53 protein-coding genes, 1 pseudogene and 2 riboswitches (2 of these 56 cut by a window edge) are annotated in these 54,850 nt (G+C 66.4%); of the genes and pseudogenes, 19 read left to right on the top strand and 35 right to left on the bottom strand.

Annotation, left to right across the window (positions count from 1 at the left end):
• Window positions 1-504, top strand: partial view of a phosphatidate cytidylyltransferase gene (locus QFZ42_RS00525; RefSeq protein WP_307699074.1) — the 3' portion only. 450 nt of this gene lie to the left of the window's left edge; 504 of the gene's 954 nt are visible here — the last part of the coding sequence; the start codon falls outside the window, past its left edge; its stop codon occupies window positions 502-504.
• A complete protein-coding gene (locus QFZ42_RS00520; protein ID WP_307699073.1) occupies window positions 492-1,121 on the top strand; it encodes a YdeI/OmpD-associated family protein in 630 nt (209 codons plus the stop codon). The genes QFZ42_RS00525 and QFZ42_RS00520 overlap by 13 nt, the downstream gene beginning before the upstream one ends.
• A gap of 14 nt (window positions 1,122-1,135) precedes the next feature.
• On the opposite strand, the gene QFZ42_RS00515 is transcribed toward QFZ42_RS00520, so the two are convergent.
• A complete protein-coding gene (locus tag QFZ42_RS00515) occupies window positions 1,136-1,747 on the bottom strand; it encodes a hypothetical protein (RefSeq protein ID WP_307699072.1) in 612 nt (203 codons plus the stop codon).
• Between the two features lie 9 nt (window positions 1,748-1,756).
• A complete protein-coding gene (ruvA, locus tag QFZ42_RS00510) occupies window positions 1,757-2,329 on the bottom strand; it encodes a Holliday junction branch migration protein RuvA (protein WP_206175708.1) in 573 nt (190 codons plus the stop codon).
• Between the two features lie 20 nt (window positions 2,330-2,349).
• Between ruvA and QFZ42_RS00505 the strand changes: the two genes are divergently transcribed.
• The 3 genes from QFZ42_RS00505 to QFZ42_RS00495 are packed head-to-tail and all read left to right on the top strand — an operon-like array spanning window position 2,350 to window position 4,383.
• Window positions 2,350-3,306, top strand: a complete 957-nt coding sequence (locus QFZ42_RS00505; RefSeq protein ID WP_307699071.1) for a PhoH family protein — start codon at window positions 2,350-2,352, stop codon at window positions 3,304-3,306.
• Between the two features lies 1 nt (window position 3,307).
• Window positions 3,308-3,772: an rRNA maturation RNase YbeY gene (ybeY, locus tag QFZ42_RS00500; RefSeq protein ID WP_307699070.1), complete on the top strand. Its 465-nt coding sequence runs from the start codon at window positions 3,308-3,310 to the stop codon at window positions 3,770-3,772.
• Entirely contained in the window at window positions 3,772-4,383 is a 612-nt protein-coding gene (locus tag QFZ42_RS00495; protein WP_307699069.1) for a class I SAM-dependent methyltransferase, read from the top strand. Before ybeY ends, QFZ42_RS00495 begins: the two co-directional genes overlap by 1 nt.
• A gap of 14 nt (window positions 4,384-4,397) precedes the next feature.
• Here the strand turns inward: QFZ42_RS00495 and dtd are convergent, their stop codons facing one another.
• Both dtd and QFZ42_RS00485 read right to left on the bottom strand, forming a co-directional pair.
• Window positions 4,398-4,841 carry a D-aminoacyl-tRNA deacylase gene (gene dtd / locus QFZ42_RS00490; RefSeq protein ID WP_307699068.1) on the bottom strand — a complete coding sequence of 148 codons (444 nt, stop codon included), beginning with the start codon at window positions 4,839-4,841 and terminating at the stop codon, window positions 4,398-4,400.
• Window positions 4,838-5,749: a cation diffusion facilitator family transporter gene (locus QFZ42_RS00485; RefSeq protein WP_307699067.1), complete on the bottom strand. Its 912-nt coding sequence runs from the start codon at window positions 5,747-5,749 to the stop codon at window positions 4,838-4,840. Before QFZ42_RS00485 ends, dtd begins: the two co-directional genes overlap by 4 nt.
• A 143-nt stretch (window positions 5,750-5,892) precedes the next feature.
• On the opposite strand from QFZ42_RS00485, the gene QFZ42_RS00480 reads away from it, so the two are divergent.
• Complete coding sequence (locus QFZ42_RS00480) at window positions 5,893-6,396, top strand: FecR family protein (RefSeq protein ID WP_307699066.1); 504 nt, start codon at window positions 5,893-5,895, stop codon at window positions 6,394-6,396.
• A gap of 2 nt (window positions 6,397-6,398) precedes the next feature.
• Window positions 6,399-7,010: an OmpA family protein gene (locus QFZ42_RS00475; RefSeq protein WP_307699065.1), complete on the top strand. Its 612-nt coding sequence runs from the start codon at window positions 6,399-6,401 to the stop codon at window positions 7,008-7,010.
• 36 nt (window positions 7,011-7,046) lie between these two features.
• Here QFZ42_RS00475 and tyrS read toward each other — a convergent pair whose 3' ends face one another.
• Complete coding sequence (gene tyrS, locus QFZ42_RS00470) at window positions 7,047-8,279, bottom strand: tyrosine--tRNA ligase (protein WP_307699064.1); 1,233 nt, start codon at window positions 8,277-8,279, stop codon at window positions 7,047-7,049.
• Between the two features lie 156 nt (window positions 8,280-8,435).
• On the opposite strand from tyrS, the gene QFZ42_RS00465 reads away from it, so the two are divergent.
• Together QFZ42_RS00465 and QFZ42_RS00460 are read left to right on the top strand one after the other, a co-directional pair.
• Window positions 8,436-9,776 (top strand): M23 family metallopeptidase, encoded by a 1,341-nt coding sequence (locus QFZ42_RS00465; RefSeq protein WP_307699063.1) that lies wholly within the window; start codon window positions 8,436-8,438, stop codon window positions 9,774-9,776.
• A 56-nt stretch (window positions 9,777-9,832) separates the two neighbouring features.
• Window positions 9,833-10,960 (top strand): anhydro-N-acetylmuramic acid kinase, encoded by a 1,128-nt coding sequence (locus tag QFZ42_RS00460; RefSeq protein ID WP_307699062.1) that lies wholly within the window; start codon window positions 9,833-9,835, stop codon window positions 10,958-10,960.
• Between the two features lie 98 nt (window positions 10,961-11,058).
• On the opposite strand, the gene erpA is transcribed toward QFZ42_RS00460, so the two are convergent.
• From erpA to rplM, 3 genes are all read right to left on the bottom strand, one after another.
• Window positions 11,059-11,424 carry an iron-sulfur cluster insertion protein ErpA gene (gene erpA / locus QFZ42_RS00455; RefSeq protein WP_307699061.1) on the bottom strand — a complete coding sequence of 122 codons (366 nt, stop codon included), beginning with the start codon at window positions 11,422-11,424 and terminating at the stop codon, window positions 11,059-11,061.
• Between the two features lie 177 nt (window positions 11,425-11,601).
• Window positions 11,602-11,994, bottom strand: coding sequence for a 30S ribosomal protein S9 (rpsI, locus tag QFZ42_RS00450; RefSeq protein ID WP_007827948.1), 393 nt, complete (start codon window positions 11,992-11,994; stop codon window positions 11,602-11,604).
• Window positions 11,995-12,006: 12 nt separating this feature from the next.
• On the bottom strand, window positions 12,007-12,438 hold the full coding sequence (gene rplM / locus QFZ42_RS00445; RefSeq protein ID WP_007827946.1) for a 50S ribosomal protein L13: 432 nt from the start codon (window positions 12,436-12,438) through the stop codon (window positions 12,007-12,009).
• Between the two features lie 232 nt (window positions 12,439-12,670).
• Here rplM and QFZ42_RS00440 point away from each other — a divergent pair, with 232 nt between their 5' ends.
• Complete coding sequence (locus QFZ42_RS00440; RefSeq protein WP_307699060.1) at window positions 12,671-13,621, top strand: 23S rRNA (adenine(2030)-N(6))-methyltransferase RlmJ; 951 nt, start codon at window positions 12,671-12,673, stop codon at window positions 13,619-13,621.
• 28 nt (window positions 13,622-13,649) lie between these two features.
• On the opposite strand, the gene QFZ42_RS00435 is transcribed toward QFZ42_RS00440, so the two are convergent.
• From QFZ42_RS00435 to ahcY, 4 genes are all read right to left on the bottom strand, one after another.
• Window positions 13,650-14,249 (bottom strand): septal ring lytic transglycosylase RlpA family protein, encoded by a 600-nt coding sequence (locus QFZ42_RS00435; RefSeq protein ID WP_307699059.1) that lies wholly within the window; start codon window positions 14,247-14,249, stop codon window positions 13,650-13,652.
• Between the two features lie 86 nt (window positions 14,250-14,335).
• Window positions 14,336-15,160: a methylenetetrahydrofolate reductase [NAD(P)H] gene (gene metF / locus QFZ42_RS00430; protein WP_307699058.1), complete on the bottom strand. Its 825-nt coding sequence runs from the start codon at window positions 15,158-15,160 to the stop codon at window positions 14,336-14,338.
• A 10-nt stretch (window positions 15,161-15,170) separates the two neighbouring features.
• Complete coding sequence (locus tag QFZ42_RS00425) at window positions 15,171-15,947, bottom strand: TlyA family RNA methyltransferase (RefSeq protein ID WP_307699057.1); 777 nt, start codon at window positions 15,945-15,947, stop codon at window positions 15,171-15,173.
• Window positions 15,947-17,386, bottom strand: coding sequence for an adenosylhomocysteinase (gene ahcY / locus QFZ42_RS00420; RefSeq protein ID WP_307699056.1), 1,440 nt, complete (start codon window positions 17,384-17,386; stop codon window positions 15,947-15,949). Before ahcY ends, QFZ42_RS00425 begins: the two co-directional genes overlap by 1 nt.
• 66 nt (window positions 17,387-17,452) lie before the next feature.
• Window positions 17,453-17,521, bottom strand: a riboswitch (S-adenosyl-L-homocysteine riboswitch).
• 117 nt (window positions 17,522-17,638) lie between these two features.
• Here ahcY and QFZ42_RS00415 point away from each other — a divergent pair.
• The 4 genes from QFZ42_RS00415 to QFZ42_RS00400 all read left to right on the top strand — a co-directional run bounded on the left by QFZ42_RS00415 (window position 17,639) and on the right by QFZ42_RS00400 (window position 21,482).
• Entirely contained in the window at window positions 17,639-18,271 is a 633-nt protein-coding gene (locus QFZ42_RS00415; RefSeq protein ID WP_307699055.1) for a hypothetical protein, read from the top strand.
• Window positions 18,272-18,409: 138 nt separating this feature from the next.
• Entirely contained in the window at window positions 18,410-18,919 is a 510-nt protein-coding gene (gene phaP, locus QFZ42_RS00410; RefSeq protein ID WP_307699054.1) for a TIGR01841 family phasin, read from the top strand.
• A gap of 90 nt (window positions 18,920-19,009) precedes the next feature.
• On the top strand, window positions 19,010-20,638 hold the full coding sequence (locus tag QFZ42_RS00405) for a peptide chain release factor 3 (RefSeq protein ID WP_307699053.1): 1,629 nt from the start codon (window positions 19,010-19,012) through the stop codon (window positions 20,636-20,638).
• Between the two features lie 7 nt (window positions 20,639-20,645).
• Window positions 20,646-21,482 (top strand): HAD-IIB family hydrolase, encoded by an 837-nt coding sequence (locus tag QFZ42_RS00400; protein WP_307699052.1) that lies wholly within the window; start codon window positions 20,646-20,648, stop codon window positions 21,480-21,482.
• On the opposite strand, the gene QFZ42_RS00395 is transcribed toward QFZ42_RS00400, so the two are convergent.
• Window positions 21,472-22,737: an MFS transporter gene (locus QFZ42_RS00395; protein WP_307699051.1), complete on the bottom strand. Its 1,266-nt coding sequence runs from the start codon at window positions 22,735-22,737 to the stop codon at window positions 21,472-21,474. The genes QFZ42_RS00400 and QFZ42_RS00395 overlap by 11 nt on opposite strands.
• A gap of 88 nt (window positions 22,738-22,825) precedes the next feature.
• On the opposite strand from QFZ42_RS00395, the gene QFZ42_RS00390 reads away from it, so the two are divergent.
• Window positions 22,826-23,428, top strand: coding sequence for a TetR/AcrR family transcriptional regulator (locus QFZ42_RS00390; RefSeq protein WP_307699050.1), 603 nt, complete (start codon window positions 22,826-22,828; stop codon window positions 23,426-23,428).
• On the opposite strand, the gene QFZ42_RS00385 is transcribed toward QFZ42_RS00390, so the two are convergent.
• From QFZ42_RS00385 to uvrA, 4 genes are all read right to left on the bottom strand, one after another.
• Entirely contained in the window at window positions 23,382-24,365 is a 984-nt protein-coding gene (locus QFZ42_RS00385; protein WP_307699049.1) for a Bug family tripartite tricarboxylate transporter substrate binding protein, read from the bottom strand. The genes QFZ42_RS00390 and QFZ42_RS00385 overlap by 47 nt on opposite strands.
• 113 nt (window positions 24,366-24,478) lie before the next feature.
• Entirely contained in the window at window positions 24,479-25,525 is a 1,047-nt protein-coding gene (locus QFZ42_RS00380; protein ID WP_307699048.1) for a histone deacetylase family protein, read from the bottom strand.
• 7 nt (window positions 25,526-25,532) lie between these two features.
• On the bottom strand, window positions 25,533-26,582 hold the full coding sequence (locus tag QFZ42_RS00375; protein ID WP_307699047.1) for an ornithine cyclodeaminase: 1,050 nt from the start codon (window positions 26,580-26,582) through the stop codon (window positions 25,533-25,535).
• Between the two features lie 117 nt (window positions 26,583-26,699).
• Window positions 26,700-32,543: an excinuclease ABC subunit UvrA gene (uvrA, locus tag QFZ42_RS00370; RefSeq protein ID WP_307699046.1), complete on the bottom strand. Its 5,844-nt coding sequence runs from the start codon at window positions 32,541-32,543 to the stop codon at window positions 26,700-26,702.
• Between the two features lie 174 nt (window positions 32,544-32,717).
• On the opposite strand from uvrA, the gene QFZ42_RS00365 reads away from it, so the two are divergent.
• Window positions 32,718-33,824, top strand: coding sequence for an ABC transporter substrate-binding protein (locus QFZ42_RS00365; protein ID WP_307699045.1), 1,107 nt, complete (start codon window positions 32,718-32,720; stop codon window positions 33,822-33,824).
• 158 nt (window positions 33,825-33,982) lie between these two features.
• The gene (locus tag QFZ42_RS00360; RefSeq protein WP_307699044.1) at window positions 33,983-35,107 is read left to right on the top strand and encodes an ABC transporter substrate-binding protein; all 1,125 of its coding nucleotides are present in this window, start codon (window positions 33,983-33,985) and stop codon (window positions 35,105-35,107) included.
• Between the two features lie 27 nt (window positions 35,108-35,134).
• On the opposite strand, the gene QFZ42_RS00355 is transcribed toward QFZ42_RS00360, so the two are convergent.
• From QFZ42_RS00355 to QFZ42_RS00320, 8 genes are all read right to left on the bottom strand, one after another.
• On the bottom strand, window positions 35,135-35,281 hold the full coding sequence (locus tag QFZ42_RS00355; RefSeq protein WP_307699043.1) for a hypothetical protein: 147 nt from the start codon (window positions 35,279-35,281) through the stop codon (window positions 35,135-35,137).
• Between the two features lie 119 nt (window positions 35,282-35,400).
• On the bottom strand, window positions 35,401-37,095 hold the full coding sequence (locus QFZ42_RS00350) for an MFS transporter (RefSeq protein WP_307699042.1): 1,695 nt from the start codon (window positions 37,093-37,095) through the stop codon (window positions 35,401-35,403).
• 166 nt (window positions 37,096-37,261) lie between these two features.
• On the bottom strand, window positions 37,262-37,906 hold the full coding sequence (locus QFZ42_RS00345) for a 2-hydroxychromene-2-carboxylate isomerase (RefSeq protein ID WP_307699041.1): 645 nt from the start codon (window positions 37,904-37,906) through the stop codon (window positions 37,262-37,264).
• A complete protein-coding gene (locus tag QFZ42_RS00340) occupies window positions 37,903-38,169 on the bottom strand; it encodes a DUF1289 domain-containing protein (protein ID WP_307699040.1) in 267 nt (88 codons plus the stop codon). The genes QFZ42_RS00345 and QFZ42_RS00340 overlap by 4 nt, the downstream gene beginning before the upstream one ends.
• Window positions 38,166-38,654: a YbaK/EbsC family protein gene (locus QFZ42_RS00335; protein ID WP_307699039.1), complete on the bottom strand. Its 489-nt coding sequence runs from the start codon at window positions 38,652-38,654 to the stop codon at window positions 38,166-38,168. The genes QFZ42_RS00340 and QFZ42_RS00335 overlap by 4 nt, the downstream gene beginning before the upstream one ends.
• Before the next feature lie 33 nt (window positions 38,655-38,687).
• Window positions 38,688-39,608 (bottom strand): hydroxymethylglutaryl-CoA lyase, encoded by a 921-nt coding sequence (locus QFZ42_RS00330; RefSeq protein ID WP_307699038.1) that lies wholly within the window; start codon window positions 39,606-39,608, stop codon window positions 38,688-38,690.
• Between the two features lie 142 nt (window positions 39,609-39,750).
• On the bottom strand, window positions 39,751-40,044 hold the full coding sequence (locus QFZ42_RS00325) for an acylphosphatase (RefSeq protein WP_307699037.1): 294 nt from the start codon (window positions 40,042-40,044) through the stop codon (window positions 39,751-39,753).
• Between the two features lie 24 nt (window positions 40,045-40,068).
• Window positions 40,069-40,989 (bottom strand): 2-hydroxyacid dehydrogenase, encoded by a 921-nt coding sequence (locus QFZ42_RS00320; RefSeq protein WP_307699036.1) that lies wholly within the window; start codon window positions 40,987-40,989, stop codon window positions 40,069-40,071.
• Between the two features lie 138 nt (window positions 40,990-41,127).
• On the opposite strand from QFZ42_RS00320, the gene QFZ42_RS00315 reads away from it, so the two are divergent.
• A complete protein-coding gene (locus tag QFZ42_RS00315; RefSeq protein ID WP_307699035.1) occupies window positions 41,128-41,442 on the top strand; it encodes an EthD family reductase in 315 nt (104 codons plus the stop codon).
• A gap of 13 nt (window positions 41,443-41,455) precedes the next feature.
• Here QFZ42_RS00315 and QFZ42_RS00310 read toward each other — a convergent pair.
• From QFZ42_RS00310 to QFZ42_RS00285, 6 genes and pseudogenes are all read right to left on the bottom strand, one after another.
• Window positions 41,456-43,544: pseudogene (locus tag QFZ42_RS00310) on the bottom strand (ATP-binding protein).
• A gap of 110 nt (window positions 43,545-43,654) precedes the next feature.
• Window positions 43,655-44,326 carry a DUF4126 domain-containing protein gene (locus QFZ42_RS00305; protein ID WP_307699034.1) on the bottom strand — a complete coding sequence of 224 codons (672 nt, stop codon included), beginning with the start codon at window positions 44,324-44,326 and terminating at the stop codon, window positions 43,655-43,657.
• Window positions 44,327-44,334: 8 nt separating this feature from the next.
• Window positions 44,335-45,123: an enoyl-CoA hydratase/isomerase family protein gene (locus QFZ42_RS00300; protein WP_307699033.1), complete on the bottom strand. Its 789-nt coding sequence runs from the start codon at window positions 45,121-45,123 to the stop codon at window positions 44,335-44,337.
• 346 nt (window positions 45,124-45,469) lie between these two features.
• Window positions 45,470-47,098: a carboxyl transferase domain-containing protein gene (locus tag QFZ42_RS00295; protein ID WP_307699032.1), complete on the bottom strand. Its 1,629-nt coding sequence runs from the start codon at window positions 47,096-47,098 to the stop codon at window positions 45,470-45,472.
• On the bottom strand, window positions 47,095-48,777 hold the full coding sequence (locus tag QFZ42_RS00290) for an AMP-binding protein (RefSeq protein WP_307699031.1): 1,683 nt from the start codon (window positions 48,775-48,777) through the stop codon (window positions 47,095-47,097). The genes QFZ42_RS00295 and QFZ42_RS00290 overlap by 4 nt, the downstream gene beginning before the upstream one ends.
• Window positions 48,778-48,922: 145 nt before the next feature.
• Window positions 48,923-50,095, bottom strand: coding sequence for an isovaleryl-CoA dehydrogenase (locus QFZ42_RS00285; protein WP_307699030.1), 1,173 nt, complete (start codon window positions 50,093-50,095; stop codon window positions 48,923-48,925).
• 140 nt (window positions 50,096-50,235) lie between these two features.
• On the opposite strand from QFZ42_RS00285, the gene QFZ42_RS00280 reads away from it, so the two are divergent.
• Window positions 50,236-51,264: an AraC family transcriptional regulator gene (locus QFZ42_RS00280; RefSeq protein WP_307699029.1), complete on the top strand. Its 1,029-nt coding sequence runs from the start codon at window positions 50,236-50,238 to the stop codon at window positions 51,262-51,264.
• 321 nt (window positions 51,265-51,585) lie between these two features.
• Here QFZ42_RS00280 and QFZ42_RS00275 read toward each other — a convergent pair whose 3' ends face one another.
• The 4 genes from QFZ42_RS00275 to QFZ42_RS00260 form a co-directional block, all read right to left on the bottom strand.
• Complete coding sequence (locus QFZ42_RS00275) at window positions 51,586-51,903, bottom strand: thioredoxin family protein (RefSeq protein WP_307699028.1); 318 nt, start codon at window positions 51,901-51,903, stop codon at window positions 51,586-51,588.
• Between the two features lie 84 nt (window positions 51,904-51,987).
• Window positions 51,988-52,680 (bottom strand): HAD family hydrolase, encoded by a 693-nt coding sequence (locus QFZ42_RS00270; RefSeq protein ID WP_307699027.1) that lies wholly within the window; start codon window positions 52,678-52,680, stop codon window positions 51,988-51,990.
• A 56-nt stretch (window positions 52,681-52,736) separates the two neighbouring features.
• Window positions 52,737-54,623 (bottom strand): phosphomethylpyrimidine synthase ThiC, encoded by a 1,887-nt coding sequence (thiC, locus tag QFZ42_RS00265; protein WP_307699026.1) that lies wholly within the window; start codon window positions 54,621-54,623, stop codon window positions 52,737-52,739.
• A 90-nt stretch (window positions 54,624-54,713) separates the two neighbouring features.
• A riboswitch (TPP riboswitch) is annotated at window positions 54,714-54,819 on the bottom strand.
• Between the two features lie 26 nt (window positions 54,820-54,845).
• Window positions 54,846-54,850, bottom strand: partial view of a YchJ family protein gene (locus tag QFZ42_RS00260; RefSeq protein ID WP_307699025.1) — the end only. It continues 424 nt past the right edge of the window; 5 of the gene's 429 nt are visible here — the last part of the coding sequence; the start codon falls outside the window, past its right edge; the stop codon is at window positions 54,846-54,848.

Here is a 54,850-nt window from a genome sequence, read left to right as displayed (position 1 = left end):
GAACGCACTTCGAAGATCCAGTGGGGCCTGATGATCTGCGTGTTCTGCATCAGCCACGTGCCCGCGCTGCTCACGCTGCAGATCCCCGGCTTCGAAGGCCGCAACCTGCTGCTGATCGCTTTTCTGGTGATCGTGGTGCAGGGCAGCGACGTGCTGCAGTACGTCTGGGGCAAGCTCTTCGGCAAGCGCAAGGTGGCGCCCGAACTCTCGCCCTCCAAGACCTGGGAAGGCCTGGTCGGCGGCGTGGCGAGCGCCACCGCACTGGGCGCGGCGCTCTACTGGGCAACACCGTTCAATCCCTGGCAGGCGGCGCTGATGGCGCTCACCATTTGCCTCATGGGCTTCTTCGGCGGACTCGTGATGTCGGCCATCAAGCGCGACCGCGGCGTGAAGGATTGGGGTTCGATGATCGAAGGCCACGGCGGCATGCTCGACCGGCTCGACTCGGTGATCTTCGCGGCGCCGATCTACTTTCACGCGCTGCGCTACTGGTGGGTGCCGTGAGCACGGCGCGCACAAGCGCAACAAAAGCGGCGGCGGCCGAGCGCGTGCCGCATGACACGCCCGTCGATTGCACCACCGCCGCCGCGTGGGAGCGTTGGCTGAAGCGCCATCACGCCGACGCGGCCGGCGTGTGGCTGCGAATGGCCAAGAAGAGCAGCGGCATTGCATCGGTCAACCACGCCGAGGCGCTCGAGGTTGCGCTGTGCTACGGCTGGATCGACGGGCAGCGCAAGGCGGAAGACGACAAGCACTTCCTGCAGCGCTTCACCCCTCGCACGCCGCGCAGCACCTGGTCGAAGATCAACCGCGACAAGACATTGAGGCTGATCGAAGAAGGCCACATGCAGCCAGCCGGCCTGGCCGAAGTCGAGCGTGCTCGCACCGACGGCCGCTGGGAGGCGGCCTACGATGCCCAAAGCATCGCCACCGTGCCGCCCGACCTGCAGGCCGCGCTCGACGCGAATTCCAAGGCCGCCGTCTTCTTCGCCAAGCTCGACTCGCGCAACCGCTACGCGGTGCTGTTCCGAACGCAGGGTGCGAAGAAGGCCGAGACCCGGGCGCGGCGTATTGCGCAGTTCGTGGAAATGCTGGCCAAGGGCGAGAAGATCCACCCCTGAGACGACTGCCACGCCTAAACCTTCTGCAACGCGTGGATGCCCGGCTTGAAGGGCCCCATCGCGACCCCAAGCTCCCACAGCGCGAGCGCCCCAGGATGCAGTACGTAGCCTCTCAGTTTGGCCACGCCGCGTTTGCGTATTTGGCGATTCAGCCGGGAGGAGAAGGATGTGATCCTCGCGAAATCCCATGCCTCGACAGGACCGTCCTCGGGGAACGTGGCGGACCAGGTCTGCGCTCGCAACAGGGTGTTGTGGTTCGTGTGTGAATTGTCCAGCCGCACCTTGTCGATGACCGGCGCATGCAGGTGCAACTGCACCATGCCCCACCCGCTGGCGCTGTACCTGAAGGCGGCGCCACCGCAGGCCTGCGGATTCAGCGCAATGTGGCGCGGCACGAAAGCCGGACCGGCCCCTCGCACGTAAAGGCTCAGAAGAACCGCTTGGCACGGCGGCTCACCAGGAGGCCGTTGGAACCGCGCCAGCACCTCGGCGGCGGAACGAAAGCGTTTCAGCGGTTGCTCGAAAGCCGAGTAATGCTCGTAGACGTCGCAGCTGTCTTCGGCGAACAGCCATGAGAGCACGTCTTCGTGATCTTCAGGTGTTGCGTAGAAATCGCAGTTCGGCATGGCTTGCCATCATTTCGCCAGCGCCTTCAGCGCCAGCTTGATCCCCTCGCTCACCGTCGCATCCTTCGGCAACGCCTTGAGCGCCAACGCGGCTTCCTTGTCGCTGTAGCCCAGTGCGACCAGCGCCTGCAGGATGTCGGCCTGCGCGTCCGAAGCTGCATGCGCGGGCAGGCCGATGTCGGCGCCCAGCTTGCCCTTAAGTTCCAGCAACAGCCGCTCGGCGGTCTTCTTGCCGATGCCGGGAATCTTCACGAGCCGGCCGAGCTCCTGCGTGGTGATGGCCTGCGACAGTTCGCCCACGCTCATGCCCGAAAGCAGGCCAAGCGCCGTGCGCGGCCCCACGCCGGTGATCTTGATGAGTTGCCGAAAAGCCGCACGCTCCTCGGCGGTGCCGAAACCGTAGAGAATCTGCGCGTCCTCGCGCACCACGAAGTGCGTGAGCAGCGAAACGCGCTCTCCGGTGCCGGGCAGGTTGTAGAACGTGCTCATCGGCACATCGACCTCGTAGCCGACGCCGTTGCAGTCCACCACCACTTGCGGTGGGTTGCGTTCGGCCAATACGCCGGTGAGTTTGCCTATCATGGGTGCCCTTTTTCCTTGAAATGTCCGGCGTGATTCTGCGACACACCTTTGCTCCCCCCAACAACTCGCGCCTCGGCCACCTGTGCGGACCGCTGGATGCGCACCTGCGCCGCATCGAAGAGGCCCTGGGCGTGAAGATCGCGCACCGCCACGAGCAATTCAAGGTCGATGGTCCCAAGGCCTCCGCGCAGCGGGCGATGGACGTGCTGCAGGCGCTGTACGAAATTGCCCAGCGGCCGATCGACCCAGCCGTGGTGCAGCTCACGCTCGCGGGCGACGGCTCCATGATCGACGGCGACGAGGATGCGGCCATGCTCGTCACCCGCCGCGCCGACCTGCGCGCGCGCACGCCCACGCAGGCGCTGTATCTGGACAACATCGCCAAGCACGACATCACCTTCGGCATCGGCCCGGCCGGCACCGGCAAGACGTACCTGGCGGTGGCTTGCGCGGTCGATGCGCTGGAGCGCGCGGCGGTGCAGCGCATCGTGCTCACGCGACCGGCAGTGGAAGCCGGCGAGCGGCTCGGCTTTCTGCCGGGCGACCTGACGCAGAAGGTCGACCCGTACCTGCGTCCGCTGTACGACGCGCTCTACGATCTCATGGGCTACGAGAAGGTGCAAAAGGCCTTCGAGCGCAACGCGCTCGAAATTGCACCGCTGGCCTTCATGCGCGGGCGCACGCTGAACAACGCCTTCGTGATCCTCGACGAGGCGCAGAACACCACGGTCGAGCAGATGAAGATGTTTCTTACGCGCATCGGCTTCGGCGCCAAGGCGGTGGTGACGGGCGACGTGAGCCAGATCGATTTGCCCAAGCAGCAGCTGAGCGGGCTGATCGACGCCGAGCGCGTGCTGAGGCGCGTGAGCGGCATCGCGATCACGCACTTCACCAGTGCCGACGTGGTGCGGCATCCGCTGGTCGCCAAGATCGTCGACGCCTACGACGGTCAGCGCAAGCGCGCGGGTTCGCACTGACATGGCACTGGCCCAGCTTTCGCTTTCGCTGCAGTTCGCGCCGCGCTTCAAGGGCATCGAGCGGCACCGCGCCGCGTTGCCGCGCCATAGCGTCGCGCGCTGGATCCGCCATGCGCTCGATGTGGACGGCGAGGTCACCGTGCGCATCGTCGACGCCGAGGAAGGGCAGCGCCTGAACCGCGAATTCCGCGGCAAGGACTATGCGACGAACGTGCTGACCTTCGACTATGCGCAAAGCCCGATGGTGATGGCCGACCTGGTGCTGTGCGCACCGGTGGTTGCCCGCGAGGCCAGGGAAGAACGCAAGACGCTGGCCGCGCACTACGCGCACCTGCTGGTTCACGGCACGCTGCACGCGCAAGGCTGGGACCACGAGACCAGCGAAGCCGATGCCGAAGCCATGGAAGCGCGCGAAATCGAAATCCTGGCGGGCTTGGGCATCCGCAACCCCTACGGCCGGTCGTGATGACGGCGGCGCCCGGGACGAACACCGATCCGTGGCTGGCGCGCTGGATTCCGTTGCTCGCGGAGCGCGCGGGAACCGGCCCGGTGCTCGAACTGGGCTGCGGAACCGGCCCCGACAGTGCGGTGCTCGCCGGCGCGGGCCTGCACGTGGTGGGCATCGAGTTGTCGAGCGAGTCGGTAGCCGCCGCGCGAGCGCGGGTGCCGCACGGCGCCGCGTTTCACTGCCGCGATTTTCGTGCGCCTTTTCCGCTGCCTGGCGGAGAAGAAGACGGCAGCGTGGGCGCAGTGGTCGCGAGCCTTTCGCTGCACTACTTCGCATGGGACGAAACGCTGGCGCTGGCACGGCGGATTCGCCGCGTGCTTCGACCGGACGGCGTGCTGCTGTGCCGGCTGAACTCGGTGAACGACTTCCACCACGGCGCCAGCGGTCCGCCGCCGGACGGCGAAGACTCCTTCTATCTGGTGGACGGTGTGCCCAAGCGCTTTTTCGACCGCGCGGCAGTGGAGCGGCTCTTTGCCGACGGCTGGCGCATGCTGCATCTCAATGAATTTACGGTGCACCGCTACGAGCAGCCGAAGGTGCTCTGGGAAGCCGTGCTCGAACACAACTGAACGCGAAGGCGGCGCTACGGCGCCATCTGCAGCGGAATGGTGACGGGCCCGTCGTTGACGAGGTGCACCTGCATGTCAGCGCCGAACTCGCCGGTTGCAACCACCGGATGCGCCGCGCGGGCCCGCGCCACGAAGTAGTCGTAGAGCCGCCGCCCTTCGTCCGGTGCTGCCGCCTGTGTGAAGCTGGGCCGGTTGCCACCGCTCACGTCGGCCGCGAGCGTGAATTGGCTCACCACGAGCAGGCCGCCGCCGATGTCTTGCAGGCTGCGGTTCATCTTGCCGGCCTCGTCGGAAAAGATGCGCAGCTTCAATATCTTTGCGAGCATGCGGTCGGCCAGCGCATCAGCATCGCCGCGCTCGGCGCAGAGCAAGACAAGCAGGCCGGCACCGATGGCGCCGACGGTCTGGCCGGCGATGTCCACACGCGCGCTGGCCACCCGCTGGACGACGGCCTTCATGCCTCTTCTCCGATCTGCGTGGCACGGGCCTCCATGCCGAGCGGCAGCAGCTGGATGGTCACGCGCAGGCCGGGCACGGCATCCATCAGCACTTGTTCCAGCTCATCGCGCAGGGCCGCCGCGTGCTGCAGCGTCCAGTCGCCGGGCACGTGCATGTGCAGGTCGGCAAAGCGGCGCTGGCCTGCACGCCGCGTGACCATGTCGTCGAAGCGCAGCCGTGGGCCTTCGGGCAGGCGCGCGGCAAACTGGTCCAGCGTGGCGCGCAGCGTGGCGATGGTTTCGGGTTCGAGGGCTTCGTCCATCAGCCCTTGCGACGAGCGCCACACGAGCTTCACGCCTTCACGCACGATGTTGAGCGCCACGCCGATGGCCAGCAGCGGGTCGAGCCAGAGCCATCCGCTGAAGTGCACGGCCACAATGCCGATCACCACCGCGGCCGAGGTCCAGACGTCGGTCACGAGGTGCCGCGCATCGGCTTCCAGCGCGATCGACCGGTGCGTGCGCGCCGCTCTAAACAGCGCGAAGGCCAGGGCCGCGTTGAAGCCCGAGCTGATCACCGACAGCCCGAGCCCCCAGCCCAGTTGATCGAGCGGCTGGGGAGAAAGCAGCCGCTGCACGGAAACCCAGAGAATGGCGGCGGCGGCGCCGACGATCAGAATGCCTTCGAAGCCCGATGAGAAGTACTCGGCCTTGTGGTGGCCGTACGGATGGTCTTCGTCGGCGGGCCGCGCCGCCACGGTCACCATCGCCAGGGCGAACATCGCGCTGGCAAGATTGACGAACGACTCCATGGCATCGGAAATCAGACCCATCGAGTTCGTGACGTAGCCTGCCAGCCCCTTGAGCAGGATCGTGATCAGGGCAACGGCCACGGAAACGCGAAGCAGCGTCTTGGGGGTCAAAGTCATGTGCGGCGAGAGACGTTGGGCAAGAAAAACGGCCGAAATGCGGCAAAAGGCCGCATCTTTGTAGCCAAGTTCTCAAATGCGGCCTCCGCTTGTAACAGGTCCGATTTAATATTTGTGTCACAGCGAGACATTCGCAGAGAGTGATGATGAAAAAATTCCTGATCGCCCTGGGAGGCTTCGCCTTTTGGGGCGCAGTGGCGCTGGCCCACGCACAAACACCTTCCGCCGCAACAGCCGCGCCAACAGCCGCGCCGGTTGCCGAGCTGCAGGCGGGCTTCGTGAAGTCGGTGCGCGGCAACGTGCAGCTGCTCAGCACGGCTGGCACGCCTCGCGCAGCCAGCGCGGGCGATGCGCTCACCGCCGTCGACCGCATCGTGACAGGTCCGGATTCTTCCGCTGCCGTGGTCCTGCGCGACGACACGACGCTCGTGGTCGGGCCTTCGTCGCGGCTGGACCTGAAGGAATTCCACTTCAACGCCACCACGCACGAAGGCGGCGTGCTCGTGTCGCTGTTGCGCGGCTCGATGCGCATGATCACCGGACTGATCGGCAAGACGAATCCCGACGCCATCCGCGTGGAGACGCAAACGGCCACCATCGGCATCCGAGGGACCGACTTCATCGTGCAGACCGACGGCCAGCCATGATGATGAAGTTGCGACCCCATGCCACTCTCTTCCTTGTCGCCCTGACTGCCGCGCTGCTCGCCGCATGCTCGACGCCGGGCACCCGCGTGGTGCTGCTGCCGCAGGCGGACGACAAGCCTTCGGCCGTGGTGGTGCGTGCGAAAGACGGCGAAGAAGTTCTTTCCAGGCCCTATCAGCGCGCCACCGCGGCTGTCGGCGCGTCCGGCGCGCCCGTGGTCGACCAGGCGGATCCCGCCAAGGTGCGGGCCGAGAACAAGGTGCTGTTCGACATGCGCCCGCCTCCTCCGCAGCGCTACACGGTGTTTTTCGACGCCGGCGGCACCACGCTCACGGCCGCGTCGCAGCAGGTCATGAACGAGGCGATGATTGCGGCGCAAACCCGCAGCGGCAGCGACATCGTGGTGACCGGGCACACCGACACCAAGGGCGCTCTCGAGCAGAACGACATGCTTTCGCAACGCCGGGCGCAGGAAGTCGCGCAGCTGTTCGTGGAACGGCAGTTCCCGGCCAAGCGCATCGAGGCCGTCGGCCGCGGCGAACGCGAACTCGCCGTGTCCACGGCCGACGAGGTGGACGAGCCGCGCAACCGGCGCGTCACCATCGAAGTCCGGTGAAGCGGTTGGCGGCGAGCGCCGCCGCCGGCCTTTCCGTCAGCTGACGGTGACGCGCGCAAACTTGCGCTTGCCGACCTGCACCACGTAGCTGCCCGCGGGCAGCTTCAGCGCCTTGTCGCTGATCACGACCGAATCGACGCGCACGCCGCCGCCGTCGATCAGCCGATTGCCCTCGGAGGTCGAGGGTGCAAGGCCGGCTTGCTTGAGCAGCTGCGCAATGCCAAGCGGCGCCCCTCCCAACGAAACCTCGGGAATCTCGTCCGGCACGCCGCCCTTGCTGCGGTTGATGAAGTCCTGTTCCGCCGCCTCTGCCGCCGCCGCGCTGTGGAAGCGCGCGGTGATTTCCTTGGCCAGCGCCACCTTCGCGTCCTTCGGATTGCGGCCCGCCGCAATTTCGGCCTTGAGCGCCTCGATTTGCTCGAGCGACTGGAAGCTCAGCAGCGTGTACCAGCGCCACATCAGTTCGTCGGAGATCGACAGCACCTTGGCGAACATGGTGTTGGCGTCTTCGCTGATGCCGATGTAGTTGTTCTTGCTCTTGGACATCTTCTCGATGCCGTCGAGCCCCTCCAACAAAGGCATAGTGAGTATGCACTGCGGCTCTTGGCCGTATTCCTGCTGGAGATGGCGGCCGACGAGCAGGTTGAACTTCTGGTCGGTCCCGCCCAGTTCGAGGTCGCTCTTGAGCGCCACCGAGTCATAGCCCTGCATCAGCGGGTAGAGAAACTCGTGCACCGAGATCGACTGGCCGGCCTTGAAGCGCTTGTTGAAGTCGTCGCGCTCCATCATGCGGGCGACGGTGTACTTGGCGGCGAGCTGGATCATGCCGCGCGCGCCCAACGGGTCGCTCCATTCGGAGTTGTAGCGAATCTCGGTCTTTTCAGGGTCCAGCACCAGGCTGGCCTGCCGGTAGTAGGTCTGGGCATTGGCCTCGATCTGCTCCCGCGTGAGCGGCGGCCGGGTGCTGTTACGGCCCGAGGGGTCCCCGATGGTGGTCGTGAAGTCGCCGATCAGGAAAATCACCCGATGCCCCAGGTCCTGGAGCTGACGCATCTTGTTGAGGACAACCGTATGGCCGATGTGGATATCGGGGGCGGTTGGATCGAGCCCCAATTTGATGCGCAGCGGCGTTCCGCTGGCCTCCGAACGCTGCAGCTTGCGCACCCACTCGTCCCGGGGGAGCAGTTCATCGGTCCCTCGGAGGGATATCTCAAGCGCTCGTCTTACACCATCGGACAGGCCATTGGATGTAACAGATTCGGCATTCATAGGCTTTTTGGCTGATTTTCAGGTTGCCGAAGCTATACTCAGCCCGACTTTTCAAGCGCCGGATTCTAAGCGGCGCTTTTTCCGCACCGCCCTGCCGCCCTCTCCGCTCTGGGCTTTGCAGCGCGGATTTGCAGAACCTGAGCTGGAATTCAAAGTTTGATCAACGGCATTCTCGCCGCCGAGGAGCTCCTGGCTTCTCGCGTGGCCTATACATTCCGGACCTATCCCAAGCAGATCACCGCGGCCATCGCGGCTGCCTTGCTGAGCGCCGGCACCCTGGCGGTGGCCTCCCTGGGCCCCGACGCGTCCGACCTTCCGGTCCAACAGGTCCTTGAAGCGACCGCGCCCCTGTCCTTTGCGGACCAGAGCGAATCGCTCGAGAACTTCAGCTTCACGCTGTTTCGCACCGACATCACGCGCTCCAGCGACACGGCCGAGGCCCTGCTGAAGCGCCTGGGCATTTCCGACCCCGCAGCCACCGCCTTCGTGCGCGGAAGCGGCGAAGCCCGCAATGCGCTGTTCGCGCGCGCGGGACGCACCATCACGGCCGAAGCCACGCAGGAAAACCAGCTCAAGAGGCTCAGCGCCCGCTGGATTCCCGACGGCGACGGCGGCTTCAAGCGCTTCGTGGTCGAACGCACGGCCGTCGGATTCGTCGCGCTCACCGAACGCGACACGCTGACGCCTGGCACGCGCCTGGCCAGCGGCACCATCCGCACCTCGCTGTTCGCAGCCACCGACGACTCCCGCGTTCCCGATTCAGTCGCGAGCCAGCTGGCCGACATCTTCGCGGGCGATGTCGACGTGCGCGCGCTGCGCAAGGGCGACCGCTTCGCCGTGGTGTACGAAACCTTCGAAGCCGACGGCCAGGCGCTGCGCAGCGGCCGCGTGCTCTCGGCCGAGTTCGAGAGCGGCGGCAAGGTGCACCAGGCCGTGTGGTTCCAGCCCGCGGGCCAGAAGGGCAGCTACTACCGCCCGAACGGGGACAGCCTGCGCAAGGCGTACCTGAGCTCGCCGGTCGAGTTTTCGCGCGTGTCGAGCGGCTTCGCGATGCGCATGCACCCGATTCTGAACAGCTGGCGCCAGCACAACGGCATCGACTTCGCGGCGCCGACGGGCACTGCGGTGCGCAGCGTCGGCGACGGCACGGTCGATTTCGCGGGCACGCAGAGCGGCTACGGCAACATCGTCATCGTCAAGCACCGCAACAACCAGCAGACGGCCTACGCGCACCTGAGCCGCGTCGACGTCAAGGCCGGCGAGAGCATCAGCCAGGGCCAGACCATCGGCGCCGTGGGCTCCACCGGCTGGGCGACCGGCCCTCACCTGCATTTCGAGTTCCGCGTGAACGGCGAATACCAGGACCCGACCTCGATCGCCCAGGAAGGCGGCGCCCCCATCACCGCAGCGATGCGCCCGGCGTTCGAACGCATCGCCGTCGGTGCGCGCACCGAACTGGCCGCGGCGTTCTCGGTCATCCAGGCCAGCGCGGACTGATCCCGCGCCGCGGCGGCACCACACGGCACGCAGCGGCCCGCTCGCCCCCTCCAAAGATGGCCGCTGAACTCTTCATCGGCCTGATGTCCGGCACGTCGCTCGACGGCGTCGACGGCGTCTTGGCCGACTTTTCCGAGGGCCGCATTGCCGTGCGGGCCTACGCCACAGCCCCCTTTCCCGCGGCACTGCGGGCGGAGCTGATGGCGCTCAACACGCCCGGCGACAACGAACTTCACCGCGCGGCACTGGCCGGCAATGGCCTGGCCCGGATCTACGCCAGCGTGGTGGGCCAACTCCTGGCGGACAGCGGCGCCTCGGCCAGCGAAGTGACAGCGCTTGGCGCCCATGGCCAGACCGTGCGCCACCGGCCCACGGAGTTCGATGGCGTCGGATACACCCTGCAGATCAACAACCCCTCGCTGGTGGCCGAGTTGACGCGCATCGACGTGGTCGCGGATTTCCGGAGCCGCGATCTAGCTGCAGGCGGCCAAGGTGCGCCGCTGGTGCCGGCATTCCACCGGGCAATGTTCGCGCGCGCGGCCGAACCTGTGGCGGTGCTGAACATCGGCGGCATTTCCAATCTGAGCCTGTTGCCGCCCCTCGATACGCCCGAAAACCCGGCGGTGCTGGGCTTCGATTGCGGGCCGGGCAATGCCCTGATGGACCACTGGTGCCAGCTTCATACCGGCGAACCCTTCGATCGCGGCGGGCAATGGGCCGCGAGTGGCCAGGTGCTGCCGGTATTGCTCGCACAACTGCAGGCCGAGCCTTACTTCGCCAAGGCGCCGCCCAAAAGCACAGGCCGCGACCTGTTCAATCCGGCATGGCTATCAGCCCGCGTCGGCACAGCCACGGCCTTTGCACCCGCCGACGTGCAGGCGACCCTGACCGAATTCACCGCCACCGTTTGCGCAGCAGATGTCTTGCGGTACGGAAACGATAGCAAACTGCTCATTGTTTGTGGTGGCGGCGCACTGAACGACCATTTGGTCGGGCGCTTGCGGGCGCTGCTTCCGGCCGTGGACGTGGCGGCTTCGACGGAACACGGCCTGCCGCCGCTGCAGGTCGAGGCGGCGGCATTTGCCTGGCTGGCGCGCAGCACGGTACGGCGCGAGGCGGGCAACCTTGCCAGCGTGACTGGCGCGTGCGGTGCGCGCGTGCTGGGCGCGGTCTACCCCGCCTGAGGGCGGCTCTTTGCCGGCCTGCATGGGCGGCAGGCAGCAAAAAGCCGCCCGAAGGCGGCTTTTACCGGACGATGCCGCCAGCGGGCGTCAAGGGCAGGTCAGGCCGTGAAGCTGGACCCGCAGCCGCAAGTGCTGGTGGCGTTCGGATTCTTGATCACGAACTGGGCGCCCTGCAGGTCTTCCTTGTAGTCGATCTCGGCGCCGACCAGGTACTGGTAGCTCATGGCGTCGATCAGCAGCGACACGCCGTTCTTGGTCATCGTCGTGTCGTCTTCGTTGGTGATTTCATCGAAAGTGAAACCGTACTGAAAGCCCGAGCACCCGCCACCCTGCACAAACACGCGCAGCTTGAGGTCGGGATTGCCTTCCTCGGCGATCAGGTCGGCCACCTTGGCGGCCGCACTGTCGGTGAAGACGATGGGTTCGGGCATCTGGGTCTGGATGTTTTCGGCAACAGCGCTCATGTGGGGTAACTCCTTGAGGGCCGAACATGCGGCCAATGAACCAATGCTACTGCAATGCGGCGTTCCTGGCAGGCCGGGGCAGCGAGCACCCAAAGCAAGTGGGGGCTAACGCCACATTCACCAGAGATCGCAATGAAAAAGCCGCCCGAAGGCGGCTTTCGTCCGTAGCGAACAGGATCAGCGCTTGCTGAACTGCTTGCGGCGGCGTGCGGAGTGCAGACCGACCTTCTTACGTTCGACTTCACGCGCATCGCGCGTCACGAAGCCAGCTTGGCTCAGCACGGGCTTGAGCGTTGCGTCGTAGTCGATCAGGGCACGGGTGATGCCGTGGCGCGTGGCGCCGGCTTGACCCGATTCGCCGCCACCGTTCACATTGACCATCACGTCGAAAGCTTCGAGGTTGTTGGTCAGCGCGAGGGGCTGCTTGGCAATCATGATCGAGGTTTCACGGCCGAAGAACTCTTGGATGTCCTTGCCGTTGACCGTGATCTTGCCGGTGCCTTTTTTCAGAAACACGCGGGCGACGCTCGATTTGCGACGGCCGGTGCCATTGTTCCATTCACCAATCATTCTCAAGGCTCCTTACAGTTCCAGCACTTTGGGCTGTTGGGCGGTATGCGGGTGCTCAGCGCCACCGTACACCTTGAGTTTCTTGATCATCGCGTAACCAAGCGGGCCCTTGGGCAGCATGCCCTTGACAGCCTTTTCCAGGGCGCGGCCCGGGTGCTTGTTCTGCATGTCGCGGAAGTTGGTCGCCGTGATACCGCCGGGATAGCCCGAGTGACGGTAGTACACCTTGTCGATCGACTTGGCGCCGGTGACGCGCAGTTGCGCGGCGTTGATGATGACGATGAAGTCACCGGTATCGACGTGAGGCGTATAAATGGCCTTGTGTTTGCCGCGCAAACGGAGAGCAACTTCGCTGGCTACTCGTCCGAGGACCTTGTCGGTCGCGTCAATCACAAACCACTCGTGCGTCACGTCAGCGGGCTTGGCGCTGAACGTTTTGGTCATGAGTTTTTCTCTTGAAAAGAGGGTTTGGCGAGCCCTTTTCCACGGTCGGCGTTCCTCTGGTGGGAATCTCTTAGGTGGGTTTTCACGCCTGCCCGCCCAGTGATGAGCAGGTGAACATGCCTTCGCCGCGGGGCTACAAAAACGCTGCGAAGCCCGCGATTATACGAAGAATCGGCCCATCGAAGCAAATTGAAGCCTCCCGGGAGGCCTGAGACGTTACCATCCTCACCCTATGTTCAGTTACCGCCACGCCTTCCATGCCGGCAACCACGCCGACGTGCTCAAGCACACGGTGCTGATTGCCACCCTCGACCATCTGCTTGAAAAAGAAGCGCCCCTCACGGTCGTCGACACCCACGCCGGCGCCGGCCTGTATCGGCTCGACGGCGACTACGCCGGCACCAGCGGCGAAGCCGCCGAGGGCATATTGCGTCTTCTTTCGGAAAAGAAGCCCCCTGCTTCGCCAGCACCTGCGGGCAAGTCAGCCGCAAAAAAGGGAGCGCCCGAAGCCGAGGCGCCCTTGGCCGACGCGATTGCGCGCTACCTGAGTGTGATCCACGACTTCAACCCCAAGGGCGGAGCGCGCATCTATCCCGGTTCGCCGTTCATCGTGCAGCACCTGCTGCGCGACCACGACAAGCTCAAGCTGTTCGAGCTGCACCCGACCGACGCGCGCACGCTGGACGCCAACATTGCGCAGCTCGAAGCCGGCCGCCAGATCGCCGTGCTGCACGAAGACGGCTTCGGCAGCGCCACCAAGTTCCTGCCGCCGCCTTCGCGCCGCGCATTGGTGCTGATGGACCCGAGCTACGAAATCAAGAGCGACTACGGCCGCGTGCTCGACTTCGCGGCCGAGGCGCTCAAGCGCTTTGCGACCGGCACCTATGCGGTCTGGTACCCGATCATTCCGCGCCCCGAGGCGCACGACCTGCCGCGGCGGCTCAAGACACTGGCGACCAAGGCCGGCAAGTCGTGGCTGCACGCCACGCTCACGGTCAAGTCGAGCAAGCTGATCACCACGACGACCGGCGAAACCCAGCGCCCCGGATTGCCGGCAAGCGGCATGTTCCTGATCAACCCGCCCTACACGCTGAAGCCGCTGCTGGCTGCCGCCCTGCCCCAACTGGTGGAGCGGCTGGCCCAGGACCGGAACGCCACCTTTTCGCTCGATACGGGCGGCTAGGCTCTTTCGTTCTTCTTTGTTGCGCCTTCTAGCGGCGGCGGCGCGGCGGCACGTAGACCTTGCGGCGCGCGGACACGGGCGCGGCGGGCGGTATCACGGCCCCGGCCCCTTCCACCTCCTCCCCACCGCAGCGCATGCCCTCGCGGTCGATGATCGTCAGCGCCACCTGCTTGATGCCGAGCCCGATCATGCCGATGCGATCGGCCGCGGCACGGCTCAGGTCGATGATGCGGCCCTGCGCGTAGGGGCCCCGATCGGTGATGCGCACCAGCACTTCGCTGCCATTGACAAGGCTGCGCACGCAGACGCGGGTGTTGAATGGCAAGGTCTTGTGGGCCGCCGTCATGGCCATCATGTCGAAGCGCTCGCCGCTCGCGGTCTTGCGCTGGTGAAACGGAATGCCGTACCAGGACGCTCCACCGCGTTCGTAGATCTCGCGAGGGCCACCGTCGCCCGGCACGCCGTCGTCGGGCCCCAGATCGCCGGGGCTTGGCGCCGCAAGGTCGTAGCGGACCGACGGCACGCTCGAACGGGCCGGTGCGCCTGCAGGCACGGCCAGCTGGCGCGGCAAGGGCGAAAGCTTTGCGTCTTTTGCATCTCCGCCCCCGCCTTCGGTGGCCGGGGGCATGGCACAACCGGCCAACGCACAGCTTGCTGCGACAAGCGCGACGCGAAATGCCCCGCGCAGCGAACTCACTGCGCCTGCGCGCCCCCTCAATCGAGGCGCTCCAGCACAGCCAGCGTGGCCGCCGACTGGTTCATCGTGTAGAAATGCAGCGCCGGTGCGCCGCCTTCACGCAGGCGCGCGCAAAGATCGGCCACCACGTCGAGGCCAAAGGCCTTGATCGACGCCGTGTCGTCGCCGAAGCCCTGCAGCCGCAGGCGGATCCAGCGCGGAATCTCGGCGCCGCAGGCATCCGAGAAACGCATCAGCTGCGTCGAACTGATGATCGGCATGACGCCCGGCACGATCGGCGTGTCGAGGCCGAGCTTGCGCGCGTCGTCGACGAAGCGGAAGTAGGCCTCGGGGCTGAAGAAATACTGCGTGATCGCAGAATCGGCCCCGGCCTTCACCTTGGCGGCAAAGGCCTGCATGTCGGCTTCGGGCGAACGGGCCTGCGGATGCACCTCGGGGTAGCAGGCCACCTCGATGTGAAAGTCGCGGCCGGTTTCTTCGCGGATGAAGGCGACGAGGTCGCTGGCATACAGAAATTCGCCGCCGATGCCGTAGCCGCTCGGCAGGTCGCCACGCAAAGCGACGAGGCGCTTCACGCCCATGGCCTTGAGCTCGGCCAGCTGCTCGCGCACCGTCGCGCGCGTGGCGCCGATGCACGAGAAGTGGCTCGCGGCGTCGACGCCTTCAGAAAGGATTTCCTGCACCGCGCCGAACGTGCCCTGGTGCGTGGAGCCGCCCGCGCCGTAAGTGACCGAGCAGAACTCGGGCTTGCGCGCATACAGCTGCTGGCGCACCGCGCGCAGCTTGACCGCGCCCTCGGGCGTCTTGGTCGGAAAGAATTCGAAGCTCAGCGGAAGGCGCACCTGCGTCTCCTTAAGAGCCGTTGGCGCCAGCAGCGCGCACGGCGTGAATGAAAAACTCGCGGTTGCCGTCGCCGCCGGCGATCGGGCTTTCGAACCACTGCAGCACGCGAAGCTCGAGCGCTTCGCAGGCATCGCGCAGGCGCTTTTCGACCACCGCATACATCGACTCGTCGCGCACGATGCCGCCCTTGCCGACCTGCCCGGGCTGCAGTTCGAACTGCGGCTTGACCAGCAACAGCAGGTGCCCGTCATCGGCGAGGAACGGCACCACGGCCGGCAGCACCAGCGTGAGCGAGATGAACGACAGGTCGCCAACGATGAGGTCGAACTGCGATTCGCCATCCTCGCCCAGATCGTCGGGCGACAGGGCACGCGCGTTGACGCCTTCGATGGCCTCGACGCGCTCGTCCTCGCGCAACTTCGCATGCAGCTGCCCATGGCCGACATCGACGCCGACCACCTTGGTCGCGCCGCGCTGCAGCAGGCAGTCGGTGAAGCCGCCGGTCGACTGGCCCACGTCGAGGCAAAGCTTGCCCGAAGGATCGACGCTGCTGACAGCCAGCGCGCCTTCAAGCTTGAGCCCGCCGCGCGAAACGTAGCGTGCCTCTGCCGCATCGTCGAGTTCGAGCTCGGCCGATTCGGGCACTTCGTCGCGGTTCTTCACGACTGCCCGCCATGCGTCGCTCGTGCCCGCATCGCGCCAGCGCATGCCGCCGGCAATGAGCCGCACGGCTTGCGACCGCGACGCGGCAAGGCCGCGTTCCACCAGCAACTGATCAGCGCGCATCAGTACCGGTACGTGTCCGCCTTGTACGGACCCGCCTTGTCGACGCCGATGTAGGCGGCTTGCTCGTCCGTCAGTTCGGTCAGCATGGCGCCAACCTTCTTCAGGTGCAGGCGCGCAACCTTCTCGTCGAGGTGCTTGGGCAGCACGTAGACCTTGCCGGCCTGGTAGGCATCGGGCTTGGTGAAAAGCTCGATCTGCGCGATGGTCTGGTTCGCGAACGACGACGACATCACGAAGCTCGGGTGGCCCGTGCCGCAGCCCAGGTTCACAAGGCGGCCCTTGGCCAGCAGGATGATCTTCTTGCCGTCGGGGAACTGGATGTGGTCGACCTGCGGCTTGATCTCTTCCCACTCGTACTTCTCGATCGACGCGACGTCGATCTCGTTGTCGAAGTGGCCGATGTTGCAGACGATGGCCTGGTCCTTCATCTTCACCATCGTGTCATGCGTGATGACGTCCTTGTTGCCGGTGGTGGTCACGAAGATGTCGGCCTTGTCGGCGGCGTATTCCATCGTGACGACCTTGTAGCCTTCCATCGCGGCCTGCAGGGCGTTGATCGGGTCGATCTCGGTCACCCACACCTGGGCGCTCAGTGCACGCAGCGCCTGGGCCGAGCCCTTGCCCACGTCGCCGTAGCCAGCCACGCAGGCCACCTTGCCGGCGATCATCACGTCGGTGGCGCGCTTGATGCCGTCCACCAGCGATTCGCGGCAGCCGTACAGGTTGTCGAACTTGCTCTTCGTGACAGAGTCGTTCACGTTGATGGCGCGGAACAGCAGCGTGCCCTTGGCGCTCATCTCGTTCAGGCGGTGCACACCGGTGGTCGTTTCCTCGGTCACGCCGATGATCTCGGCCGACTTGCGGGTGTACCAGGTCGAATCGACGGCCAGCTTGGCCTTGATGGCCGCGTAGAGGATGCGCTCTTCCTCGCTGGTCGGGTTGGCGAGCACGCCCAGGTCTTTTTCGGCGCGCTGGCCCAGGTGCATCAGCAACGTGGCGTCGCCGCCGTCGTCCAGGATCATGTTCGGGCCCTCGCCCTTCGTACCCTTGGGGCCGAAGTCGAAGATGGCATGGGTGTAGTCCCAGTAGTCCGTCAGCGACTCGCCCTTGATCGCGAACACCGGCGTGCCGGCGGCTGCAATGGCGGCGGCGGCGTGGTCCTGCGTCGAGAAGATGTTGCACGAAGCCCAGCGCACGGTGGCGCCGAGCGCTTGCAGCGTCTCGATCAGCACGGCGGTCTGGATCGTCATGTGCAGCGAGCCCGTGATGCGCGCGCCCTTGAGCGGCTGCGCCTTCGAGAACTCCTCGCGGATGGCCATCAAGCCGGGCATTTCGGTTTCCGCGATGCGGATTTCCTTGCGGCCCCAGGCGGCCAGCGACAAGTCGGCAATCGCCTGGTCGGCAGTGGAAACGGGGGTGGGCTTGAGAACAGCGCTCATGAGAACTCCAACAAAGCTAGTTTGAAAGGTGCCACTGCGTTCGGGGAAAAGACTCACCGCGAGAACAGCGGGTGAGCGTGGTTGCGATGTAGTCCGAGCCTCACGCCTGATGGCGCTGCAACGCTCCTCGGAACCGCGGATTGTAGACGGGGCGGCAGCACCGGCCAATCGCCGGGGCATCCCACATGCCGGAAAGCGTGTTTCCCGCCTGGAGCGTAAATTGAGCAGCTCTCAACCACGGAAGTTCCTCCCATGCTCGTCAGAATCTCCCCGGTCTTGCTGGCTTCGGTCCTCTTTCTTGCCGCCAGCGCACCGGTCCTCGCCTCCGCACAGGCCGCCTCCGAGCCCGTGCGCATCCGCGGCACCATCGTCCGCGTCGATGCCAAGACCCTCGTGGTGCAAGACCGCGGCGGCGAAGTCGTCAGCCTCTTTCGGCCGACCGACATGACGGTCTCGGAGGTCTATCCGATCAAGCTGTCCGACATCAGGCAGGGCAGCTTCATCGGCACCGCCGCCATGCCGCAGGCCGACGGCACGCAGAAGGCTCTCGAGGTGGTGGTGTTCCCCGAGGCCGCGCGCGGTACCGGCGAAGGCCACCGTCCGTGGGACCTGCTGCCGCAGAGCACCATGACCAATGCCACCGTGGCCGACCTGGCCGCGGCGCCCAAATCGGTGCGCGGCGGGCAACAGCTTCGATTGACCTACAAGGGCGGAGAGCAGACTGTCGTCGTACCGCCTGATGTGCCGGTCGTGACCTTCCGTCCCGGCACCGAATCCCTGCTGGTGCCCGGCGTCAAGGTGCTGGTCAATGCACAGGAAAAGAACGGCATACCCACGGCGCTGCGCGTCACCGCCGGGCGCAACGGCTTCGCGCCGCCGATGTAACCCAAGGGAAATCCCGCAGGCGAATTTGCCGCCTCGGGCATTGCGGCCGTGCCGGTGCGGCGTATCGTGTCGAGGGACTTTGCCGTCCGGCTGGTCCTCGTCGTTCCCCCGTCCAACCGACACAGGAGATACTGCACCATGGCCACTGCCAAGAAAGCCGCCGCGAAGAAGACCACTGCCAGCAGCAGCAACGAAAGCAGCAGCACCAGGGCGGAGGCCACCAGTGCCGCGGACATGCTCAATCCGATGAAGAATCTCAAGGCCATGACCGACCGTCTGCAGGAACTCAACCTGACTGGCGGCGCGAGCAAGCTGCTCGAGAGTGGCCAGAAGGACCTCCAGGCGCTGATGCAGGCCAATGAAAAGTCCTACCAGGGCCTGCAGACCGTGGTGCAGCGGCAGACCGAGATGATCAAGAGCGCGATCACCGAGTGGCAGACGGCGGCCAAGGAAATGCCGGGGAAGGACCCCAAGGCCAATCTCGCCAAGCTCGACGAACTCGGCCGCCAATCGTTCCAGCGCGCCATCGACGACATCAAAGAGCTGGCCAACCTCGCCGCCAAATCGCAGGCCGATGCATTCGAGCTGGTGCGCCAGCGCATCCAGTCCAATGTGGATGAAGTGACCAAGATGCTGAAGCGGAAGTAAGGCGCCCCGGGGAGGGGCGTTTCGGGCCTCGGCCGTCCGGCTCCCGCCCCGCCTTCTAAAATCGGGCAATCCCCCCGCAGATTGCCCATCTTGTCTTTTGTCTCAGAAACCCGCCGCCGCCGCACCTTCGCGATCATTTCCCACCCTGACGCCGGCAAGACCACGCTGACCGAGAAGCTGCTGCTTTTCTCGGGCGCGATCCAGATCGCTGGCTCCGTGAAGGCGCGCAAGGCCTCGCGCCACGCGACTTCCGACTGGATGGAAATCGAGAAGCAGCGCGGCATTTCCGTGGCCTCGTCGGTCATGCAGATGCTGTACCGCGACCACGTCATCAACCTGCTCGACACACCCGGCCACAAGGACTTCTCGGAAGACACCTACCGCGTGCTCACCGCGGTCGACTCTGCGCTGATGGTGATCGACGCGGCCAACGGCGTGGAAGCGCAGACGCGCCGGCTGATCGAGGTTTGCCGCCAGCGCGACACGCCCATCATCACCTTCGTCAACAAGATGGACCGCGAAGTGCGCGAGCCGCTCGACATCCTCGACGAAGTGGAGCGCGAGCTCGGCATGCCGTGCGTGCCGATGACCTGGCCCGTGGGCCAGGGCAAGAGCTTTCGCGGGATCATGAACCTGCGCACGCAGACGATGACGGTGTTCGAATCGGGCAGCGAGCGGCTGCCGCAGGACTTCGAAACGATTGCGCTGACCGAGCGCGACACGCTGACGAAACGCTTCGGCGCCGACTTCGAATCCGCAATGGACAGCATGGAGCTGGCCACCGGCGCCTCCCCCACCTGGGACCGCGAGGCCTTCCTGGACGGCAAGCAAACGCCCGTGTTCTTCGGCTCCGGCGTGAACAACTTCGGCGTGATGGAAGTGCTCGACGCGCTGGTCGACCTGGCGCCCTCGCCGCAGTCGCGCATCAGCACCACCATGGTCAACCGCCAGCCCGTGGTGAAGGAGATTCAGCCGGAGGACAAGGACTTCGCGGGCGTGGTCTTCAAGGTGCAGGCCAACATGGACGCCAACCACCGCGACCGCATCGCCTTCGTGCGCATGGCCTCGGGCAAGTACACGCCGGGCATGAAGCTCAAGGTGCAGCGCACGGCGAAGGAACTACGGCCGACCAGCGTCGTCACGTTCATGAGCCAGCGCCGCGAGGCGGTCGAAGAGGCCTACGCAGGCGACATCGTGGGCTTCACCACGCACGGCGGCGTGCAGCTGGGCGACACCATCACCGATGGTGCGAGCCTGCAGTTCACCGGTCTGCCCTTCTTTGCGCCCGAGTTGTTCATGACCGTGATCCTGAAGAACCCGCTGCGCACCAAGCAGTTGCAGCAGGGTCTCGCCCAGCTCGGCGAAGAAGGTGCCATCCAGGTGTTCCGCCCCGAGGTCGGCGGACCGATGCTGCTGGGCGCCGTGGGCCAACTGCAGTTCGAAGTGGTGCAGCACCGCCTGAAGGCCGAGTACGACGCCGACGTGCGGCTCGAGGGCTGCCAGTACACCGGCGCGCGCTGGATCACGGCCGACACGCCGGCCGAGCTGCGCGAATTCGTCAACGCCTACCCGGTGCGCATGGCCAAGGACGCGGCCGACACGCTGGCCTTCTTGTGCACCTCGCCCTACGACGTGCGGCTGGCGCAGGAGCGGTTTCCCAAGATTCATTTCCATCCGCTGCGGGAGCACGCGGGGCTGGCGCTGCAGAGCGCGGGCTGAACCAGGCATGCGCCAGTCGACCGTCCTGCCCCCCTCGCCCCATCATCTGCTGCCGCTCGCGCAATGGCCGGCGGCTGCGCGCACCGATCTGATCGGCGTGTTCACCGACATCGACGACACGCTCACCAACGAAGGCGCCATCACACCCGAGGCGCTGAAGGCGCTGGGCGACCTCAAGGCTGCCGGCCTTCACGTCGTGGCGATCACCGGCCGGCCGGTGGGTTGGAGCGTGCCTTTCGTTTCAGCATGGCCGGTGGATTCGATCGTGGCGGAAAACGGGGCAGTCGCCTTGCTGCCCCTTCCGGGTGGCAAGCTGCAGAAGCGCTACCAGCAGGACGCAGAAACTCGCGCCGCCAATTTCGACCGCATGCAGGCCGTGCTGGCACGCATCGAGCGCGAGATTCCGGGCGCGCGGCGCGCCACCGATTCAGCCGGACGCGAGACCGACATTGCCATCGACCACAGCGAGTTCGTGCAGCTGAGTGAGGAGACCATCGCTCAAGTCGTCGCGCTGATGCGCAGCGAAGGCATGCACGCCACGGTGAGCAGCATCCACATCAACGGCTGGTACGGCGACAACGACAAGCTCGAGGGCGCACGCTGGATCGTGCGCGAGCTGTGGGGCCGCACGCTCGACGACGAAATCGACCGCTGGGCCTACGTGGGCGACTCCACCAACGATCAGCTGATGTTCCGCACCTTCGCCCACAGCATCGGTGTGGCAAACGTAGCGCGCTTCGTGCCTCAGTTGGAGCACCTGCCGCGCTACGTGACCGAGGGCGAGCGCGGCGTGGGCTTCGCCGAGGCGGTGCGGGCGATGCTTTTGGCGCGCGCTACCGGCTGACCGGAAGGCCGCGCGCGTTACTGCGCAGCGCCGCCCATTGCCGCCAGATGCCGAAGGCAGCGATCAGCAACAGCACGGCCGCATAGCCCTCCACCGTGCTGAGCAAGCCGAGCGGCTTCACCAGGAAGCCCGCGAGCATCGCAGGCAAGCTGAAAGCGAGGTAGCAGACCACGAAGATGGCGGCGAAGAGTTCGCCGCGCTGGTGCGAATCGGCAAGCGGCGCCAGCCTCTGCACCAGCGCCGAAAACGCACCGCCGAAGCCCAGGCCCGCGATCGCGGTGCCCACGAAGAACACGGCCAGCGATTTCGTTGCCAGCGAGGCCAGGAGCAACACCAGCCCGATAGCGATGCTGGCCGTGCCAAAGACGACAGTCCGCGGCGCGGGGAATCGGCCGAGCAACGTGGGTGCGAGCGCACCGAAACCTGAAAGCACCGCCACCGTGAGACCGTTGACCACGCCGTTGTCGATGTGGAACACATGCAGCATCAGCGACGGCGCGAGCGAAAGGTACAAGCCGCCGAGCGCCCACACCGCGATGAACACCGGCAGGCCGCGCACGAAGTCGGCCCGCGCCCGCGCGGGGATCGACACGCGCGGCACCAGCGATGCCAGCGCACCGGCGCGTGGCGTGACGGTCTCGGGCATCCACAGCACCACCGCCGCGCCCACCGCGAACACCACGGCCAGCACGCCGAACACCAGCATCACCGGCTGGGCTGTGAACTTCACTGCCATGCCGGTCAGCAGTGCGCCCACCGCAAGCCCCGCGAGCGGTGACACGCTGGTGATCATCGCACCCAGGCGCTTGCGCGAAGCCGGCGCCGCCTCGACCACCGCGGCGCTCAGCGCGCCGCTGGCAATGCCCGTGGCTACGCCCTGCACGATGCGCGCGACGATCAGCCCGGCGATGTCCTGCGCCAGCACGAAGAGCCCCATCGCCACCGCCTGCAGCACCAGCGCCGCCAGCACCACCGGACGGCGGCCGATGTGGTCCGACAGTGAGCCGGCCACCAGCAACGAGATCAGCAGCGCGATCGCATAGATCGCGAACGCCACCGTGAGCATCGACGCCGAGAAGCCCCAGGCGTGCTGGAACACGACGAACAACGGCGTTGGCGCGGCGGCCGCGAAGAAAAAGGCGAAGAGCACCGAGGCCAGCAGCGGGAAACCGACCGCCGCGGGCATTCGCCAGGGCTTGGAACGGGCAGCGACGTCAGCGGTGGCAACGGCGAGTTCAGGGCAGGAGGAAGGCATATCAGATCCTTAACGCAACTTTTTTAGCTTTTGCGATTCTAGACCTGAAGATTCACTAAAGCAAATAGCTTTGCGTTAAAGTCCGTACATGACCGATGTCGTCCTTCCCAACAAGCGCCCCGGCGGCCGCAGCGCCCAGGTGCAGGCCTTGGTGCGCACCGCCCTCGAACAATTGGTGGCCGAAGAGGGGCGCGAACGCGTCACAGTGCCCGCCGTGGCCGAACGAGCCGGCGTCAGCGCCTCCAGCATCTACCGGCGCTGGGGTGACCTGTCGGGGCTGCTGGCGGAGACGGCCACGCACCGGCTGGACCCGAATCGGCCGCTCCCCGATACGGGCTCGTTGCGCCAGGACCTGACCTCATGGGCGAAGGAACTCATCACTCACCTTGCGCAGCCGTGCAGCAAGTCTTTGTTGAAAGCCGCGGCCGCGTTGGCCAACGACGGTGCGGACACCGATTGCCTGCGCAACCGACGCAAGGAAGCTCTGGCGCTGGTCGAGCAGGCGCACGCCCGCGGCGAGCAGGCGCCGGAAGCGCAGCAGGTCATCGATCACCTGATTGCGCCGATCATCTTTCGTCTGGTGTTCGGAGCCGAACCGGTCCAGCCGGAGCTGGCGGAGCGGCTGGTGGACGAACTGTTCGCGATCAGTTCGTCTTCGGTTGTTCCTTCGCCAATCCCAGCTTCTCGATAACCACCTTCTCCTTCACCACCGTGTCCTGCGCGAACTTGGTGTAGGTCGCCGAGCTCATGTAGTTCGGCAGCATGTCGTAGCGGCCCAGCGACGCCACGTAGCTTGGCTCTTCCATGGCCTGCTTGAACGCGTCGTGCAGCTTCTTCACCACTTCGGGCGACGTGCCCTTGGGCGCGCCGATGCCGAAGGGTGAGTTCTGCACCACGTCGTAGCCCAGTTCCTTCAGCGTCGGCGCATCGGGGAACTTGGCCAGGCGCTTCTCGCCCCAGGTGTTGAGCACGCGCAGCTTGCCGGCCTCGACCTGCGGCGCGAATCCGGTGCTGTCGGCGGCGGCCATCAGTTGGCCGCTGACCACGGCAAGCATCAGGTCGGCGCTGCCCTTGTAGGGCACGTGCTGCAACTGGATGCCCGCCTTTTGCGCCACGATCTCGGTCGTGAGGTGCGGGCTCGTCAGGTTGCCCGTGGAGCCGTAGGTGAGCCGGCCGGGGTTGGCCTTGGCGTAGGCCACGAAGTCGGCCCAGGTCTTGAACGGGCTGTCGGCCGGCACCACGATGCCGAAGGCGTAGCCCGTGACGTTGATGACGTAGCTGATGTCCTTGAGCGGGTCCCAGTTGATCTTGGTGGTGTAGCCGAGGCGGAACACGCCGAGCGGAATCTGCGCGACGGTGTAGCCGTCGGGCTGCGAGGTCTGCAGCGCCTGGGCCGGCAAGGTGCCGCCGGCGCCCGGCTTGTTGTCGATGATCACGGGCTGGCCGAGGATCTTGCTCGCGTTGTCGGCCAGCTGGCGCATCGTGATGTCGGTTGGCCCGCCGGCGGGGAATGCGACGATCAGCTTGATGGGCTTGGCGGGAAAGGCCTGAGCGAGCGCGGCCAGGGGAGAAAGGAGCCCGCAAGCAGCGGCAAACGTGGCGGCACGGAGAAGGGATCGGCGGGACATGACAGATTCCTGAAACGGAGGCAAAGGGCGCATTGGGCCCTGCCCTTTCCCCCTCGGCAATCGGTGCTCACCCGACTGTGTCGCCTATGCGGCTCGGTGCGGCTGCGTGCAACTCAGCGCGCAGCCTGCTCGAAACCTTCGAGCACGTTCACCGTGTTGATGCCCACTTCCGCGACCGCGTAGCCGCCTTCGAACACGAACACTGTGGGCAACCCCGAGCGCGCAAGGTCTTCTCCCATGCGCAGGTAATCCTCGCTTTTCAGCCTGAAGCCGGAGATCGGATCACCCTCGAAGGTGTCGACGCCGAGCGAGACCACGAGGGCGCCCGCCTTCACCTTCGCTATGCCCTCGAGCGCGGATTTCAGCGCGGCGCGCCAAGCGGCAAAGCCCGTGCCGCGCGCGAGCGGCAGGTTGTGGTTGAAGCCCTCGCCTTGGCCGGCACCGCGCTCGTCGGCATGGCCGAGGTAGTACGGGTAGTCGGTGAACGGATCGCCATGCAGGCTTACAAAGTGAACATCGCTGCGTTCGTAGAAGATGGCCTGCGTGCCGTTGCCGTGGTGGTAGTCCACATCGAGCACGGCCACGCGCTCGACGCCCCCATCGCGCAGCGCCTGTGCGGCCACGGCCGCGTTGTTGACGAAGCAGTAGCCGCCGAAGAAATCCGCACCCGCATGGTGGCCGGGCGGCCGCGTGAGCGCAAAGGCGGCGCGCCGGCCGCCGATGACGCGCTGCGCCGCAGTCCACGCGCAGGCCGCGCCATGCCGCGCGGCGGCCCAGCTGCCGGCCGTGAGCGGCGTGCCCGCGTCGAACGAGAACAGGCCCAAGCGGGCCGGAAAACTCTGGGGCAGCACATCGGTGCGCATGCCGCGCGTGGGCCAGTACGAAGGCAAGGCATCGCGCGACACATTGCCCGGATCGAGCGCCACCCATTCGTCCCAGGCATGCGCGATGAAATCCAGGTAGCGCGGCACATGCACCTTGGCCAGCAGCACCTCGTCGAAGGCATCGGGCATCTGCAGCGCGCCCAGGCCGCGGCGCTCCAGTTCGTGCCTCACATGGTCGACGCGCGCGGGCACCTCGAAGCACGGCACCAGATCGCCGCGGAACATCTCGACTTTGCCCTGGTGGAGTGCGTGCTGGTCGTTGTAGATGGTGAGCATGCTTCCATCATGCCGCACGCCGCAGCACCGCACGGCGCCGGCCGGAGGCGGTCAGCCCGAACAGATCCTTCGGGTCGTCGAGTTCGGGCACCAGTGCAATCTGCTGGCCCACGCCGCGCTCGATGGCCAGCTGGTGGATGTAGCGCAGCGCGGTGTAGTCCTCGAGCGCGAAGCCGACCGAATCGAACACCGTGACCTGGTCGGCGCTTTCGCGGCCCGGCACGTCGCCGACAAGCACCTTCCACAGTTCGTGCACCGGAAAGTCGGCCGGCAACTGCTGGATCTCGCCTTCGACGCGGGTCTGCGGCTCGTATTCGACGAACACGCGCGCCAGGCGCAGCACGTCGGGGTGCAGCTCGGTCTTGCCGGGCGAATCGCCGCCCACGGCGTTGATGTGCATGCCGGGCTCGATCATGTCGGGCGTGAGAACGGTGGCCCGCCCCTGAAACGCGGTGACGGTGGTGACGATGTCCGCGCCGCGCACCGCATCCGCCACCGAACGCGCACGCACGACGTCGAGCGGCGTGCAGGCGGACAAGTGACGCACCAGCTTGTCGGTCGCCTGCGGATCGGTATCGAAGACGCGCACCTCTTCGATACCCAGCAACGCATGAAAGGCCAGCGCCTGGAACTCGCTTTGCGAGCCGTTGCCGATCAGCGCCAGGCTGCGCGAGCCGGGCCGTGCCAAGGCCTGTGCCGCCATGGCCGAGGTAGCGGCGGTACGCAGCGCGGTGGTGAGCGTGAGCTCGGAGAGCAGCACCGGATACCCGGTGTCGACCTCGGCCAGCACGCCGAAGGCCATGACCGTGGGCAGCCCGACTTGGGTGTTGTGCGGATGGCCGTTGACGTATTTGAAGGCATAGGCGCCATCGTCGGCCACCGGCATCAGTTCGATCACGCCCAGGTGCGAATGGCTGGCCACGCGCGCTTTCTTGTCGAACTCGCGCCAGCGCAGGAAATCGTCGCGCAGCGCGTCGGCCAGCGCCTTGAGAAATTGCGGAACGCCGGTTTCGTCCACCAGGCGAACCAGGCTGTGAACATCGATGAAGCGGGTCATGACATGGCTCCTTGCGTAGCCCGGCACGGCGCTTCATCCCCTCACATGTTTACTCCACCATGGCTGATTCAGGATGCGCCTGCGCCAAGGGTTCAAGCCATTCTGCGCCTGCCTGCATCACCGCGCCAGTACCGGTGCCAAAGCGACGCCGGTGTGGGTCGCCAAACGCACCACCTCTTCCGGCGGCGCCGCAGCGACGATGCGCCCGCCGGCGTTGCCGCCTTCCGGCCCCAGGTCGATGATCCAGTCGGCCTCGGCGATCAGGTCGAGGTCGTGCTCGATCACCACCACGCTGTGGCCGCCGTTCACCAGCCGGTGCAGCACGTGGATCAGCTTCTCGACGTCGGCCATGTGCAGGCCCACGGTCGGTTCGTCGAGCACGTAGAGCGTGTGCGGCGCCTTCTGGCCGCGGCGCGTGATGTCGTCGCGCACCTTGCTGAGTTCGGTCACCAGCTTGATGCGCTGCGCCTCGCCGCCGGAGAGGGTAGGCGACGGCTGGCCCAGCGTGAGGTAGCCCAGCCCCACGTCCTTCAGCAGCTGCAGCGGATGGCTGATGTTGGGCATGGCCGAGAAGAACTCGACCGCCTCGTCCACCTCCATCTGCAGCACCTCGCCGATGCTCTTGCCGCGCCAGCTCACGGCCAGCGTCTCGGGGTTGAAGCGCGCGCCGTGGCACACCTCGCAGGGCACCTTCACATCGGGCAGGAAACTCATCTCGATGGTGCGCACGCCGGCACCGTCGCAGCCGGGGCAGCGGCCTTCGCCGGTGTTGAAGCTGAAGCGCGCCGGGCCGTAGCCGCGCGCCTTGGCTTCGAGCGTGTCGGCAAACAGCTTGCGGATGGTGTCCCAGAAGCCGATGTAGGTGGCCGGGCAGCTGCGCGGCGTCTTGCCGATGGGGGTCTGGTCGACCTCCAGCACGCGGTCGATGGTCTCGTAGCCCTCGACGCGATCGCAGCCCGACCACGCCGGGCGCTTGCCCACGGCATCGGCGTCGCGGCCGGCCTTGGTCATGCGCTGGATCACGACCGCCTGCACACTGGCCAGCAGCACGTCGCGCGCGAGCGTGGACTTGCCCGAGCCACTCACACCGGTGACCACCACCAGGCGGTGCAGCGGCAGCGTGGCGGTCACGTCCTGCAAGTTGTGCAGATCGGCGCCGTGCACCGTGAGCCAGTTGCCGCTGTCTTCCGCCTTCGGGTCGGGCGAAGGAATCAGCCGCCGTGCCTGCAGCGGATGCTTGATGGCATCGCGCAGGTAGCGGCCGGTCTGCGATTCGCCCGCGGCCTCGATGTCGGCCACCGAGCCTTCGGCCACCAGGCGCCCGCCCCGCTTGCCCGCGCTGGGACCGATGTCGATGATGTGGTCGGCGCGGCGGATGGTGTCTTCGTCGTGCTCCACCACCACCAGCGTGTTGCCCTTGTCGCCGAGCTTGTGCAGCGCGTCGAGCAGGATCTGGTTGTCGCGTGCGTGCAGGCCGATGGTCGGCTCGTCGAGCACGTAGCACACGCCCTGCAGGTTGCTGCCTAGCTGCGCCGCGAGCCGGATGCGCTGGGCTTCGCCGCCGCTCAAGGTCGGGGCGCCGCGGTCGAGCGTGAGGTAGCCCAGGCCCACCTCTTCGAGGAATTCGAGCCGGCTCTTGATCTCGGGCACCAGGTCGCGCGCGATCTCGGCTTCGCGGCCCATCAGCACCAGGCCTTCGAACCACTGCCGTACTTCGGTCACGCTCATGCGCGCGAGTTCGGTAATGCCGATGCCGCCCATGCCGTCGGCGAGCGATACGCCGAAGCTCACCGCGCGCGCCGTGGCATTGAGACGCGTGCCTTCGCAGGTCGGGCAGGCGGTGTCGGCCAGGTCTTCGACCTCGGGCTCGGCGAAGGTCTGTTCGCGGCCCTTGTTGTCGTCGTCGCGAATCGAATCGTCGAAGACCTTGCGCTGGTCCTTGCTGAGCTTCACGCCGGTGCCCACGCAGTCGGGGCACCAGCCGTGCTTGCTGTTGTAGCTGAACAGGCGCGGGTCGAGCTCGGCATAGCTGGTGCTGCAGACCGGGCAGGCGCGCAGCGTGGAGAACACGTTCACGCGGCCGATGCCGTGGGCCGACACGCCGGCCATCATCGCGGCCTTGAGGCCGTCGAGTTGGCTCAGCACATGCACCACGCCCTTACCGTGCTCGAGCGCCTTCGTCAGCGCCTCGCGCAGCTCGGTTTCATTCGAAGGCAGCACGTCGAGGCTCGCGACCGGCAACTCGATGCTGTGTTCCTTGAAGCGGTCGATGCGCGGGAAGCCGGTGGTCGGCAGGAACTCGCCGTCGACACGCAGGTGCGTGAAACCGCGCGGCCGCGCCCAGTCGGCCAACTCGGTGTACACGCCCTTGCGGTTGCTCACCAGCGGGGCGAGCAGGCCGATGTGTTGCCCCTTGAAGTTGCGCATCAGCTGCGCCGCGATGCTGTCGGGTGTCTGCGGCTGCACGGCCGCGCCGTCGTGGGTGCAATGCTGGATGCCGAGCTTCACGTACAAGAGGCGCAGAAAGTGCCACACCTCCGTGGTGGTGCCCACCGTGCTCTTGCGGCCGCCGCGCGACAGGCGCTGCTCGATGGCCACGGTCGGCGGAATGCCGTACACCGCATCCACCTCGGGCCGGCCCGCGGGCTGCACGATGCTGCGCGCATAGGCGTTGAGCGATTCGAGGTACCGCCGCTGCCCTTCGTTGAACAGGATGTCGAAGGCCAGCGTCGACTTGCCCGAACCGCTGACGCCCGTCACCACGCTGAACTTGCCACGCGGAATGTTCACGCTGAGGTTCTTCAGGTTGTGCTCGCGCGCATTGACGATCTCGATGGCGTTGCTGCCGGGCGCCGTCTTCGCGTTCGCGATATAGCGTCGCGCCGCCCGTTCGGCCACCTTGTAGGCCCCGGGACCGATGGCCAGCTCGTAGTCGGCCAGTGCCGCGCCGGTGAGCGAGGCGCGGTTCTCGCGCAGCTGCTCGGGCGTGCCCTCGGCGACCACCATGCCGCCGCCCTCGCCGCCTTCGGGGCCGAGGTCGATGAGCCAGTCGCTGGCGCGGATCACGTCCAGGTTGTGCTCGATGACGATCAGCGAATGCCCGGCGTCGAGCAGCTTGCGCAGCGCGCGCATCAGGCGCGCGATGTCGTCGAAGTGCAGGCCGGTGGTGGGCTCGTCGAACAGGAACAGCGTGCCTTTGCGCGCCACCGATTGCTTGCTGGCGGTGGCACTCTTGGCCGCTTCGGCGAGGAAGCCCGCGAGCTTGAGGCGCTGGGCCTCGCCGCCCGAAAGCGTGGGCACCGGCTGGCCGAGCTTGACGTAGTCGAGCCCCACGTCGGAAATCGGCTGCAGCACGCGCAGCACGTCGCGGTCGGCCTCGAACACCGCGGCCGCTTCGGCCACGGTGAGGTCGAGCACGTCGGCCACGTTGTAGTTCTTCCCTTTGCGCTCGACCTTCACCTCGAGGATTTCAGGGCGGTAGCGCTTGCCGTCGCAGTCTGGGCAACGCAGGTACACGTCCGACAGGAACTGCATCTCGACGTGCTCGAAGCCCGACCCGCCGCAGGTCGGGCAGCGCCCGTCGCCCGAGTTGAAGCTGAACTTGCTCGCGGTATAGCCGCGCTGGCGCGAAAGCGCCGCGGTGGCGAAGATCTCGCGAATCGCGTCCCACGCACCCACGTAGCTCGCGGGGTTGGAGCGCGCAGTCTTGCCGATCGGCGACTGGTCGACGAAGACCACGTCGCCCAAATGATCGGCGCCGAGCAGGCGGTCGTGCGCGCCCGGCGTTTCGGTCGCCTTGCCGAAGTGGCGCATGAGCGCGGGCGCCAGCACGTCCTGGATCAGCGTCGATTTGCCCGAACCGCTGACGCCGGTGACGCACACCAGCCGTGCGAGCGGAAACTCGACCGTCACGTTCTGCAGGTTGTGCTCGCGCGCGCCTTCGAGGATGAGCCGGTGCGTGTTCTCGCTCACGAGCCGCTTGAAGCCCATGCCGATCTTCTTGCGTCCGCCCAGGTATTGGCCGGTGAGCGTGTCGGCATCGCGCAGCTGGTCGGTGCTGCCGTCGAACACGATCTGGCCGCCGCGGATGCCGGGGCCCGGGCCCATGTCGATCACGCGGTCGGCCGCGAGCATCACGGCCGGGTCGTGCTCGACCACCACCAGCGTGTTGCCCGCGTCGCGCAGACGCAGCATGGCTTCGGTGATGCGGTTCATGTCGCGCGGATGCAGGCCGATGCTGGGCTCGTCGAGCACGAACAGCGTGTTGACCAGCGAGGTGCCCAGCGCCGTCGTGAGGTTGATGCGCTGCACTTCGCCGCCCGAGAGCGTGCGGCTCTGGCGATCGAGCGTGAGATAGCCGATGCCCACGTCGTGCAGATAGCGCAGGCGCGTGGTGATTTCCTCGAAGAGGAGTTTGAGGGCCTGCGCCTCCCCTTGCCTTGCTCCTTCCCCTTCCGGGGGAAGGTTGGGATGGGGGCCCGCGGCTCCCACCACGGCAGCAGGTCTTGCGGAGGTCGCGTGCCCCCACCCCTGCCCTCCCCCAGAGGGGGAGGGAGCCATTCCGTCGAAAAACCGCCGCAACCGCTCGATCGGCAGCAGCATCAAGTCATGCAGACACAGCCCCGGCAGGGCCTCGAGCTGCGCGCGTGTCCACTTGGTGCCGGTCGGCATGAAGCGCTTTTCGGGCGGCAGCACCGCGTCCGCGTCTTCCTTGCTCCCGATGCGCCACAGCAGGCTGTCGAGCTTCAGGCGCGCGCCGCTGCAGACAGGGCACGGCGTGTAGCTGCGGTACTTGGACAAGAGCACGCGGATGTGCATCTTGTAGGCCTTGCTCTCCAGGTAGCCGAAGAAGCGGCGCACGCCGTACCACTGCTTGTTCCAGTTGCCTTCCTTGTAGTTGGGCGTGCCCTCGATCACCCAATGCTTCTGCTCGTCGGTGAGCTTGTTCCAGGGCGTGTCGCGCGGAATGCCGGCGGCTTCGGCGTGGCGCATGAGGTCGTCCTGCGCTTCCTTCCAGGCGGGGGTCTGGATCGTCTTGATCGCGCCGGCGCGCAGCGTGAGCTTGTCGTTCGGAATCACCAGGCCCAGGTCGACGCCGATCACGCGTCCGAAGCCGCGGCAGGTGTCGCAGGCGCCGACGGCCGAATTGAACGAGAACATCGACGGGATCGGGTCGGTGTAGCGGATGTCGCTCTCGGGGCAGTGCAGGCCCGTCGAGAACTTCCACACATCGGTGGACGCGTTTTCCTCCGCGCCCGTGGCATGCACGGTGACGCGGCCACTGCCCCGCTTCAGGGCGACCTCGATGGCTTCCACCACGCGCGAACGCTCGGCGCTCGAGATGCGGAAACGGTCGGCCACCACATCGAGCACCTTGCGCGGCCCGGTGGGCGTGGCCACCTCGCGCTCCGACTGCACGCGCGTGAAGCCGCTGGCCGACAGCCATTGCGTCACTTCTTCCGCCGAGGTGCCCGCCGGCAGTTCGACCGGAAAGGTGACGACCAGGCGCGGATCTCCGGCGGCAGCCGCCCGTTCGGCAATCTCCGCATAGATGCTGTCGGGCGAGTCGTGGCGCACCGGCAACGCGGTTTCGCGGTCGAACAGCTGGGCCGCGCGGGCGTAGAGCAGCTTCAGGTGGTCGTTCAGCTCGGTCATCGTGCCGACCGTGGAGCGCGAGGAGCGCACCGGGTTGGTCTGGTCGATGGCAATGGCGGGCGGCACGCCCTCCACCTTGTCGACGGCCGGCTTGTCCATGCGGTCCAGGAACTGGCGCGCGTAGGCGGAGAAGGTCTCCACATAGCGCCGCTGGCCTTCGGCATAGAGGGTGTCGAACACGAGGCTCGACTTGCCCGAGCCGCTGGGCCCGGTCACCACGGTCATCTCGCCGGTTCGGATGTCGAGGTCGAGGTTCTGGAGGTTGTGCTGGCGCGCGCCGCGAATCCGGATGGAGCCCTGTGTCATGAGTGCCTTGGGGGGTGGGGCAAACATTCTAGGGAGTGGCCGGTGACATATTCGTGCACTCCGTCACATGGTCTGTGGCCGCGCAGGGGTTTGTACGGATTCAGTGCCGGACACTTTGAGTAACAAATGGCATCTTTTGTTTACGTTTCCTCGACTGCACTCTGAAAGTTACGCATGAAGAAGCTGCACACGTTTTGCGCCGCCCTGCTGACCATGGCCGCGACGGCCGCTTCGGCCCAGATCCTGATCGGCCAGACCACCGGCATCACCGGATCCGTGGCCGCCGGCGTGAACGAAACCACGAGCGGGGCCCAACTGGTGATCGACGCCGCCAACGCACAGGGCGGCATCCATGGCGAGAAGATCGAGCTGCTGCGCATGGACGATGGCTTCGATGTGAAGCGCGCCAGCGAGAACGCCCGCGTGCTGATCGAAGACAAGAAGGTGGTGGCGCTGTTCCTGAGCCGCGGCACCCCGCATTCGCAGGCCATCGTGCCGTGGCTCGACAAGCACGGCGTGGCGCTGATCGCACCTTCCACCGGCGCGATGGCGCTGCACAAGCCGGTTCTGAAACACGTCTTCAACGTGCGCGCAACCTACCAGCGCGAAGCCGAGAAGGCGGTTCAGCACCTTCTCACCACCGGCATTGCGCGCATCGCGGTGGTCCACGTGACCGACTCCTTCGGGCAGGACGCGCTCGAAGGCGCGATGACAGGCTTTGCCAAGGCCCAGTCCAAGCCCACCGTCACCGTGCCGGCCGACCGCGAAAAGCCCGACTACAAGACCATCGTGCCGGCCATCAAGGACGCCAATGCCCAGGCGGTGCTGTGGATCGGCTCGGGCACCGCGGTGGTCGAGGGCATCAAGGCGCTGCGCGCGTCCGGATCGGCCGCGCAGGTGGTCACCTTGTCGAACAACGCCTCGTCGGGGTTCATCAAGCAGTTGGGCGACGCGAGCAAAGGGGTCATCGTGACGCAGGTGTTCCCGAGCGAACGCTCCATCAGCTACCCGATGGTCAAGGAAGCCATGGCGCTTGCGCAGGCCAAGGGGCAAGCCGAACTGTCGCCGGCGGCACTCGAGGGCTTTGCGTCGGCGAAGGTGCTGGTCGAGGCGCTGCGCCGCGCCGGACCGAAGCCCACGCGCGCCAAGGTGCTGGCCGCGCTCGAAAGCCTGCGCGCCTACGACCTCGGCGGCCTGGAGGTGAACTATTCGCCGCAAGACCACTCGGGCATCGACTTCGCCGACCTGGCCATCATCAGCGACGGCCGTTTCAAGCGGTAAACCGCGCCCGAGCGGGGCGCGTTGTTGCTCTGCCCTGCCCCGCTCTCTCCATTGGAAACCATGGTTTGACAGGGTTTCCACGAGCGAGTGAACGCCACTCGCTGCACCACATTGCGCATCTTCCGACGGAAGCATCCGCTTCGCGAAAAGGTCGTTCGATGAAGATGTACAGGTCGTCCCGCGCCGCCGCGCTTCTGCTGCTTTTCGCCTCGGCCGTGGCGGCCTCCGGCGCATCGGCGCAGATCGTCATCGGCCAGTCGGCCGACCTGTCGGGGCCGGCGGCGGTCGGCGTGAAGGAAACCATCATGGGCTCGCAGCTGGTCATCGACCATGTCAACGCCCAGGGCGGCGTCCATGGCGCGCAGATCGAGGTGATCCGGCTCGACGACGGCCTCGACCCGAAACGCTCGCTCGAGAACACGCGGCTCCTGATCGAGGACAAGAAGGTTCTGGCGCTGCTGCTCAACCGGGGCACGCCCAACACCCTCGCCATCATTCCGCTGCTCGACCAATACGGCGTGGCGCTGGTCGGCCCTTCGACCGGCGCCATGGCGCTGCACAAACCGCTGCAGAAGAACATCTTCAACGTGCGTTCGACCTACCAGCGCGAGGCCGAAAAGGCCGTGCAGCACCTGTACACCACGGGCATCCAGCGCATTGCCGTGGTCCAGGCCGACGATTCGTTCGGCAAGGACGCGATGGAAGGCGCGAGCAAGGGTTTCGAAAAGGCGGGGCTGGCCCCGGCCGTGGTCGCGCTGGCCGACCGCAGCAAGCCTGACTATTCGTTGATCGTGCCGCAGCTGATCAAGGCCAACGCCCAGGCGGTGCTGTGGCTCGGCTCGGGTACCGCGGTGACCCAAGGCGTGAAGGCGCTGCGCGCGGCGGGATCGGCGGCGCAGATCATCACGCTGTCGAACAACGCGGCCTCGGGCTTCATCAAGGAACTCGGCTCGGCCAGCACCGGCGTGATCGTCACGCAGGTGCTGCCCTACGAACGCGCGTTCGGCCACCCGCTGATCAAGGAAGCACTGGCGCTCGCACAGGCCAGGGGCCAGACCGAGTTGTCGCCGGCGGTGCTCGAAGGCTTCGTCGCCACCAAGATCCTCGTGGAGGCCCTGCGCCGCGCCGGCCCCAGGCCGACGCGCGCCAGGCTGATCGCCACGCTCAACCGCTTTCAGTACGACGTGGGCGGCAAACTCGATGTGAACTACTCGCCGCAGGACCACACAGGCATCGACTACGTCGACTTGTCGATCGTCAGCGAAGGCCGCTTCAAGCGCTAGCCGTAGCCGCTGCCGCGCCGCAGCGCCTTACTTGGGTGCGGCGGCGGGTGCGGGCTCATGCACCGCGTCGCCGCCGTGTTTCTCGCCCGACATGTCGATCTTGTCGCCGGCTTTCGAGATCACGTACAGGGCAATGGCGGCAAAGATGACGAAGCCGACTACGAGTTTCCACATGGGTTCTGTCTCCGAGGGTGGGGATGCGAGGGTTCAAGAAAAAGGCCTCATGCCGACGGCATGAAGCCCCTTTGTTGAACGGAGGGCCGGCTCTCGCGCCCTCCTCCTGAACCTTGCGGTCAGTCGTTCGCGTAGATGTCCACGTCCTTGGTCTCGCGGATGAAGAGCGTGCCCACCACCAGCGTGACGCCGGCAATGATGATCGGGTACCACAGGCCGTTGTACATGTTGCCGGTCGAGGCCACGATGGCAAAGGCGGTGGTCGGCAGCAGCCCGCCGAACCAGCCGTTGCCGATGTGATACGGCAGGCTCATCGAGGTGTAGCGAATGCGGGTGGGGAACAGTTCCACCAGCATTGCCGCGATCGGGCCATAGACCATGGTCACCAGCAGCACCAGCCAGAACAGCAGCCCGATGGTCAGCACCTTGTTGATCTTCGCGGGATCGGCCTTGGCCGGATAGCCTGCGACCTTCAGGTCTTCGGCCACGCCCTTCTTGAAGGTGGCAATTTCCTTGGCGGAGCCTTCGTCGAACTTGAGGTTCACGACGTTGCCGACGGGCGCCTCGACCGTCTTGTCGCCGATCTTCACGACAGCCTTCGAACCCGGCGCGCCGGCCACGTTCTCATAGCTCACCGAGTTCTGCACGAGATAGCGCTTGGCGATGTCGCACGAACTGCGGAAATCGATCTCCCGGGCCACCGGGTTACCCTGGAACGAGCAGGTGGCCGGGTCGGCCGTGACCGTGACACCGGCCGTGGCCTGTGCCTTGGCCAGGTCGGGGTTGGCGGCTTCGGTCAGCATCTTGAAGACCGGGAAATACGTGACCACGGCCAGCAGGCAGCCCGCCATGATGATCGGCTTGCGGCCGATCTTGTCGGACAGCGTGCCGAACACCACGAAGAACGGCGTGCCGAGCAGCAGCGCGGCGGCGATCATCAGGTTGGCCGTGGTCGCATCGACCTTGAGCTGCTGCGTCAGGAAGAACAGCGCATAGAACTGGCCCGAATACCAGACCACGGCCTGGCCAGCCGTCAGGCCGACGAGCGCCAGGATCACGATCTTGAGGTTCTTCCACTGACCGAACGATTCGGACAGCGGCGCCTTTGAGGTCTTGCCCTCGGCCTTCATCTTCTGGAACGCGGGCGACTCGGACAGAGACAGCCGGATCCACACCGAAACGCCGAGCAGCGCGATCGACACCAGGAACGGAATGCGCCAGCCCCACTCGCCGAACGCCTGTTCGCCGAGCCAGGTGCGCACACCCAGAATGACCAGCAGGCTCAGGAACAGGCCGAGCGTGGCGGTGGTCTGAATCCACGAGGTGTAGGCGCCGCGCTTGCCGTGCGGCGAATGCTCGGCCACATAGGTGGCGGCACCGCCGTACTCGCCGCCGAGCGCAAGGCCCTGCAGCATGCGCAATGCGATCAGGATCACCGGCGCCGCGACGCCGATGGTCGCGTAGCTGGGCAGCAGGCCGACGATGAAGGTCGACAGGCCCATGATCAGAATCGTGACCAGGAAGGTGTACTTGCGACCGATCATGTCGCCGAGCCGGCCGAACACGATGGCGCCGAACGGCCGCACCAGGAAGCCCGCGGCGAAGGCCAGCAGCGCAAAGATGAAGGCCGCGCCCGCATCGAGGCCGCTGAAGAACTGCTTTGCGATGATCGCGGCCAGCGAGCCGTAAAGATAAAAGTCGTACCACTCGAAGACCGTGCCAAGGGAAGAAGCGAAGATGACCTTCTTTTCCTCCGCGGACATGGGCCGGGGGGCCGGATGCGGCACCCCTCTCGAATCCAGTGTTGCTGCCATTTGCGTCGTCTCCTGTGTATGCGTTCGTTCAGCCCCGGCATTCGGGACCGTGGAGCATTCTTGGAGCCGCGACTGACCCGAGCCTTTCGCGAAACTGAACCGACGCTTACGGATTAAGGTGAAACCCGCAGGGCTCGTTTCAGGTTGTAAGAAATCAGGCCGTCGTTCAGTTTTTGCTGCCGCGCAGCAAGGAAGGCCGCTGGTCGGCATCGGTCCATTGCGGGCCGTCGAACCATGTGTCGCCGCCGAGGTAGGCGCGCAGCATCGCGAGCCCGTCGAAGCCCCAGAACAGGCGGCCGTCGACCACGCAGGCCGGCGTACCGAACACGCCCAACTGCAGGGCCTCATCGGTGTTGCGCTTGAGCAGTGCCTTGCTCTCGTCGCTGTTCATGTCGCGCTTCAACTGCAGCTGCGCCGCGAGCGCGGCCAGGCGCGTGGCATCGCCCGCTTCTTCGCCGCCGCGCCACACGTTGCGGAAGATGGTCTCGGCCACAAGGCGATTGATGCTGCCGTCGTCCGAGGTCGAGACGGCGAGCCGCAGATGCGGAAGCGGGTTGTACGGGTGCGATGTCGGCATCTCGATCTGAATGCCGTTCGCATGGCCGAGCCAGAGCACATGCCGGTAGGTCCAGCTGCGCTTGGCGGGAATCTCGGCAGGGCCGAGCTGGCCATGGTGTTTGAGAATCGCGCCAAGCAGTACCGGCTTGTAGGCCACGCTGTAGCTCAGGCCTTCGAGCGCATTCGGCAGGTGCTCGAAGGCAAGGTGCGCATAGGGCGAAATGAAGTCCAGGTAGAAGTCGATGTGCTTCATGCGGTGTTGTCTCCAGATTCTTCCGGGACGCGCCAGATGCCGGCCCGTGCCCGCCACTCTATCGCGCGCCACACGCTGCGCCGCGCCGCGTCTTCCATCTTGCTCCAGCCGGCAATCTCGGGAATGGTGCGCAGGCACCCTTCGCAGAGTCCGCTCAGGCGGTCCATGCGGCAGACCGAGGTGCAGGGCGAGGGCGCGTCCTCGGCCAACTCCTGCACGGCGACCGCGCGCGCGGCCAGCGTCTCGGCTTCCGCGAAGTTCAAACCACGTCCGCCACCGGCGCGCCGGTGAGCGTTTCGAGGTCTTGCGGGCGCAGCTGGAACACCGCGTGCGGATGCCCGGCCGCGGCCCAGATTTCCTCGAAGCGGAACAGCTCGCGGTCGATCAGCACCACGGGCGGCGTGGCATGCGCCACCGGCGACACGCCGCCGATCGCGAAGCCGGTGCGCGCCTTCACGAACTCGGCGTCGGCACGGCCGGTCTTGCCGACGAGCGCATCGACTTTCTTCTCGTCGACCCGCTTGTCGCCCGAGGTGATGACCAGCACCGCCGCGTCGTCGCTCTTGCGGCGGAAGATGATGCTCTTGGCGATCTGCCCGACCCCGATGCCGAGCGCGTCGGCCGCCTGCTGCGCGGTGCGGCAGGCGTCGTCGAGCATGCGGGGCGAATGGGGATGGCCCGCGTCCTGCAGCACGCGAGAAACACGCTGCACGCCTTCGGGCAGCGAATGAAGTTCAGCGCCGCACATCGTTGCTCCTCCCATGATTTCTGATGGCGCTCATCATCCCGCCCTCTTGGTACGGATGGCCTTCGACGCCCGCGAGTTCGGCTCGCGCCCCAGCGCCTCGCTGATGTACACGCCCGCGTCGATCAGCTTGTCCAGGTCGATGCCGGTCTCGATGCCCATGCCGTGCAGCATGTAGACCACGTCCTCGGTCGCCACGTTGCCCGTCGCGCCCTTGGCGTAAGGGCAGCCGCCGAGGCCGGCGGAGGACGACTGGAAGTTCCAGACCCCCAGCTCCAGCGAGGCCAGCGTGTTGACCAGCGCCTGGCCGTAGGTGTCGTGGAAGTGGCCCGAGATGTGGTCCACGCCGAAGTGCGCCAGCGTGGCCTCGATGGCGGCCCGCACCTTGCGCGGCGTGCCCACGCCGATGGTGTCGGCCACGTCCACGCGCTGCACGCCGATGTCCTTCATCAACTTCGCCAGCATGCCCACGCGCTCGGGTGCGACCTCGCCTTCGTATGGGCAGCCCACGGTGCACGACATCGCGCCGCGCACGTCGATGCCCTTCTCGCGCGCCGCGGCCACCACCGGCGCAAAGCGCTCGATGCTCTCGGCGATCGAGCAGTTGATGTTCTTCTGGCTGAAGGCCTCGCTCGCCGCGCCGAACACCACGATCTCGTCGGGCCACTCTTCGCGCGGCGCGGCAATGGCGGCCTCGAAGCCCTTCATGTTGGGCGTCAGCACCGAGTAGCGCACGCCGGGCTTGCGCTGGATGCCGCGCATCACCTCGGCGTTGTCGGCCATCTGCGGCACCCACTTGGGGGAGACGAAGCTGGTGACCTCGATTTCCTTCAGGCCGGCGTCCTGCAAGCGGTGCACGAGGCCGATCTTGATTTCAGCGGAGACGGGTTGTTTCTCGTTCTGCAGTCCGTCGCGCGGACCGACGTCGACGATCTTGACCTTGGCGGGGAGTTTCATGGGATGTCTCTGGGTTCGCTGGGAAAAGAAGAAAAAGCCGTCCGTCGATTGTCGGCCACCAGCGTTCCGCGTGCTCGGCGGCGCCTGCCGCAGGGGTTGCAAAGCCCGCCTTCGGCGTTGCAGATCGTGCCAGCGCCGCAGCTCACACGGTTTCGCGCTGCACGAAATCCGACGGCGGCCCGGCGGGCGCAGGCGCCTCCTCCGCCTCGATGGCATCCACGCGCGCGCCATCGGGCCCGCGGCGGGCCCACGCGACCAGCGCATCGACCGCAGCGGCGGGGCCGAAGGCCAACGCCTCCACGCTGCCGTCGCGGCGGTTGCGCACCCAGCCATGCACGCCCAGGCGCCGTGCGGCCTGTACCATCGACCAGCGATAACCCACGCCCTGCACGAGGCCGCGAACGACGAGGTGGCGGGCGATGTCGGGTGGATTCATGGCATGGGCCACATCAATAGCTGGTCAGTAGCCGCGGACCGGATCGACCACGCCGCTGACCGTCAGGCCCTGCTCCATCGCGCGGATCTTTCCGGCGATCTGCGCGATCGATTCCTCGCGCAGCGTGCGCGCCGAGCCGTGCGGCGTGACGGTGATCTTCGGGTGGCGCCAGAAGGCGTGCTCGGCGGGCAGCGGCTCGACCTCGAACACGTCGAGCGTGGCGCCCGCCAACTGCCCGGCGTCGAGCATCGGGATCAGGTCGTCTTCCACCAGGTGCGCACCGCGCGCGATGCTGATGAGATAGCCGCCCGGCCGCAGCTTGCCGAGCGTATGGCGGTTGAGAATGCCGCGCGTGGCCTCGGTCAGTGGCAGCAGGTTGACGAGCACGCGCGTGGACGACAGGAACTCGTCGAACTGCGCCTCGCCGCTGAACACCTTCACGCCGTCGATGGCTTTGGGCGAACGGCTCCAGCCCAGCACCGGAAACTCGAACTGCGCGACCGCTTTCGCGACCCGCTCGCCGAGCACGCCCAAGCCCATGATGCCGACCGGGAAGTCGCGCCGCAGCCGCGGCTTGCGATAGCTCCAACGGCCTTCGCGCGCATCGGCCTCGTACACGTCGAACTCGCGGAAGTGCCGGATGAGCGTGTGGCACACGTACTCGGCCATCTGCACCGACATGCCGGCATCGTCGAGACGCACGATGCGCGTGTGCGCAGGCACGCGCAGCTTGAGCAGGGCATCGACGCCCGCGCCGATATTGAACAGGCCGCGCAACCCGGGTTGCTCGTCGAGCAGCTGCTGGGGCGGCGCCCACACCACCGCATGATCGGCCTGCGCGGCGCCCGGTTGCCAGGCCTCGATCTGCGCATCGGGCAATTCGGCCGTGAGGCCTTCGATCCACGGTTCGGGGCGGTTGTCGGTGAGAGAGACGATGATTTTCATGCCCGAATCTTAGAGCGGCCGGCTTGGTCCCGCCCTGCCCCGGGGCCACGGACCCCATCGGCCGCTTGTACCGCCCCGGACCTTCTTCTATGCTGGTGCGCGACCACCGAAGACCTCGAAACACCAGGAGACCGAAGCATGATCAAAGTCAGCGTGATGTACCCCTACACCCAAGGCGCACGGTTCGACCACGCCTACTACCGCGACAAGCACATGCCGCTGTTGAAGGCGCGCATGGGCGATGCCTGCAAGTCGTACACCATCGACAAGGGGCTGGCCGGCGGCGAGCCCGGCACCCCGCCGACGTACGTCGGCATGTGCCATGTGCTTTGCGACTCGGTCGATGCGTTTCAGGCGGCGTTCGGCCCGCACGCCGGGGAGATCCTCGGCGACATCAAGAACTACACAGACATCGCGCCTGTCTTGCAGATCAGCGAAGTGGTGGTGGGCTGATCCCGCAGCGGGGTCAAGCCGCCGCGGCCATTCGCAGCAGCTCGTCGCCCTCGGCCACCTGCTCGCCCGGCGAGAACATCAGTTCTTCCACGGTGCCGTCGGCCGGCGCCGCGATGGTGTGCTCCATTTTCATGGCCTCCATCACCGCGAGCGGTTGGCCGCGGCTGACTTTGTCGCCGGCCTTGACCGCGAACGAGACCACCTTGCCGGGCATCGGCGCCGTGAGCCGGCCGCCTTCGGCCTGGGTGTCGCCCGCGTGGGCGAGGCGGTCGATGGCGGTGATCTTCGTGGCGCCTTTCGATGCGAACACATGGGCCGTGGCGCCATCGAGATGCACGTCGAGCGTCTGGCGCGCACCTGCGAATTCGACTTCGAACTCGCGCCGAGGGAAACTGCCCGATGACCAGCGGCCCCGCAGTGCCGCCGGCTTCGAGCCAGAGGCTGCCGTCGCGCCTGTAGGTCAGCAAGGCCGTCTGCTCGGCGCCGCGGAACTCGAAGTCGAAATGGCGCCGGTACTCGCCATGCGAGCGCCAGCCGTCGCGCCGCTCGAACGGGTCGGGCACCCCCGTCGGACGTTCGGTGATCAGCGTGCGCGTGATGGCCGCAGCCGCAGCCAGCGGCAGGCCCAACGCCTCGCGGTCGAACAGCACGGCGCGCTCGCGCTCGATCAGCGCCGTGTCGAGGTTGGCCTTCGAGAACGAGTCGGTCGCGAGAATGCCGCGCAGGAACTGCACGTTGGTCGCCACGCCCACGATCTGCACCTGCGCCAAGGCGGCATCGAGCCGGGCCAGCGCCTCGGCACGCGTGCTGCCGTGCACGATCAGCTTGGCGATCATCGAGTCGTAGAACGGCGAGATCTCGCCGCCTTCGCGCACGCCGTCGTCGATGCGCACGCGACTGCGCTGAAAGGCGGTGGCCTGCGGCTTGCGGTAGACGCGCAAGGTGCCTGTGGCGGGCAAGAAATTGTTGTCGGGGTTTTCGGCGCAGATGCGCGCCTCGATGGCGTGGCCGTGGATCTGCAGCTCCGCCTGCTTCGCGGGCAACACCTCCCCGAAGGCCACGCGCAGTTGCCATTCGACCAGGTCGAGGCCGGTGATGGCCTCGGTCACCGGGTGCTCCACCTGTAGCCGCGTGTTCATCTCCATGAAGAAGAAGTTCATCTCGGGTTGGCCTGCCCCCACGCTCGGCACTGACGTGTCCTCGCTGCCCCCCGAGGGGGCGCTCGCTTGCTTGGGGCGGCCCGGCGCGGCGCTCGGTTCACGCTGCTCGACGATGAACTCGACCGTGCCCGCACCCACGTAATTCACCGCACGTGCCGCGGCCACGGCGGCCTCGCCCATCTGCTTGCGCATCGCCTCGGTCATGCCGGGCGCGGGCGCTTCTTCCAGCACCTTCTGGTGGCGGCGCTGCACCGAACAGTCGCGCTCGAACAGGTAGACATAGTTGCCTTGCGTGTCGCCGAACACCTGGATCTCGATGTGGCGCGGGCGCTGCACGTACTTTTCGATCAGTACTGCGTCGTCGCCGAAGCTGTTGATCGCCTCGCGCTGGCATGAAGCGAGCGCCGCGGCAAAGTCTTCGGCCCTGTCGACCGCGCGCATGCCCTTGCCGCCGCCACCCGCGCTGGCCTTGATGAGCACCGGGTAGCCGATGCGGTCGGCCTCGCGCTGCAGCAGTGCTGGGTCCTGGTCATGGCCGTGGTAGCCGGGCACCAGCGGCACGCCGGCCTTTTCCATCAGCTGCTTCGACTCGGCTTTGAGGCCCATCGCCTTGATGGCCGACGGCGGCGGTCCGATGAAAACGAGGCCCGCGTCGGCGCAGGCCTGCGCGAACTCTTCGTTCTCGCTCAGGAAGCCGTAGCCGGGGTGCACCGCTTCCGCGCCCGTGGCCTTTGCGGCTTCGAGGATCTTTTCCCAGCGCAGGTAGCTGTCTTTCGGGGCGCTGCCTCCGAGGTGCACTGACTCGTCGCAGGCGCGCACGTGGTTGGCATGCGCGTCGGCGTCGGAATACACGGCGACCGTGCGAATTGCCATGCGGCGTGCGGTCGCGGCCACCCGGCACGCGATTTCACCGCGGTTGGCGATCAGGATCTTTTTAAACATGGCGGGCTTTCGCGGTGAATTCGCCTGCGCACGCTGCGCGTGCCACGCAATTTGGCTTCGCCGCTGCGCCGCTTTGCGGCTGGTCACCGCAGTTGGCAATCAGGATCTTCTTAAACATTCGGAGTGTCTCCCGGAGGATTCTTTTTCAGTTGAAATGCAGGCGTGACGCCCGGATCGGGGCGGCCGCTGAAGATGCGGGCCACGCGGCTGAACAGCGCGCGCAGAAAGCGCCAACTCTTGCGGATGAGCCACACGCTGAGCACCAGCACGAAGACGAACAGCGCCAGAAAGACCAGCGGATGCGCCACCGCAAGCCACAGCCCGGTTGGCACAATCGTGTCTTCGACCAGCGATGCGCCCACGTTGGAAAACGGCTCGGGCGAGGTGTTGATCGCCGCGCGCGTCGTGGCCTTGGCCGCGTGGGCGGTGGCCGCGAAGCTGCCGCCGAGCAGCGCCGCAACGATGGCCATCACGCCATGGTCGGCACCGAACACGCTGGCCGCGAGCGCGGCCCCGGCGGGAATGCGGATGGCGGTGTGCACCACGTCCCAGAGTGAATCGAGCCCCGGAATCTTGTCGGCGAAGAACTCGATGAACACCATGAAGCCGCTGGCCGCGATGACCACCGGATGCGCGAGCAGTTGCAAGCCGCTGGGCAGCGGCACCCAGCCGAAGTAGCCGGCCAGCCCCGTCAGCAGCACGACGAGGTACAGCCGCACACCGCTGGCCCAGCCGATGGCCGCGGCCAGTGCGAGCAGCTGGGTCATGTCGAGCGCGTTCATGCGTACGCTCAGTGGCCCAGCCAGGAAGGCTTGCGCTTCTGCAGAAAGGCCTGAACGCCCTCGCGGCCTTCGTCGCTCGCGCGGATGTCGGCGATGCCCTCGACTGTCTTCGCGATCAACGCATCATCGATTTCGCGGCCGGCTACATCGGCGATCAACTGCTTGCAGGCACGCACTGCGGCCGGACTGGCGCCGGTGAGCGCCTTCAGCAGTTCGTCGACCTTGGCGTCGAGTGCGTCGGCGGCCACCACTTCATGCACGAAGCCGATGCGGTGCGCCTCGGCGGCCGTGAAACGCTCGGCGGTGAGGAAGTAGCGCTGCGAGGCGCGCGTGCCCATGGCGCGCAGCACGTACGGGCTGATGGTGGCGGGCACGAGGCCGATCTTGACTTCGCTCAGGCAGTACCACGCGGTGTCCACGCTCACCGCCATGTCGCAGGCCGCGACCAGCCCCATGCCGCCCGCGTACACATCGCCCTGCACGCGTGCAATGGTGGGCTTGGGGCATTCGGCAATCGTGCGCAGCATGGTGGCCAGCTTGCCCGCGTCGGCGATGTTCTCGCCCCGCGTGTAGTCGGCCATGCGGCGCATCCAGTTGAGGTTGGCGCCCGCGCAGAAGGCGGGGCCGTTGGCGCCGAGCACGATGGCCTTCACCTGCGGCGCGGCGCCGGCTTCGGTGAAGGCCTGCGTCAGTTCGGCAATGACCACATCGTCGAAGGCGTTGCGCGCGTCGGGCTGGTCGAGCCAGATGCGGGCGACTGTGTCCTGGATTTCGAGTTTCAGTTTTGTGAAGGTCATGTCGGTGATCCGTGCCGCGGCGCATGAAATGGTTGCAGTTCGTTCGAGGCGTGTGCAAAGGCCACCGGGTACTCCCCTCCGCGAATGTCCCCCGGGCTTCGCCCTCCTCCTTTATTTCGCTGCGGGGAGCACCCGATGCCCTGTGCACTTGGGCACGCTCGGGGTGTATCGCTGATCAACCACCGCTCTGTACAACGCTCCCGCTGGCGGGGTGCCTTGCGCAGCGAAATCAAGGAGGAGGCCGCAGGCCGGGGGACATTCGCGGAGCAAGGTACCCCGTCGGCGGGTGCGCGCCCCGAAAGGCAACCCCCGTGTCGACGCGACGCGCAAGAAAGCTGTGCCATGGCTACATCCGGAAGATGCCGAACTTCGGCTCGGGAATCGGCGCGTTGCGCGAGGCGGCCAAGCCGAGCGCCAGCACCCGCCGCGTATCCGCCGGATCGATGATGCCGTCGTCCCACAGCCGCGCTGTTGCGTAATAGGGGTGGCCCTGGTCTTCGTACTGCTGGCGGATCGGCGCCTTGAAGGCTTCTTCCTCGTCCTTGCTCCAGCTGCCGCCCTTCAGCTCGATGCCGTCGCGCTTCACCGTCGCCAGCACGCTCGCCGCTTGCTCTCCGCCCATCACGCTGATGCGCGCGTTGGGCCACATCCAGAGGAATCGCGGGCTGTACGCTCGGCCGCACATGCCGTAGTTGCCGGCCCCGAAGCTGCCGCCAATGATGATGGTGAACTTGGGCACGTTGGCCGTGGCCACGGCCGTCACCATCTTGGCGCCGTGGCGCGCAATGCCTTCGTTCTCGTACTTGCGGCCCACCATGAAGCCGGTGATGTTCTGCAAGAACACCAGCGGAATCTTGCGGTGGCAGCACAGCTCGATGAAGTGCGCGCCCTTCTGCGCCGACTCACTGAACAGGATGCCGTTGTTGGCGATGATGCCGACGGGCATGCCTTCGATCTCCGCGAAGCCGCAGACCAGCGTGGCGCCGAAGCGCGCCTTGAACTCGTGGAACTCGCTGCCGTCGACGATGCGCGCGATGATCTCGCGCACGTCGAAGGGCTTGCGCGTGTCGGTCGGGATCACGCCGTAGAGCTCTTCGCGCGGGAACGCGGGTGCGCTCACCGCCGGTTGCTCGGCCGGCTGCTGCGCGCCGGCCTTTGCATTGAGATTGGCGACCGCCGAACGCGCGAGCGCCAGCGCATGCAGGTCGTTTTGCGCCAGATGATCGACCACGCCCGAGAGCCGCGTGTGCACGTCGCCGCCGCCCAGGTCTTCCGCCGTGACGACCTCGCCGGTCGCAGCCTTCACGAGCGGCGGGCCGCCCAGGAAAATCGTGCCCTGGTTCTTCACGATGATCGACTCGTCGCTCATCGCCGGCACGTAGGCGCCGCCCGCCGTGCATGAACCCATGACCACCGCGATCTGCGGAATGCCCTGGGCGCTCATGTTGGCCTGGTTGTAGAAGATGCGGCCGAAGTGGTCGCGGTCCGGGAACACCTCGTCCTGGTTCGGCAGGTTCGCACCGCCCGAATCGACAAGGTAGATGCAGGGCAGGCGGTTCTGCTCGGCGATCTCCTGCGCGCGCAGGTGCTTCTTGACCGTCATCGGGTAGTAGGTGCCGCCCTTCACCGTCGCGTCGTTGCAGACGATCATGCAGTCGACACCGTTCACGCGGCCGATGCCCGCGATGAGGCCGGCGCCGGGTGCCGATTCGGCGCCTTTGGCGTCGAGATACATCGCATGCGCGGCCAAGGGCGCGATTTCGAGGAACGGCGTGCCGGGGTCGAGCAGCTCGGCCACGCGGTCGCGCGGCAGCAGCTTGCCGCGTGCCGTGTGCTTGGCGCGCGCGGACTCGCCGCCGCCCTGCTCCACTTTCGCGAACTGCCGGTGCAGGTCGTCGACCAGCGCGCGCATCGCGGCTGCATTGGCCTGGAAGTCGGCCGACCGTGCGTTGAGTTTGGTTTCGATCTTGCTCATGCTGTCTTTTCTTGCGTGAGACCGAGCTGCTCGGTCATGGCATCGCGGATCTTGAATTTCTGGATCTTGCCGGTCACCGTCATCGGGAACTCGGAAACGAACTGGATGTACTTCGGCACCTTGTAGTGCGCGATCTGGCCCTTGCAGAAGTCGCGAATCTCCGTGTCGGTGGCGCTCTGGCCGGGCTTGACGATGATCCAGGCGCACAGCTCCTCGCCGTACTTCTTGTCGGGCAGGCCGACCACCTGCACGTCCTGCACCTTTGGGTGCCGGTACAGGAATTCTTCGATCTCGCGCGGGTAGATGTTCTCCCCGCCGCGGATCACCAGGTCCTTGATGCGGCCGACAATGTTGACGTAGCCCTCGGCGTCCATGGTGGCGAGGTCGCCGGTGTGCATCCAGTGCTCGGCGTCGATGGATTCGCGGGTTTTCTCTTCGTCTTCCCAGTAGCCGTGCATCACCGAATAGCCGCGTGTGCAAAACTCGCCGGATGCGCCGCGCGGCACGATGGCGCCGGTCTCGGGGTCGATGATCTTGATCTCCAGGTGCGGCTGCACCGTGCCCACGGTCGACACACGCTTGTCCAGCGGCGTGTCGGTGCTGCTCTGGCAGCTCACCGGGCTGGTCTCGGTCATGCCGTAGGCGATGGTGATTTCGCGCAGGTGCATCTGGTCGACCACGCGCTTCATCACCTCGGTCGGGCATGGCGAGCCGGCCATGATGCCGGTGCGCAGCGTGGAAAGATCGAACTCCTTGAAGCGCGGATGGTCGAGTTCAGCAATGAACATCGTGGGCACGCCGTGCAGGCCGGTGCATTTCTCGGCCTGCACGGTCTCGAGCACCGTGAGCGGGTCGAAGCCGTCGTTCGGGTACACGATGGCCGAGCCGTGCGTGAGGCACGCCAGGTTGCCCAGCACCATGCCGAAGCAGTGGTACAGCGGCACCGGAATGCACAGCTTGTCGATGGGCGAGAGCTTCATGCACTCGCCGATGAAGAAGCCGTTGTTGAGGATATTGCGGTGCGTGAGCGTCGCGCCCTTGGGGAAGCCCGTGGTGCCGCTGGTGAACTGAATGTTGATGGGGTCGGTGGCCTTCAGCGTCTTCTGAATGGCCGCGACGCGCGGATCGGCCGCATCGCCGCTCGCGAGCAGCTGACTGAAGCGCCGCATCCCCGGCTCTTGCACCTCCGCGGCCGCCTTGCCGTCGATCCAGAAAGTGTGTTGCAGCAGCGGAAGGCGCTTGGCGCCCAGTTCGCGCAGCATGCCGAGGTAGTCGCTGGTCTTGAACTGCGCCATCGTCACCAGCGCCTTGCAGCCGACTTTGTTGAGCGCGTATTCGAGCTCGGAGGTGCGGTAGGCCGGGTTGATGTTGACGAGAATCAGGCCGACCTTGGCGGTCGCGAGCTGCATCAGCACCCAGGGTGCGTTGTTGTGCGACCAGATGCCGACACGATCACCGGGGGCAAGGCCGAGGTTCAGCAATGCGCTCGCGAGGCGGTTGGATTCGGCCTGCAGTTCGCGGTAGGTGAAGCGTCGGCCTTCGTGGCGGCTGATGAGGGCTTCGCGGTCGGGTTGCCTGGCGGCCATGTCGTCGAAGAAGTCGCCGATGGTTTGCTCGATCAGCGGGACGTCGGTGGCGCCCTTGCCGTAGCTCTCGGTCAACGCAGCAGTCATGCTCATGTTCCTTGTCTCCTTGTCTGGCTCCTTCCCCTCCCGGGGGAAGGTTGGGATGGGGGCAAGCGGCCTCTGTTTGGCGCAATGCTTCATCGAGCGCCGCTCGCCCCCTCCCCTGCCCTCCCCCGGAAGGGGAGGGAGAAAAACACCCTTAGGCGGTTTCCGCGAACAGCTCGCGACCGATCAGCATCCTTCGGATCTCGCTCGTGCCCGCACCGATCTCATACAGCTTCGCATCGCGCCACAGCCGCTCCACCGGAAAGTCCTTCGTGTACCCCACGCCGCCCAGCGCCTGGATCGCCTCGCCGGCCATCCACGTCGCCTTCTCGGCCGAATACAAAATCGCGCCCGCCGCATCCTTGCGGAAGGTGCGCGCATGGTCGTTGCGGTCGCACGCCTTGCCCACGGCATACACGTAGGCGCGCGTGGCCTGCCAGGTCGAATACATGTCCGCCAGCTTGCCCTGCATCAGCTGGAACTCGCCGATGCTCTGGCCGAACTGCTTGCGCTCGTGCACGAAGGGCAGCACCGCGTCCATGCACGCGGCCATGATGCCGAGCGGGCCGCCCGAGAGCACCGCGCGCTCGTAGTCGAGCCCGCTCATCAGCACCTTGGCGCCCAGGCCCTCGCCGCCGAGCACGTTCTCTTCCGGCACTTCGCAGTTGTCGAAGAACAGCGGGTAGGTGTTGGAGCCGCGCATGCCGAGCTTGTCGAGCTTGGTGCCGGCCGAAAAGCCCTTGAAGTTCTTCTCGACGATGAAGGCCGTCATGCCGCGCGCGCCCATCTCGGGTTCGGTCTTGGCGTAGATGACCAGCGTGTCGGCGTCGCCGCCGTTGGTGATCCACATCTTGCCGCCGTTGAGCACGTAGTAGCCGTTCTTCTTCTCGGCCTTGAGCTTCATGCTCACCACGTCGGAGCCGGCGTTGGGCTCGCTCATGGCCAGCGCGCCCACATGCTCGCCGCTCACCAGCTTGGGCAGGTATTTCTTCTTTTGCGCATCGCTGCCGTTGCGGTGGATCTGGTTCACGCACAGGTTGGAGTGCGCGCCGTACGACAGGCCCACCGAGGCCGAGGCACGCGAGACTTCTTCCATGGCCACGATGTGCGCCAGGTAGCCCAGCTCGGTGCCGCCGAACTCTTCCTTCACCGTCATGCCGTGCAGGCCGAGTTCGCCCAGCTTCTGCCACAGGTCGTGCGGGAACAGGTTGTCGCGGTCGATGTCCGCGGCGCGGGGGGCGATCTCATGCGCTGCGAAGTCCTGGATCGCGCTGCGCAGCGAGTCGATGGTGTCGCCCAGGTCGAAGTTCAGGCCGGGATCGTGCATGTGTGTTGTCTCCTCTGAGGGGTCTGCGCGCAGGCGGTCCCACGCGAATGGGCGCTTGGAAGAAACGCAGCTTACGCCTCACCGTGCCGCATTTGGCGCCACAATGGTTGCAAATTGCGCCACGCCAGATTCACTCGCCCATGTCGTCTCCCTCCTTCCTCCGGCCGGCCCGCGCCGTCACGCCGATGGCCTTCGTGAGAGCCATCGTCAAGGGCTACGAGCGCTACGGCGCCGATCCCTCGGAGGCCCTGCAGGCGGCACAGATCACGCCGCGCGAGCTGGCCCGGCCGGATGCGCGGGTGACGGCCGCGCAGTTCGAAGCGCTCTCCGGCCATGCGATGCAGGAGCTCGACGACGAGGCGCTCGGCTGGTTCTCGCGGCGGCTGCCCTGGGGCAGCTACGGCATGCTGTGCCGCGCTTCGCTGACCTCGCCCGACCTGGGCGTGGCCATCAAGCGCTGGTGCCGCCACCACCGATTGCTGACCGAAGACATTGGCCTTGCTCTCGAGGTGGCGGGCGGCGTGGCCACGCTGCGCATCGCGGAGAACCGTCCGCTCGACAAGGCCTTCCGCGAGTTCTGCCTGGTGACCAGCCTGCGCTTCATGCACGGCTACATGTGCTGGGCCATCGACTCGCGCATTTCCCTGCGCAACGCGACCTTTCCGTTCGCGGCGCCGCCGCACCGTGATGCCTACGCGCCGATGTTCACGCCCGAGGTGTGCTTCGATGCGCCCGAAGCCAGCATCAGCTTCGACGAGCGCTACCTCGCCCTGCCCCTGCAGCGTGACGAGCGGGCGCTGCGCGCCATGCTCAAGCGCGCGCTGCCGCTCACCATCCTGCAGTACCGCCGCGACCGCCTGCTGGGGCAGCGGGTGCGCGAGCTGCTGCGTTCGCGCGCCGCCGAGGCCACCACGGCGGAGGCGCTGTCCACGCTGCTCAACGTGTCGGGCCGCACGCTGCACCGGCAGCTGCACGAAGAAGGCACATCGCTGCAGGTGCTGAAGAACGAAGTGCGCCATGAGATGGCGGTGGAGCAGCTGCGACGGACCTCGCGTCCCATCAAGCAAGTGGCGCTGGCGGTGGGCTTTCGCAATGAGAAGAGCTTTTCGCGCGCGTTCCTGCAGTGGACGGGGCATGCGCCGCGCGACTTTCGGCAGCAAGGGCTGTAGCTTATTTTTGCTGCTGTTCGGGCGCTGTTGTGCAGGGCGTGTGCACAGGCCACCGGGTACTCCCCTCCGCGAATGTCCCCCGGCTTCGCCTCCTCCTTGATTTCGCTGCGGGGAGCACCCGATGCCCTGTGCACTGGGGCACGCCGTAGGTGTATCGCTGATCAACGACCGCTCTGTACAACGCTCCCGCTGGCGGGGTGCCTTGCGCAGCGAAATCAAGGAGGAGCCCGAAGGGCGGGGGACATTCGCGGAGCAAGGTACCCCGTCGGCGGGAGCGCCGCCCTGAAAACAAATAGCGCTAAAACCGAGCGGTCAGCCCAGCTACGCAATCAGCGCCAGCGCATCGGCAATGGATTTGCTGTCTTCCGGCCGAATCAGCTTCGCGACTTCCTTGCCGTCGCGCATGAACACCAGCGTGGGCCACAGACGCACGTTGAACGAACGACCGAGCGGGCGGCCGCTGCCGTCTTCGACCTTGATGCGCGGGATGTCCGGGTGCTTGGCAAAGGCCTCGGCGATGTTGGGTTGCGCGGCCTTGCAGATGCCGCACCAGTTGGTACCGAACTCGACAACCGCGGGGCCCTTCAGGGCATCGATCTCGGCGCGGGCCGGCTGCTCGGTCTTGTATTCGGAAGTCATGGCGATCTGGTTCCTTCGGGACTTGCTTGCCTCACCATTGCATCAGAAACTTTTCAGGCTTGCTGGCAGCAGGGGCTTGGAGTTTCAGGCAGGTTGCAGGCCATGCGCGGCGAGCAGCGCGGGCAGTTCCCTCATGTCGCTGAACACCTGCAATGCGCCGACGCTGCGCAGCGCCTCGGGACCGCTGTGGCCCGACTCGCCGGTGCTGTAGCCGAACACCGTGGCGCCCGCGGCCACGCCGGCCATCGCGCCCGTGACGGTGTCTTCGACCACTGCGCAACGCTTCGGATCGACGCCCAGCGCCTCCGCGGCGGCGAGGTACACATCGGGATGAGGCTTGGAGCGCGGCATCTCGTGGCCGCTGAAGATGCGGCCCTCGAAGCAATCGAGCAGGCCGACCTTCGCCAGCTGCAGCTCGACCTTGTGGCGGTCGGCGCCCGAGGCGCAGGCGATGCGGCCCTTGAGCCTTGCATGAATTTCGCGGATGGCCGCCGGAGCGTGGGGAATGGCTGTCAGGTCGCGTTCGAGGGCTTCGTTGCGGCGCGCCCTGAATGCCTTGAGCCACTCTTCGGTGATCCTGACGCCGGTCTTGGATTCGATGAGTGCGGCTTCATCCTTCACCGCCTTGCCGGTGAAGGTGTTCATCGACTCTTCGGTCGTGAGATGCCAGCCGAGTTCGCCGAGCATTTCGGCAAGGACGCGGTTGGTGATGGGTTCGGAGTCGACGAGAACGCCGTCGCAGTCGAAGAGGACTGCGGCGAAGGGAAATGGAGTCATTGCGCTGGAGGGGTTCGGGGAGTTCCCTCCATGGTAGCAATGACCCCGGCGCGAACTCAGGACACCGGCTGGATCGGAATGTAGATCTCGCCGCCGCCCGCCATGAACTCCTTGGATTTCTGCGCCATCCCTTCGGCCATGGCTTCAGCCTCGGCCACGCCCTTCTTCGCCGCGTACTCCCGCACTTCCTGCGTGATCTTCATCGAACAGAACTTCGGCCCGCACATCGAGCAGAAGTGCGCCACCTTGCTCGAATCCTTCGGCAAGGTCTCGTCGTGAAACTCGCGCGCCGTGTCCGGATCGAGGCCGAGGTTGAACTGGTCTTGCCAGCGGAACTCGAAGCGTGCCTTGCTGAGCGCATCGTCGCGCGAACGCGCGCCCGGGTGCCCCTTCGCCACATCGGCCGCGTGCGCAGCGATCTTGTAGGCAATGATCCCCTGCTTCACGTCGTCGCGGTCGGGCAGGCCCAGGTGCTCCTTCGGCGTCACATAGCAGAGCATGGCGGTGCCGGCCCAGCCGATCATCGCGGCGCCGATGGCGCTCGAGATGTGGTCGTAGCCGGGCGCGATGTCGATCGTCAGCGGGCCGAGCGTGTAGAACGGCGCCTCGTGGCAGTGCCTGAGCTGCTCGTCCATGTTGGCCTGGATCATGTGCATCGGCACATGGCCCGGCCCTTCGATCATGGTCTGAACGTCGTGCTTCCACGCGATCTTGGTGAGCTCGCCCAGCGTGCGCAGCTCGGCGAACTGCGCTTCGTCGTTCGCATCCGCACCCGAGCCCGGGCGCAGGCCATCGCCGAGCGAAAAGCTCACGTCGTAGGCCTTCATGATGTCGCAGATGTCCTCGAAGCGTTCGTAGAGAAAGCTCTCCTTGTGATGCGCGATGCACCACTTGGCCATGATCGAGCCGCCGCGCGACACGATGCCCGTCATGCGGTCGGCCGTCAGGTGGATGAACGGCAGGCGCACGCCGGCGTGGATGGTGAAGTAGTCGATGCCCTGCTCGGCCTGCTCGATCAGCGTGTCGCGGAAGATCTCCCAGGTCAGGTCTTCGGCCACGCCGCCCACCTTCTCGAGCGCCTGGTAGATCGGCACGGTGCCGATAGGCACCGGCGAGTTGCGCACGATCCAGTCGCGCGTGGTGTGGATGTTCTTGCCGGTCGACAGGTCCATCACGTTGTCGGCGCCCCAGCGGATCGCCCACACGAGCTTTTCCACTTCTTCCTCGATGCTCGAGGTGACGGCCGAGTTGCCGATGTTGGCGTTGATCTTCACCTTGAAGTTGCGGCCGATGGCCATCGGCTCGACTTCGGGATGGTTGATGTTGGCCGGAATGATCGCGCGGCCGCGCGCCACCTCGTCGCGCACGAACTCGGGCGTGATGATGCGCGGAATGCTCGCGCCCATCGGGTTGCCGGCCACGCGCTTCGCACGCTCCTCGTTGGCGAGGTACTCGGCCATCCACTCGCGCTTGCCGTTCTCGCGCAGCGCCACGTACTCCATCTCGGGCGTGACGATGCCGCGGCGCGCATAGTGCATCTGCGTGACGTTGGCGCCCGACTTGGCGCGGCGCGGCGTGCGCTGCAGGGCCGAGGCGCCGGCGCGCAGTTCGGCCAGCCGCTGGGCGTCGTGGTCGTGGGCGTGCTTCAGGCCCTCGTCGAGCGCCTGGTGCGAGCGGCCCTCGTAGCTTTCGGTGTCGTTGCGCTCGATCACCCATGCGCCGCGAACGTCGGGCAGGCCGCGGCGCACGTCGATCTCGACCTTGCCATCGGTGTACGGGCCCGAGGTGTCGTAGAGCGAAACGGTCTCGCCGTTGGTCAGCAGCACGTCGCGCACCGGCACGTTCAGGTCGGGCCGGCTGCCCGGAATCAGGCACTTGTGCGAAGCGGGAAAGGGCTCGCGCGTCAGCGAAAGCAGGGAGGTGAACTTGTCGGGGGCATTCATGCGGGGCACTCCTTGTTGAGGGAAAGGGTGCTCCGCAATCGCTCTGAGGACTTTGGGCCGCCGCGTTGGTGGGTGGGTGGCGGGACCGGAGTCAGGGAGTGCAGCTCTTCTTACGCCGGTATGACCCGGATCAAGTTCGCGGGTCGGCAGCTTTGCCATCTCAGCACGCCACATGCGTGCACCCCGGAGCGGGGCCGATTGTGCGAGCCTCGGCCCGCGACGTCAAC

Origin of the sequence: Variovorax paradoxus, from assembly GCF_030815855.1 — a bacterium.
Lineage (GTDB): Bacteria > Pseudomonadota > Gammaproteobacteria > Burkholderiales > Burkholderiaceae_C > Variovorax > Variovorax paradoxus_M.
The sequence above is the reverse complement of the archived record's forward strand: the minus strand, read 5'-3'. Positions and strand labels throughout refer to the sequence as shown.

Excerpts from the sequence above, each read along its gene's own strand:
- QFZ42_RS00390 (WP_307699050.1), top strand. The coding sequence starts at position 22,826 with ATGACCGATGTCGTCCTTCCCAACAAGCGCCCCGGCGGCCGCAGCGCC.
- thiC (WP_307699026.1), bottom strand. The coding sequence starts at position 54,623 with ATGAATGCCCCCGACAAGTTCACCTCCCTGCTTTCGCTGACGCGCGAG.
- QFZ42_RS00385 (WP_307699049.1), bottom strand. The coding sequence starts at position 24,365 with ATGTCCCGCCGATCCCTTCTCCGTGCCGCCACGTTTGCCGCTGCTTGC.
- QFZ42_RS00485 (WP_307699067.1), bottom strand. The coding sequence starts at position 5,749 with ATGACTTTGACCCCCAAGACGCTGCTTCGCGTTTCCGTGGCCGTTGCC.
- QFZ42_RS00270 (WP_307699027.1), bottom strand. The coding sequence starts at position 52,680 with ATGACTCCATTTCCCTTCGCCGCAGTCCTCTTCGACTGCGACGGCGTT.
- QFZ42_RS00480 (WP_307699066.1), top strand. The coding sequence starts at position 5,893 with ATGATGAAAAAATTCCTGATCGCCCTGGGAGGCTTCGCCTTTTGGGGC.
- QFZ42_RS00415 (WP_307699055.1), top strand. The coding sequence starts at position 17,639 with ATGCTCGTCAGAATCTCCCCGGTCTTGCTGGCTTCGGTCCTCTTTCTT.
- erpA (WP_307699061.1), bottom strand. The coding sequence starts at position 11,424 with ATGAGCGCTGTTGCCGAAAACATCCAGACCCAGATGCCCGAACCCATC.
- rpsI (WP_007827948.1), bottom strand. The coding sequence starts at position 11,994 with ATGATTGGTGAATGGAACAATGGCACCGGCCGTCGCAAATCGAGCGTC.
- QFZ42_RS00295 (WP_307699032.1), bottom strand. The coding sequence starts at position 47,098 with ATGAGCAAGATCGAAACCAAACTCAACGCACGGTCGGCCGACTTCCAG.
- QFZ42_RS00330 (WP_307699038.1), bottom strand. The coding sequence starts at position 39,608 with ATGAAACTCCCCGCCAAGGTCAAGATCGTCGACGTCGGTCCGCGCGAC.
- QFZ42_RS00275 (WP_307699028.1), bottom strand. The coding sequence starts at position 51,903 with ATGACTTCCGAATACAAGACCGAGCAGCCGGCCCGCGCCGAGATCGAT.
- QFZ42_RS00400 (WP_307699052.1), top strand. The coding sequence starts at position 20,646 with ATGCGCCAGTCGACCGTCCTGCCCCCCTCGCCCCATCATCTGCTGCCG.
- QFZ42_RS00395 (WP_307699051.1), bottom strand. The coding sequence starts at position 22,737 with ATGCCTTCCTCCTGCCCTGAACTCGCCGTTGCCACCGCTGACGTCGCT.
- QFZ42_RS00425 (WP_307699057.1), bottom strand. The coding sequence starts at position 15,947 with ATGCGCGCTGATCAGTTGCTGGTGGAACGCGGCCTTGCCGCGTCGCGG.
- tyrS (WP_307699064.1), bottom strand. The coding sequence starts at position 8,279 with ATGAATGCCGAATCTGTTACATCCAATGGCCTGTCCGATGGTGTAAGA.
- rplM (WP_007827946.1), bottom strand. The coding sequence starts at position 12,438 with ATGACCAAAACGTTCAGCGCCAAGCCCGCTGACGTGACGCACGAGTGG.
- ahcY (WP_307699056.1), bottom strand. The coding sequence starts at position 17,386 with ATGAGCGCTGTTCTCAAGCCCACCCCCGTTTCCACTGCCGACCAGGCG.
- QFZ42_RS00440 (WP_307699060.1), top strand. The coding sequence starts at position 12,671 with ATGTTCAGTTACCGCCACGCCTTCCATGCCGGCAACCACGCCGACGTG.
- phaP (WP_307699054.1), top strand. The coding sequence starts at position 18,410 with ATGGCCACTGCCAAGAAAGCCGCCGCGAAGAAGACCACTGCCAGCAGC.
- QFZ42_RS00300 (WP_307699033.1), bottom strand. The coding sequence starts at position 45,123 with ATGACCTTCACAAAACTGAAACTCGAAATCCAGGACACAGTCGCCCGC.
- dtd (WP_307699068.1), bottom strand. The coding sequence starts at position 4,841 with ATGAAGGCCGTCGTCCAGCGGGTGGCCAGCGCGCGTGTGGACATCGCC.
- QFZ42_RS00320 (WP_307699036.1), bottom strand. The coding sequence starts at position 40,989 with ATGAAAATCATCGTCTCTCTCACCGACAACCGCCCCGAACCGTGGATC.
- QFZ42_RS00475 (WP_307699065.1), top strand. The coding sequence starts at position 6,399 with ATGAAGTTGCGACCCCATGCCACTCTCTTCCTTGTCGCCCTGACTGCC.
- QFZ42_RS00495 (WP_307699069.1), top strand. The coding sequence starts at position 3,772 with ATGACGGCGGCGCCCGGGACGAACACCGATCCGTGGCTGGCGCGCTGG.
- QFZ42_RS00285 (WP_307699030.1), bottom strand. The coding sequence starts at position 50,095 with ATGCACGATCCCGGCCTGAACTTCGACCTGGGCGACACCATCGACTCG.
- ybeY (WP_307699070.1), top strand. The coding sequence starts at position 3,308 with ATGGCACTGGCCCAGCTTTCGCTTTCGCTGCAGTTCGCGCCGCGCTTC.
- QFZ42_RS00365 (WP_307699045.1), top strand. The coding sequence starts at position 32,718 with ATGAAGAAGCTGCACACGTTTTGCGCCGCCCTGCTGACCATGGCCGCG.
- QFZ42_RS00335 (WP_307699039.1), bottom strand. The coding sequence starts at position 38,654 with ATGTGCGGCGCTGAACTTCATTCGCTGCCCGAAGGCGTGCAGCGTGTT.
- QFZ42_RS00355 (WP_307699043.1), bottom strand. The coding sequence starts at position 35,281 with ATGTGGAAACTCGTAGTCGGCTTCGTCATCTTTGCCGCCATTGCCCTG.
- QFZ42_RS00280 (WP_307699029.1), top strand. The coding sequence starts at position 50,236 with ATGTCGTCTCCCTCCTTCCTCCGGCCGGCCCGCGCCGTCACGCCGATG.
- QFZ42_RS00360 (WP_307699044.1), top strand. The coding sequence starts at position 33,983 with ATGAAGATGTACAGGTCGTCCCGCGCCGCCGCGCTTCTGCTGCTTTTC.
- QFZ42_RS00345 (WP_307699041.1), bottom strand. The coding sequence starts at position 37,906 with ATGAAGCACATCGACTTCTACCTGGACTTCATTTCGCCCTATGCGCAC.
- QFZ42_RS00460 (WP_307699062.1), top strand. The coding sequence starts at position 9,833 with ATGGCCGCTGAACTCTTCATCGGCCTGATGTCCGGCACGTCGCTCGAC.
- QFZ42_RS00380 (WP_307699048.1), bottom strand. The coding sequence starts at position 25,525 with ATGCTCACCATCTACAACGACCAGCACGCACTCCACCAGGGCAAAGTC.
- QFZ42_RS00305 (WP_307699034.1), bottom strand. The coding sequence starts at position 44,326 with ATGAACGCGCTCGACATGACCCAGCTGCTCGCACTGGCCGCGGCCATC.
- QFZ42_RS00515 (WP_307699072.1), bottom strand. The coding sequence starts at position 1,747 with ATGCCGAACTGCGATTTCTACGCAACACCTGAAGATCACGAAGACGTG.
- QFZ42_RS00350 (WP_307699042.1), bottom strand. The coding sequence starts at position 37,095 with ATGGCAGCAACACTGGATTCGAGAGGGGTGCCGCATCCGGCCCCCCGG.
- QFZ42_RS00505 (WP_307699071.1), top strand. The coding sequence starts at position 2,350 with ATGTCCGGCGTGATTCTGCGACACACCTTTGCTCCCCCCAACAACTCG.
- QFZ42_RS00325 (WP_307699037.1), bottom strand. The coding sequence starts at position 40,044 with ATGAATCCACCCGACATCGCCCGCCACCTCGTCGTTCGCGGCCTCGTG.
- ruvA (WP_206175708.1), bottom strand. The coding sequence starts at position 2,329 with ATGATAGGCAAACTCACCGGCGTATTGGCCGAACGCAACCCACCGCAA.
- QFZ42_RS00375 (WP_307699047.1), bottom strand. The coding sequence starts at position 26,582 with ATGACCCGCTTCATCGATGTTCACAGCCTGGTTCGCCTGGTGGACGAA.
- uvrA (WP_307699046.1), bottom strand. The coding sequence starts at position 32,543 with ATGACACAGGGCTCCATCCGGATTCGCGGCGCGCGCCAGCACAACCTC.
- QFZ42_RS00290 (WP_307699031.1), bottom strand. The coding sequence starts at position 48,777 with ATGAGCATGACTGCTGCGTTGACCGAGAGCTACGGCAAGGGCGCCACC.
- QFZ42_RS00435 (WP_307699059.1), bottom strand. The coding sequence starts at position 14,249 with ATGCCCCCGGCCACCGAAGGCGGGGGCGGAGATGCAAAAGACGCAAAG.
- QFZ42_RS00315 (WP_307699035.1), top strand. The coding sequence starts at position 41,128 with ATGATCAAAGTCAGCGTGATGTACCCCTACACCCAAGGCGCACGGTTC.